Genomic DNA, 57,476 nt, shown 5'->3' on the forward strand with positions numbered 1-57,476 from the left:
GGTGGACGAAGGGGATCGAACCCTCGACAACGGGAGTCACAATCCCGTGCTCTACCAACTGAGCTACGCCCACCATAGTGCGCTTACAACGCTGCCTGCTCCTGGAAGCCGACAGTTACAACCAAAGAAAAAGCCGCTACAAGCGGCTCTATCAAAATTTGGTGCGGACGGAGAGACTCGAACTCTCACACCTTGCGGCGCTGGAACCTAAATCCAGTGTGTCTACCAATTCCACCACATCCGCATTTCAAACTCTTGAAGCAAAGACGCCAGACTTTTAATCTGGCGGCTTTCTAAATATGGGGTGGACGAAGGGGATCGAACCCTCGACAACGGGAGTCACAATCCCGTGCTCTACCAACTGAGCTACGCCCACCATATTGCCTGTACTGCTTTACTTGTGCCAAAGCTGCCTAATGGCGCACCCGGCAGGACTCGAACCTGCGACCATCCGCTTAGAAGGCGGATGCTCTATCCAGCTGAGCTACGGGCGCATTGTTAGCCTGTATTCTTTGACGACTACAAACCAAGTGCTTTCAGTATCACCAAGCTGGACAACAACTTCGCTCTACCTTCTTAACCAGTGCTAGGCTGTGCCCGACAAGTGCGACGAATGTTATAGGTGAGCCCGTAAGTCGTCAACTGTTTTTTAAAAAAAGTTTAGAAATATAAAGGAGTTAGGGCAATAAACAGACCAGGCGCCTTTGCCCTCGCGCCGCGGCATGCGAGAATGCACGTCCTTTTTCCACCCTTTACGATGGTTAATCACGCGTAATGACTGCACAACTAATCGACGGCAAAGCGATCGCCGCCAGCCTGCGCCAGCAGATTGCCAAACGTGTCGCCGAGCGCCACGAGCAAGGCCTGCGCACCCCTGGTCTGGCAGTGATTCTGGTCGGCAGCGATCCTGCTTCCCAGGTTTATGTTTCGCACAAGCGTAAAGACTGCGAAGAGGTAGGCTTTATTTCCCAAGCCTATGACCTGCCCTCCGACACGACCCAACAGGACCTCACCGACCTGATCGACCGTCTCAATGACGACGCGAACATCGACGGCATCCTGCTGCAACTGCCTCTGCCTGCCCATCTGGATGCCTCCAAACTGCTGGAGCGTATCCGCCCGGACAAAGATGTCGACGGTTTCCACCCCTATAACGTCGGTCGTCTGGCCCAACGCATCCCGCTGCTGCGCCCATGCACCCCCAAAGGCATCATGGCCCTGCTGGAAAGCACCGGCCAGGACCTGTACGGAATGGACGCGGTCATTGTCGGCGCCTCCAATATCGTTGGACGCCCGATGGCCATGGAATTGCTGCTGGCTGGCTGCACCGTGACCGTAACCCACCGTTTCACCAAGGACCTGGCCGGCCACGTTGGCCGCGCCGACCTGGTGGTGGTAGCTGCCGGCAAGCCTGGCCTGGTCAAAGGCGAATGGATCAAGGAAGGCGCCATCGTCATCGACGTGGGCATCAACCGCCAGGCTGATGGCAAGCTGGTGGGCGACGTGGTGTACGAGACTGCCCTGCCCCGCGCGGGCTGGATCACCCCGGTACCGGGCGGCGTAGGCCCGATGACTCGTGCCTGCCTGCTGGAAAACACCTTATACGCAGCCGAAGAATTGCACGGCAACTAGTGCAAAGCGCTGCAAAAAAACGGCACCTTCGGGTGCCGTTTTTATTGGCGCCGCTAAAATCCGGGCAAACAAAAGCCCGCACTTGGCGCAATGCCATGACCTCAATTGTGGGAGCGAGCCTGCTCGCGAAAGCCCACCCGAGACCTTCGCGAGCAGGCTCGCTCCCACAAAATCATCAGCATCACGCCCCGTACGGGCTTTTGTTCACACAACGGGCAATCTAGTCAGCCAAGCGCCAGGTTGTCCCGCCTTTACTGTCTTCCAGCACCACACCCATTGCCGCGAGCTGATCACGGATACGGTCAGACTCCGCCCAGTCCTTGGCAGCGCGGGCAGCCAGACGCGCATCGATCAAGGCCTGCACCTGAGCGGCATCGATCTTGCCTTCAGCACCGGCCTGCAGAAAGTCATCCGCTTCAAGCTGCAACACACCCAGCACATCGGCCAATTGCTTGAGACGTGCCGCCAGACCGGCAGCCGCCTGCAGATCGGTTTCGCGCAACCGGTTGATCTCGCGAACCATCTCGAACAGCACCGCACAGGCTTCCGGCGTACCGAAGTCGTCGTTCATGACCTGGGTAAAGCGCTCAACAAAGGCTTCACCACCGGCCGGAGCAACCTTGGGCAACCCTTTCAGTGCGTTATAGAAGCGATCAAGGGCTGCCTTGGCATCCTTGAGATTGTCTTCCGAATAGTTGATCGAACTACGGTAGTGGCTCGACACCAACAGATAACGCACAACCTCCGGGTGATACTTCGCCAGAACGTCGCGAATGGTGAAGAAGTTGTTCAAGGACTTGGACATCTTCTCGCCATTGATGCGAATCATCCCGCAATGCATCCAGGCATTGGCGTAGGTTTTACCCGTAGCCGCCTCGCTTTGGGCGATTTCGTTCTCATGGTGCGGAAACTCCAGGTCGCTGCCGCCGCCATGAATATCGAAGGTCTCACCCAGGCAGCAGGTAGACATCACCGAGCATTCAATGTGCCAGCCCGGACGACCCGGGCCCCACGGCGACTCCCAGCTCGGCTCGCCAGGCTTGACGCCTTTCCACAACACGAAGTCCAGCGGATCGTCCTTGGCCTCGTCGACCTCGATGCGCGCGCCGATGCGCAGATCTTCGATCTTTTTGCGCGACAGCTTGCCGTAGCCCATGAACTTGGCAACGCGGTAGTACACGTCACCATTGCCCGGGGCATAGGCGTAACCCTTGTCGATCAGGGTCTGGATCATCGCGTGCATGCCAGGAATATGATCCGTGGCACGAGGCTCCATATCCGGCTTGAGGATATTGAGCCGCGCTTCATCTTCATGCATGGCCGCGATCATGCGCTCGGTCAGCACCTCGAAAGGCTCGCCGTTTTCACGCGCACGATTGATGATCTTGTCTTCAATGTCCGTAATGTTGCGCACGTAGGTCAGGTTGTAGCCGCTGAAACGCAACCAGCGGGTCACCAGATCGAAGGCAATCATGCTGCGACCATGGCCGATGTGGCAGTAGTCGTACACAGTCATGCCGCACACGTACATGCGCACATTGTTGCCGTCCAGCGGCTTGAAAACTTCTTTGCTCTTGGTGAGCGTGTTGTAGATCGTAAGCACGGCTTGTTCCTTCAAAACTTGATCACTGGCCCCACGAATCACGCAGGGTCACGGTACGGTTGAATACCGGGTGACCGGGTTTCGAGTCCTTGATATCTGCGCAGAAGTAGCCTTCGCGCTCGAACTGGAAACGGTCTTCCGGCTGTGCATTGCCCAGCGAGGGTTCAGCACGACAACCGGTCAGTACCTGCAGCGAGTCAGGGTTGATGTTTTCCAGGAAGCCCGCGCCGTCTTCGGCCTTTTCAGGGTTCGGCGAGCGGAACAGACGATCATACAAACGCACTTCGCATTCGACGCTGGCAGCCGCCGGCACCCAGTGCACAACACCCTTGACCTTGCGACCCTCGGGGTTTTTACCCAGGGTCAGCGGGTCGTACGAGCAATGCAGTTCAACGATGTTGCCATCGGCGTCCTTGATCGCTTCGTCGGCACGGATCACATAGCTGCCGCGCAAACGCACTTCGCCCGCAGGCTCAAGACGCTTGTAGCCTTTTGGCGGCTCTTCCATGAAGTCTTCACGGTCGATGTAGATTTCACGGGCAAACGGCAACACCCGCACACCCATGTCTTCCTTAGGGTGGCAAGGCAGCTCGAGGTTTTCGACCTGACCTTCCGGGTAGTTGGTAATAATCACCTTCAATGGACGCAGCACGCACATGGCACGCGGCGCGCTGTGATCAAGGTCGTCACGGATGCTGAATTCCAGCATGCCGAAGTCAACAACACCGTCAGAACGGTTGGTGCCGACCATGTCACAGAAATTACGAATCGATTTAGGCGTGTAACCGCGACGGCGGAAACCCGACAGCGTCGACATGCGCGGGTCATCCCAGCCGTTGACGTGCTTTTCATCGACCAGCTGCTTGAGCTTGCGCTTGCTGGTGATGGTGTAGTTGAGGTTCAGACGGCTGAACTCGTACTGACGCGGGCGCGCCGGTACTGGCAGGCTGTCCAGGAACCATTCGTACAACGGACGATGGCTTTCGAACTCCAGGGTGCAGATCGAATGGGTGATGCCTTCAATGGCATCCGACTGACCGTGAGTGAAGTCATAGTTGGGGTAGATGCACCACTTGTCACCGGTCTGGTGGTGATGGGCATGACGGATGCGGTACATGATCGGGTCGCGCAGGTTCATGTTCGGCGAGGCCATGTCGATCTTGGCGCGCAGCACACGCTTGCCGTCTTCAAACTCACCGGCGGTCATGCGGGCGAACAGATCCAGGTTCTCTTCAACGCTACGGTCGCGGAACGGGCTGTTCTTGCCGGGCTCGGTCAGGCTGCCACGGTATTCCTTGGCTTGCTCGGGCGTCAGGTCGCAGACGTAGGCCTTGCCTTCTTTGATCAGGTAAATCGCCCACTCGTGCAGTTGATCGAAGTATTGCGACGCGTAACGCACTTCACCGGCCCACTCGAAGCCCAGCCACTTGACGTCGCTTTCGATGGCGTCGATGTATTCCTGGTCTTCTTTTGCCGGGTTGGTGTCGTCAAAACGCAAATGCGTCACGCCGCCAAACTCTTGAGCCAGCCCAAAGTTCACACAAATGGATTTGGCATGACCGATGTGCAGATAGCCGTTTGGCTCCGGCGGAAAGCGGGTCACGATCTGTGTGTATTTACCCGAGTCTAGGTCCGCCTGAACGATTGGACGCAGGAAGTTAGCCGGGACAGCAGGGCCAGCCTTTGGATTCAGAGTGGGGTCGACAGTGGGCTTGCTCATAGGATCCTTGAACGTAACAGGGTGCGCGGCCTGGGTCGGCCGACTAAATCAAAGCGCCTATCATAGCCGATGCCGCCAAGTCACTGACAGAGCAGGTGCTCAATCAAAGCGATTGAAATGCCGGCTTTTAGTCCCCATATGGGAAAAACACCATCGAAATGCCGTGCGAGCACGCTAAACTCCGCCCGCGGCTGTATCTACCCAGCCAGCCCGGGAGATTGAGGTGTGTTCACCCCGCTCCCCGGCCCGACGAATTCCCTGATAGAGCGATACGACCATGACCCAAGTAAAACTGAGCACCAACCACGGCGACATCGTGATCGAACTGAACGCTGAAAAAGCACCGATCACCGTAGCCAACTTCATCGAATACGTAAAAGCCGGCCACTACGAAAACACCGTTTTCCACCGTGTAATCGGCAACTTCATGATCCAGGGCGGCGGTTTTGAGCCAGGCATGAAAGAAAAGAAAGACAAGCGTCCAAGCATCCAGAACGAAGCCGACAACGGCCTGCCGAACGAGAAGTACACCGTGGCCATGGCTCGCACCATGGAACCGCATTCGGCTTCCGCCCAGTTCTTCATCAACGTGGCTGACAACAGCTTCCTCAACCACAGCGGCAAAACCGCTCAGGGCTGGGGCTACGCCGTATTCGGTAAAGTCGTTGCAGGCCAGGACGTAGTAGACAAGATCAAAGGCGTTGCCACCACGTCCAAAGCCGGCCACCAGGACGTGCCTAAAGATGACGTGATCGTCGAGAAAGCAGAGATCATTGAGTGATACTGCTGATTTCAGATTTGCATCTGGAAGAGGAGCGCCCGGACATTACCCGGGCGTTTCTGGATTTCCTGACCGGGCGTGCGCGCTCGGCTCAGGCGCTCTACATCCTGGGCGACTTTTTCGAAGCCTGGATTGGCGACGATGCCATGACCCCCTATCAGCGCTCGATCTGTGCAGCGCTGCGCACCCTGAGCGAGACCGGCACGCAGATCTTTCTGATGCACGGCAACCGCGACTTTTTACTGGGCCAGGCCTTTTGTAAAGCGGCTGGCTGCACCCTGATCAAAGACCCCAGCGTGGTCGACTTCTATGGCGAAGCGGTTTTGTTGATGCACGGCGACAGCCTGTGCACGCGCGACGAAGCCTATATGCGCCTGCGACGCATCCTGCGCAACCCCGTCACTTTGTGGGTCCTGCGCCACCTGCCGCTGAGCACCCGGCATAAACTGGCGCGCAAGCTGCGCAGCGAAAGCCGCGCCCAGACCCGCATGAAAGCCAACGACATCGTTGACGTGACCCCCGAGGAAGTACCCCGGATCATGGCGCACTTTGGTGTGCACACCCTGATTCACGGCCACACCCACCGCCCGGCGATACACAAACTGCAGATCGGCGAACAGACCGCCCGGCGCATTGTGCTGGGTGACTGGGACCGCCAGGGCTGGGTACTGCAAGTGGATGAGCAAGGCATGCAGCTGGCGCCGTTTGATTTTGCTCCGCCTGGCGCACAGTAAACTCGTGGGAGCGAGCCTGCTCGCGAAGGTTTCTGCGCAACATCACAGATAAACCGCATGCCGACTTTCGCGAGCAGGCTCGCTCCCACAAGGGACTTGCAGGGCTCCAGCCCCTCTACCTCTAATGCCCGCTGGTCGCCGGCCCCGCCTTGGCTATAAACGGCGGTTTCGCCAGCCACACCAGCAGAATCAAGCCCATAAACAGCCAACCCATCATGGTGAAGTAATCCACGGTGGAGAACATATAGGCCTGACTGGTCAGAATCTTGTCCATCTGTGCATAGGCGGGCGTGCTGGCACCGCCCAGGCTTTCGAGCGTATGCCGGGTCACAGGGTCATAGGCGCTGATGCTTTCGCTCAAGTAGGCATGATGCTGATCCGCCCGGCGAATCCAGATCCAGGTGGTCAAGGACGCCGCAAAGCTGCCGCCCAGTGTGCGCAGGAAGGTCGCTAGCCCCGCGCCATCAGCAATCTGATGCGGCGGCAAATCCGACATCAAAATGGTCAAGGTCGGCATAAAGAACAGGGCCACGCCAATCCCCATAAACAGCTGCACCATCGCGATATGCTGGAAATCCACCTCATTGGTGAACTCGGCACGCATAAAGCAGCTCAGGCCAATAGCCAAAAAGGCCAGCCCGGCCAACAGGCGCAAGTCGAATTTATTCGCGTACTTGCCCACAAAGGGCGACATCAAAACCGGCAAGATCCCGATCGGTGCCACCGCCAGACCGGCCCAGGTAGCGGTATAGCCCATCTGCGTCTGCAGCCATTGCGGCAAAATCAGGTTGATACCAAAGAACCCGGCATAACCCAACACCAGCACAATGGTGCCAATCCGGAAGTTACGGTGAGCAAACAGGCGCAAGTTGACGATCGGATGCTTGTCTGTCATTTCCCAAATGATAAAGGCCGCCAGTGCCACTACCGATAACGCCGTGCCCGAGAGAATGAAACTGGACTCGAACCAGTCCAGATCATTGCCCTTGTCGAGCACGATCTGCAACGCACCCACACCGATGATCAAGGTGATTAGCCCCACGTAATCCATCGGTTGACGGGTAATCACCACCGGGCGCGCCTTGAGTTGCTGGCGAACCACCATCACGGCAAAAATACCGATCGGGATATTGATAAAGAAGATCCACGGCCAACTATAACTGTCGGTGATCCAGCCGCCCAAAATAGGCCCGGCAATCGGTGCAACCACCGTGACCATTGCCAGCAATGCCAATGCCATCCCCCGTTTTGCCGGGGGATACACCGCAATCAGCAAAGTCTGGGTCATGGGATAAAGCGGCCCTGCCACCAACCCCTGGAGCACGCGAAACCCGACCAGCTCTGGCATCGAGGTGGAAATACCGCACAAAAACGAGGCCAGAACGAACAGCATCGTGGCCCACAGAAACAACTTAACCTCACCAAAACGCCGGCTGAGCCAGCCGGTTAACGGCAAGGCAATCGCGTTACTGACCGCAAATGACGTAATGACCCAGGTACCCTGCTCCGAACTCACCCCAAGATTACCGGAGATGGTGGGCAAGGCGACGTTGGCGATGGTGGTGTCCAGCACCTGCATAAAGGTCGCCAGCGACAGGCCGATCGTGGCCATTACCAGGCTGGGAGGGGAAAATGACGCGTTTGTACTCATCGCAAATCCTTTAAAACCGGGGATGCAGCCCCACCCTTGCGGCGGGGCTCATGGATTGGCGAATCAGCGTTGGGCGGCCATGTCGCCAGTGCCAGCGCTGTTGCTGTCAATCAAACGCGTAATCAGGGCTTCGGCATCGACCAATTGCTGCGCATACACCGTGGTGGAGAACGAAGCTTTTTGCGGCGGTTGCTGAGCCAGTACCGGACCACTTTGGTCACGCAGGTTGACATCCACAGTCGTCGACAAGCCGACCCGCAACGGGTGCTCGGCCAGCTCATCGGCATTGATATGAATACGCACCGGCACACGCTGGACAATCTTGATCCAGTTGCCCGTGGCATTTTGCGCGGGCAACAGGGCAAATGCACTGCCGGTACCGGCACCGATACTGTCGATGGTGCCGCTGTATTTCACGCCACTGCCGTAGATATCAGACTCAATATCCACCGCCTGCCCGATACGCATCTTGTGCAACTGGGTTTCCTTGAAGTTGGCATCGATCCACAGCTGGTTAAGCGGAATGACCGCCATCAACGCCGTGCCCGGCTGAACCCGCTGGCCCAGCTGCACGGTGCGCTTGGCCACATAACCGGTGACCGGCGCAATCAGGGTGGAACGGGCATTGGCCAGGTACGCCTGGCGCAGTTGCGCCGCTGCAGCCTTCACATCCGGGTGGTTGGCCACCGTGGTGTTATCGACCAGCGCCAGGGTGGTGTCGAGTTTTTGCTCGGCATTGCGCAAGGCGCTTTGCGCCGAAGACAGATCATCCCGGGCATGGGACAACTCTTCCTGAGAGATCGCCCCGCCTGCTGCCAGGCTTTTACGGCGGCTGTAGTTGTCCTGGTTTTTCTGCACTTCAACTTTCTGCGCAGCCACCTGGGCTTTCATGCCCTTCACATCACTGAACAGGCCGCGTACCTGGCGCACGGTACGGGCCAGATTGGCTTCAGCGCTCTGCAGGCCGACCTGGGCATCGCTCGGATCGAAGTCAATCAGCACCTGCCCTTCATGCACCAGATCGCCATCATCGGCGCCGATACTCACCACCGTACCGGTGACCAACGGGGTGATTTCAACCACGTTGCCATTTACATAGGCATCGTCGGTGCTTTCATTCCAGCGACCATAGAGCTCTTCCCAGGCCCAGACACCCAGCCCGAGCAGGATGACCAAAATTGCCAGGCCGCTCAGCCAGAGCTTGCGTTTGCGCTGGCTGGCAGCGTCCTGGGGGTGTTGCGTTTCATTCGGTGTTTGCACAGTGGCCATGACGGGTACCTAAATTATTCTGCCAGCGAGGACTTCAGTGGGAGCGGTCTCGGCGGTAGTGCCGGGCTCAAATCCACCACCCAGGGCTTGCATCAGTTGAATCGAAAGGTCGATCTGCTCGGCATTCAGGCCCGCCAGCTGGCGCTGCGCCTGCAACAATTGCTGCTCGATGCTGAGCACGTCAAGGTAGTTGCCGACACCCGAGCCGTAGCGCTGCAAGACGGTATCGAACGACTCCTGAGCGATCTGGGTGGCCCGTTGCTGGGCGCTTATCTGCTGGCCCACGGCACTTAACTGCGCCAGGGTGTCACTGACATCGCCCAGGGCGCCGACCAGAATCTTGTTGTATTGCGCCACCGCCAGATCGTAATTGGCGTCCTCTGCATCCAGCCCGGCACGCAAACGCCCGCCATCAAAGATCGGCAGCGAAATCGCCGGGGCAATATTGAGGAAGCGACTGGCAGAACCGAACAGCGCATCACCCAGCAACGACTGGGTTCCCGCCGCTGCACTCAAATTGAGATTGGGATAAAAACGCGTCCGGGCGGCGGCAATATTCTTGCTCGCTGCCTCTACCCGCCAGCGCGCAGCCACCAGATCGGGGCGACGCCCCAGCAGTTCAGCTGGCAAGCTGCTCGGTAACGCCACGGCGCCCGGGGCGAGGGTTTTCGGGCGAGCGATATCCATCCCGCGGTCCGGCCCCTTGCCCAACAACACCGCCAGCGCGATGCGTGCACTTTTGAGTTGTTTTTCAGCATTGATCAACTGCTCCTGGGAGCTGGCCTCAAGGCTTTCGGTTTGCTGGTACTGGTAATGGCTGTCGATACCAGCTTGCAGGCGGCGCTTGCTCAGGTCCAGCATTTTACCGGTGCGTTCCAGGTCATCCCTGGCCAGGTCGCGCACGATAAAGGCATGTCCCAGGCTGCTATACCCCCGCGCTACATCGGCAGCCAGGGTCAGGCTCGCGGCCTGAGTGTCGACTTCGGCAGCGCGGGCCTGGCCCAACGCCGCTTCCCAGGCCGCACGCTGGCCACCCCATAGGTCGAAGGTGTAATTAAATGTCAGACTGGCGTTGCGTAGCGTGTCGTAACGGCCACCCTGGCCGGTCGGATCCTGGGAACGCGACAGGCGCGAACGCGAAACATCGGCCTCGGCATCCAGGGTCGGCATGCGTGCGGCATCTGCAGCCCCGGCTGCAGCCGTTGCTTGATGGGCGCGGGCACTCGCTATTTGCATATCAGGGCTGTCGCGCAACGCTTGTTCGATCAAGCCATCCAGCTGAGTGTCGCCCAGGCGCTTCCACCAGTCCTTTTCAGGCCATGCCGCCGGGCTGACGGCAATGCCTGCAAGGGTCCTGGCCGCTTCCAGGTTTTTCCCGTCCTGGCTCACGCCCTCGGTGTTCAGCCCGCTGTAGCTGGCACAACCGGCCAGCAACATCGACGTAAAAACCAGGCTAAGGCCTGTACGCAGTGTCTTGTGGCTCATTTTTCACCTAAACGCATGACAGTGATGGGATCACCCGCTGCCAACAGTATTTTCTTGAGGATCTGTTCCAGGCTTTGCAGTTCTTGCGGGCTGATGGCGCCGGCCAGCTGGTTCATCGCATCGGCACCGACCTTCGGCAGAAGGCCTGCCAGGGCCTTGCCGTCTTCGCTCAGTACCAGCCGCACCTGGCGACGGTCAGCCTCGGAACGCTGGCGCACCAGCAGGTTTTTCTGCTCAAGACGATCGAGCATGCGCGTCATCGAGCCGCTGTCCAGGCACAGATGGCGGCAAAGCTCAGCCGGAGTGTCGACGTCGAACTGGGCCATGATGATCAGCACCTTGAACTGCGCCGCGGTGATGCCGTAAGGCTCCATATGGCGGTCAATGATCTTGTCTTTGAGCATGGCCGTGCGCCCCAGGAGCAAACCCAGGGTGCAGTTTTGAAAGTTATCGGGGTGAAAATGCTTCATCAGGGCACCAGGAAGCTGCCTAGGCAGTAATGTTTCTAAATATTACTGTCTAGGCAGCTAATGTCAAGCCGATTATTAGGTGGCTATCTATCTGGTTTTTCAGCGGGCACGCAAACCGGTACTTAAGAGAGCAACTATCTAGATGATGGCGGGATTGTTGTGGGAGCGGGCTTGCTCGCGAGGGCATCGCCCTGCCTGCATGACAGACCGCAGCGTCTGCATCGCGAGCAAGCCCGCTCCCACAGTAGATCTACAGAAGACTCAAGAAACTGCCGGCACACCACTATGAAAGCGGAATTCAACATCCGGCGACTCAATCAGCTCCTGCTCCGCCGCCCTCACCCGCTCGATTACCTGGGCGATATCCTTGGCGTCGCCGTACTGGTAGGCCAGCTTCAGATAACCCTGGAAATGTCGGGCCTCGCTCTTGAGCAGACCGAAGTAGAACTTGCCGAGCTCTTCGTCCAGATGCGGCACCAGCGCCTCGAAACGCTCGCAGCTGCGGGCCTCGATAAACGCCCCCACCACCAGGGTATCCACCAGCTTGACCGGCTCATGGTTGCGCACCACCTTGCGCAGCGCCGAGGCATAGCGCCCGGCCGATAGCTGGTGCAGCTCGATCTTGCGCTTTTTCATCAGACGCATGACTTGCTCGTGGTGCACCAGCTCTTCACGAGCCAGACGCGACATCATATTGATCAGGTCAACATGGGAGTGATATTTGGCGATCAGGCTCAGCGCCGTGCTGGCGGCCTTGAACTCGCAGTTTTTGTGATCGATCAGCAGGGTTTCCTGATCAGCCAGTGCCGCTGCAATCCAGCCGTCAGGCGTTCGGCAACCCAGGAACTCATGAATTTCAGGAAGATTCACGCGCACACTCCCAGGCATTGGGAATTGCACGGCAGACCGGCAGTGATTTGAACAATTGCTGACATGGGACTCACAAAGACTGAATTGAGGCGAGCCGGTGATTATACGGGCCCCGGCGCGCAGCACCAACGACACAACTTGATATGCATCAACGCAGGTTCAACTGCCGACCAACTATAGTGAATGCACGCCGTTTCTATTACATGTGGAGTCACCGGTCATGCACAGCATTAACAGCCTGTTGGTCGTCATCGAGCCTCACCTGATGGAAAGCCTCGCACTCAAGCGGGCCAAGCACATTGCCAGTCACACCAAGGCGCATCTGCATCTATTGATCTGCGATAAAAAAAATGACCACTCAGCCCTGCTGAGCGTGCTTGAAAGCAGCCTCAAAAGCGAAGCCTACAGTGTGAGCAGCGAGCAGGCCTGGCACGAAAGCCAGCACGCCACCATTATCAAAGTGCAGCAGGCGCACAACTGCGGGCTGGTGATCAAACAGCATGTGCCCGACAACCCGCTAAAAAAAGTCCTGCTGACCCCTGAAGACTGGAAACTGCTGCGCTATTGCCCAAGCCCGGTGCTGCTGGCCAAAACAGCACAGAGCTGGGAGCACGGCGTGATACTGGCAGCCGTCGACGTGGGCAATAACGACCCGGAGCATATGGCCCTGCATACCAGCATTGTCGACCACGGCTTTCGCATCGCCAGCATGGCCCATGCCGAACTGCATGTGGTCAGCGCCCACCCGGCGCCAATGCTCGCAACAGTCGACGCGGTCTACCCGCTGGATACCGAGCTGGAACAGACCTACCGCGCAGAATGTAAAGTCTTCCAGCAACAATGCGAAATTGACGACAGCCGCCTGCATATTGAAGAAGGCCCGGCGGACGTGATCATTCCGCGGGTAGCCAAAAACCTGGACGCCGTGGTCACCGTGATGGGCACCGTCGCCCGTACCGGCTTTTCCGGGGCCCTGATCGGCAATACCGCCGAAGTGGTGATCGACAAGCTGGAAAGCGACATTCTGGTGCTCAAGCCCGATGACATCGTCGAGCATCTGGAGCAACTGGCGAGCAAGCTCTGAGCGCTTACTCGCCAAACGCATCCTTCAGAAAGCCCGGGGCGATATAGCGCTGATAATGCGCTTCGGACAGGAGGAAAAATTCCCGATCAATGGCATCGCGCAGATCGGTCAGCGGCCAGCCGCGAAACTCAGGCAACAGCACCATGCCGTACAGCTCCAGCTGGTTGATCACCCGCGCCCCGCGGGCAATCAGCTGGTAGGCCCAGCAATACTCGGACTGGGCAGGCACAAAGCGGATTTTGCGCGCCACCAGCTGGTCACGCAGCGTGGCCCGGTCGAACACTTCGACCTTGCCGGCCATCACCTGCACCAAAAGCTGCTCGAGCCGACGCCACACGGCACGCTTTTCTTCCTCGTTGTAACCGTTCCAGTTGATCACTTCATGATGGAAACGCTTGCAACCACGGCACACAAGGTCGCCGTAAACCGTTGAGCAAAGGCCTATGCAGGGGGTCTTGATGGTTTGATTGGACATGGCGAAATAGAGCACTGCAGAACGAAACAGGTGGCCATGTTAGCCCTTTGTCTAACGCAGATCACCCCTCAACCTTCAGGGCCTAACTTACCTTTAACAAGTTTTTACCGTAGAATCGGCCTGCCTTTTAAGGCGCCAATGTCCGTTAGAAGCTGTTTTCAAAGCGTCACGAGCACAGTTGATCCCGAAGAACGGTGTTGGTGAGGGGTGTTTGCACTGCAGATACCCCCACCGACATTCATCATCTCCCCCGTTCGGAAGGCGTAAAACTTTGAAAACAGCTTCTGTTGGGAATCCTTGAAACTCTGGCCAAGCGGCTCATAAAGCCGCGCAGCGCATGAGTGCTCGGCATTCCTGGATGAGCGTCCCGGACACCCATTTGGGACCAATGATGAGGGTAATAACTGTGCTTGAAGCCTACCGCAAACATATCGAAGAGCGCGCAGCACTGGGTATCGTTCCCCAGCCGCTTAACGCCGAACAAACCGCAGGCCTGGTTGAGCTGCTGAAAAACCCGCCTGCCGGCGAAGAAGAATTCCTCGTTGACCTGATCACCAACCGCATTCCGCCGGGTGTTGACGAAGCTGCTTACGTAAAAGCCGGCTTCCTGGCCGCGATTGCCAAAGGCGAAGCGACCTCTCCGCTGATCAGCAAAAAACGCGCTGTTGAACTGCTTGGCACCATGCAGGGCGGCTACAACATCGTGACCCTGGTTGACCTGCTGGACGACGCGGAGCTGGCTCCGGTTGCCGCCGAGCAACTCAAGCACACCCTGCTGATGTTTGACGCCTTCCACGACGTTGCAGAAAAAGCCAAGAACGGCAATGCCCACGCCAAAGCCGTGGTGCAGTCCTGGGCTGACGGCGAGTGGTTCAAGAACCGCCCTACCCTGGCTGACAAAATCAGCCTGCGCGTGTTCAAGGTAACCGGCGAAACCAACACCGACGACCTGTCGCCGGCACCGGACGCCTGGTCGCGCCCTGACATCCCGCTGCACGCCCTGGCCATGCTGAAAATGGCCCGTGACGGTATCGTGCCGGACGTGCAAGGCTCCATCGGCCCGATGAAGCAAATCGAAGAAATGCGCGGCCAGGGCTTCCCTATCGCTTACGTCGGTGACGTAGTCGGTACCGGTTCGTCGCGCAAGTCGGCAACCAACTCCGTACTGTGGTTCTTCGGCGACGACGTTCCTTATGTACCGAACAAGCGTGCCGGCGGTTTCTGCTTCGGCAGCAAAATCGCTCCGATCTTCTACAACACCATGGAAGATGCTGGCGCACTGCCAATCGAATTTGATGTTTCCAACATCAACATGGGCGACGTGATCGACCTGTACCCGCACGCAGGCAAAGTCTGCAAGCACGGTACTGACGAAGTCATCACCACTTTCGAACTGAAAACCCCGGTTCTGTTGGACGAAGTACGCGCTGGCGGCCGTATTCCGCTGATCATCGGCCGCGGCCTCACCGAGAAGGCTCGCGCCGAGCTGGGTCTGGGCCCTACCGACCTGTTCAAGAAGCCTGAAGCACCGGTTGAAAGCACCAAGGGTTTCACCCTGGCGCAGAAAATGGTCGGCAAGGCTTGCGGCGTGACTGGCGTTCGTCCAGGCACTTACTGCGAACCGAAGATGACCACCGTAGGTTCTCAGGACACCACCGGTCCTATGACCCGTGACGAACTGAAGGACCTGGCGTGCCTGGGCTTCTCCGCTGATCTGGTGATGCAGTCGTTCTGCCACACCGCGGCTTATCCAAAGCCGATCGACGTGACCACCCACCACACCCTGCCTGATTTCATCATGACCCGCGGCGGTGTTTCCCTGCGTCCGGGCGACGGCATCATCCACAGCTGGCTGAACCGCATGCTGCTGCCGGATACCGTCGGTACCGGTGGTGACTCCCACACCCGTTTCCCGATGGGCATTTCGTTCCCGGCCGGTTCGGGCCTGGTGGCGTTCGCCGCAGCTACTGGCGTAATGCCATTGGATATGCCGGAATCGGTTCTGGTTCGCTTCAAGGGCGAAATGCAACCGGGCATCACCCTGCGTGACCTGGTTCACGCCATTCCTTACGTCGCTATCCAGAAAGGCCTGCTGACGGTAGAGAAGAAAGGCAAGATCAACGAATTCTCGGGTCGTATCCTGGAAATCGAAGGTCTGGACAACCTGAGCATCGAGCAAGCCTTCGAACTGTCCGACGCTTCGGCAGAACGTTCGGCAGCCGGTTGCACCATCAAGTTGTCCAAAGAGTCGATCACCGAATACCTGAATTCCAACATCACCCTGCTGCGCTGGATGATCGGTGAAGGTTACGGCGACGCACGTACCCTCGAGCGTCGTGCTCAAGCGATGGAAGCCTGGGTAGCCAACCCTGAGCTGATGGAAGCCGATGCTGACGCCGAATACGCGCACATTATCGAAATCGATCTGGCTGACATCAAAGAGCCTGTGCTCTGCGCGCCAAACGACCCGGATGACGCCCGTCTGCTGTCCAGCGTTGCTGGCGAGAAAATCGACGAAGTGTTTATCGGTTCGTGCATGACCAACATCGGCCACTTCCGCGCTGCGGGCAAGTTGCTGGACAAGGTCAAAGGCCAGCTGCCAACCCGTCTGTGGCTGTCGCCGCCGACCAAGATGGACGCTCACCAACTGACCGAAGAAGGCTACTACGGTATCTACGGCAAAGCTGGCGCGCGCATGGAAATGCCGGGCTGCTCGCTGTGCATGGGTAACCAGGCACGTGTAGAGCCGAACTCGACTGTTGTGTCGACTTCGACCCGTAACTTCCCGAACCGTCTGGGTGACGGCGCGAACGTTTACCTGGCTTCGGCCGAGTTGGCGTCGGTGGCCTCGATCCTGGGTCGCCTGCCTTCCGTTGAGGAATACATGGCCTACGCGGCAGAGATCAACACCATGGCTGCGGACGTGTACCGCTACCTGAGCTTTGATCAGATCGCCGAATTCCGTGAAGCGGCAGCCAATGCCAATATCCCGGTTATTCAAGCGTAAGCTGATGCAGTAACGAAAAAGCCCCGACTCTTACGAGCCGGGGCTTTTTCATCTCTGGCGTTCAGTGATTTACAGCAGCGGTGACACGACTTGCTGCTCTCGCGGCCAGGCATCGAGCACGGCCTTGAACAAGGTCGCCAGCGGGATCGCAAAGAATATCCCCCAGAACCCCCATAAACCGCCAAACAACAGCACCGCACAAATGATCGCCACCGGGTGCAGGCTCACCGCCTCGGAGAACAGCAGCGGTACCAGCACATTGCCGTCCAGGGTCTGAATGATCCCGTAGACCGCCATCAGGTAGATAAACTGATCGCTCCAGCCCCACTGGAACAGCGCAATCAGCAGCACCGGCACCGTCACCACCACCGCCCCGACATAGGGCACCACTACCGAAACCCCCACTAGCAGCGCCAGCAAGGCCGCATAGTTGAGGCCCATGGTGACAAAGGCGATATAGGTCACGCCGCCACAAATGATGATCTCGATCACCTTGCCGCGAATGTAATTGGCAATCTGGCGGTTCATTTCTTCAGCCACGCGGGTTATCAATGCCCGTTCACGGGGCAAATAACCCCGCACCCAACGGCCAATCACCGCGCGGTCCTTGAGGAAGAAAAACACCAGGATCGGCACCAGCACCAGATAAATCATGATGTTGACCAGCAGCGGCAAACTGGACAGCGAAAAGGTCAGTGCCAGTTGCCCGAACTTGCCGATTTCACCCCGTGCAACTTCGATGGCCTGTAACACCTGCTCATCCGACACGAGGTGAGGGTAGCGCTCAGGCAGCAACAGCAACAACGATTGCCACTTGGCAAGCATGCCCGGCAGTTCGTTGAACAGGGTGATCAACTGATGCCAGAGCAAAGGCACTACCACCACCAGAAACACCAGCAACAGCCCCATAAACAGCGCAAACACCAGCCCGACTGCCGCCGCGGCCGGCATCCGCATGCGTTCCAGTGCAACCACCAGGCCCTGCATTAAATACGCCAGCACCATGCCCGCCAGCACCGGCGCCAGCATGCCGCCCAATGTCAGTACGGCGGTGAAAGCCAACACCAGCAACACCGCCAGCACCACCGCTTCTTCATCAGAGAAATAGCGCTGCACCCAACCACGTAAAACCTTGAACATCGATATTCCTTAAAAGAAAGTGCAGCGCTTCTGCGGCAGCGATTCATTCGCGAGCAGGCTCGCTCCCACAGCGAGGTCAAGCAAGGCTCAGGCCTTGCGTAACCAGTAGCGATAAGTGCCAGCATCTACTTCTTCACGCAGCAATTCATGGCCTGCCAGGCGCGCGAAGGTACGAATGTCCCGTTGTGAGCCGGCATCGGTGGCAATCACCTTGAGGGTCTGGCCACTGCCCATTTTGTTAAGCGCCATCTTGGCCTTGAGCAGTGGCAGCGGGCAATTGAGCCCGGCAGCATCCAGTTCGGCATCATGGGCCAGCACATCAGTCATTGCATACGTCTCCACAGAGGGCTTTTTTTATGCGGGCTAGAATACCCCAAGCAACCCCGCCACTGGTCGCCAGCCAAGTGTCCAGCTACAGTAAGCGCTTTACCGACCAGAGCCTTGTGCATGACTTTTCTGCGCCCTACCCTGTTGACGCTCGCTTGCCTGCTCGCATCACCGAGTTTCGCCGACGATTTACCGTCTCTGGGTGACGCCAGTTCGTCCATTGTCTCGCCACAGCAAGAGTACCAACTGGGCCGCGCCTGGCTGGGCATGTTGCGCGGCCAGGTGTCACAACTCAACGACCCGCAGCTCAAGGACTACGTCGAGACCAGTGTCTACAAACTGGTCGAAACCAGCCAGGTGCAGGACCGCCGCCTGGAATTCATCCTGATCAACAGCCCGCAGCTCAACGCCTTCGCCGCACCCGGCGGCATCATCGGGGTTAACGGCGGCCTGTTCCTCAATGCCCAGACCGAAGGTGAATATGCCTCGGTAATGGCCCACGAACTGGCCCACTTGTCCCAACGCCACTTTGCCCGTGGCGTGGAAGCCCAGCAGCGCATGCAACTGCCGATGATGGCAGCGCTGCTCGCCGGGATCATCGTTGCAGCCTCTGGCGCAGGAGATGCCGGCATCGCTGCGATTGCCGGCACCCAGGCTGCGGCCCTGCAAGAGCAGCGACGCTTCTCGCGCCAGAATGAGCAGGAAGCTGACCGCATCGGCATTCTCAATCTGGAAAAGGCCGGTTACGACCCGCGCTCCATGCCCACCATGTTTGAGCGCCTGATGCGCCAGTACCGTTTTGATGGCAGGCCGCCGGAATTTTTGCTGACTCACCCGGTCACCGAGTCGCGTATCGCCGATACCCGCAACCGCGCGGAACAGACCCGGCCAGGCGGCACTGAAGACAGCCTGCGCTATCAGTTGATCCGCGCCCGGGTGCAACTCAATTACGAAGAAACCCCGGGGCTGGCCGCCAAACGCTTTCGCCAGCAACTGGATGAAAACCCGAAAAATAACGTAGCCCGTTATGGCCTGGCGATTGCCTATATAAAAGGCAGCCAGTTCAACGAAGCCCGCGAGACCCTCAAGCCACTGCTGGAAAAGGCGCCCAACGACATCACCTATAACCTGGCACAGATCGAGCTGGACATGGACAGCAACCGCCTGAGCGAAGCCCAGCAACGTATCGACCGGATGCGCACCCTGTACCCGGGCAATTACCCGCTCAATCAGGCCCGGGTTGATTTGCTGCTCAAGCAGAATAATCCCAAGGAAGCCGACAAGGCCCTTGAGGCGCTGCTCAAGAGCCGCCCCGACGACCCGGATGTCTGGTATTCGGTTGCCGAGACCCGAGGTTTGTCAGGCAATATCATCGGCCTGCACCAGGCCCGTGCGGAGTACTTCGCATTGGTGGGGGATTACCGCCAGGCCATCCAGCAGCTGGATTTCGCCCAGAAGCTGACCAACAACTTTCAGCTGTCGGCACGCCTGGATGCTCGCAAGCGGGAGTTGATGGATCAGGAACGGGCGCTCAAGGACATGATGAACTGAGCCTGACTGGCTCAGTTCCTGTGGGAGCGGGTTTGCTAATCAGGCATTCCCCGCCAGCTTCAACCGCGCTGCCTGGGTGAAATCGAGCATGCGCTTGAGCGGGCGAATGGCATGGGGCACCAGTGCCGGGTCGACAAAAATCTCGTTGCTGCCCTGCTGCAAGCATTCCAGCGTGCGCTCAAGGGTATTCATCGCCATCCACGGACAGTGCGCGCAACTGCGGCACGCCGCACCGTTACCCGCGGTCGGGGCTTCGATAAACACCTTGTCCGGGCACAACTGCTGCATCTTGTAGAAAATGCCGCGATCGGTGGCCACGATAAAGGTCTTGTTGGGCAGGTTCTGCGCCGCAGCAATCAACTGACTGGTAGAGCCCACGGCATCGGCCAGATCGATCACCGACTCTGGCGACTCCGGGTGCACCAGAATCGCTGCATCCGGGTACAGCGCCTTCATGTCTTCCAGCTGCTTGGACTTGAACTCTTCGTGAACGATGCAGGCACCGTCCCACAGCAGCATGTCGGCACCGGTCTGGCGCTGGATATAACGGCCCAGATGCTTGTCCGGCCCCCAGATAATGGTTTCGCCGTTATCCATCAGGCTTTCGACGATTTCCAGCGCGCAGCTTGAGGTCACCACCCAGTCCGCCCGGGCCTTGACCGCCGCCGACGTGTTGGCATACACCACCACCGTGCGCTCGGGGTGCTTGTCGCAAAACGCGGAGAACTCTTCCACCGGGCAGCCCAGGTCCAGCGAGCAGGTGGCCTCCAGCGTCGGCATCAGCACGCGTTTTTCAGGGGTGAGGATTTTTGCGGTTTCGCCCATAAAGCGCACACCGGCCACCAGAATGGTCTTGGCCGGGTGAGCCGCGCCAAAGCGGGCCATCTCCAGGGAGTCAGAGACACAGCCGCCAGTTTCTTCGGCCAGGGCCTGAATCACCGGATCACAATAAAAGTGCGCCACCAGCACCGCGTCGCGGGCTTTAAGTTCAGCCGCGATTTGCGCCCGCAGGCTGAGGGCTTGAGCCTCAGTCAACGGCTTGGGCTGCTTGGCATCAAGGTGGGCTTGAACCAGAAGTCGTTCAGAAATTTGCGTCATGTTCGCAAGACCTGCAAGCGCTGTTGCGCGAAAGTCGAGTGTACCACCAGCTCCGGGCCGGCAAGCCCCGCTGGGAGAATGTATGTATCAGGCACGGACAAGCACTGAAGCGCGACAAGGCTACAGAATATCCTTGGGATTCAAAAGTTTAATGTGGGTATCAGGCAGGTGGATGCAGGCTGAGGGGCCTGCATCGGCTTTAGAACGGGGGATTTTACTGAATCGCCGCCAGTACCAACTCGGCCACCGGCCCGCCCGATGCCGGGTTTTGCCCGGTAATCAGCCGTCCGTCTGCGATGGCAAACGGTGCCCATGGGGTACCGGCCTTTTGATACAAGGCACCGCGCTTCACCAGCTCGGTTTCGGTCAGGTACGGCACATGCTGGCTTAATCCGGCCAGGTCTTCCTCTTCATTGGAAAAACCAGTGACTTTCTTGCCCTTGACCAGCAGCTCACCATTACTCAGCTTGATATTCAGTAAACCCACAGCGCCATGACACACCGACGAAACCACCCCGCCGTGCTCATAGATATGACGGCTGAGCGCTTGCAGTTTCTCGTTGTCAGGAAAATCCCAGATAACGCCATGGCCGCCCGCGTAATAAATGGCGATGTAGTCATCCGGGTTGACCTGATCGGGCTTGAGCGTCGCGCCCAGCCGGTTCATGAAGGCCTTGTCGTGATACCACTGCCAGTCAATCGGCGACGCCATGTCGGCGGCCAGGCTGTGGGGGTCGATCGGCGTGTACCCTCCTTGCGGGCTGACGTAGTCGACGGCATAGCCTGCGGCCTCGACCTTGTGCACAAAATGCACGGCCTCGCCCAGCCATAAGCCTGTGGCGCGATCAAGGTTCGGGTATTTCTCGACGCTGGTCAGTACCACCAAAATCTTCTTGCTCATGGTCAACCTCCTGTTTGTGCGGACACCGGCAAACCGGTGGGAACAAGAGCATAGACCACGCCAGCGCGCATTTGTCCTAGCCTGCCCAGACCGCCGCCGGCACACACACCACCCCGTCAAACAGCAACCGCGCCGTGCGCATCAGCCCGCACCCAGCCAACTGGCCGTGGTGCAAACGCAGCTCCACCGTGAACTCTCCTGTCGGGTGTTCTACCGAAAGTTGCCGCACATCCCCCTTCCCTACCCGGGCCAATCCTGCCGCCACACTCCCCTCGATCAAACACGCGGCAGCCACGCTGACCGCCCCGAATACGCCAATACTGGTATGGCAGCGATGCGGAATGAATGTACGTGTACACAACGCCCCCCCCGCCTGTGCAGGTGCCACCAGGCACATTTTCGGCACATTACGCTGGCGCACATCACCCAGGTTCATGGCCAGACCGGCCTGCATGCGGATCGACTCAAGCCGTGCTCTGAGCGCAACGTCCGCATCCAGCTGTGCCGGGCTTTCATAGCCACTGCATCCCAGTTCCTGGGCCCGCAGCAACACTACCGGCATGCCATTGTCAATGCAGGTCACTGCAACTCCGTCCAGCACATCAACAGCGTTACCCGTTGGCAATAGCGCACCGCAGCTGGCCCCGGCGATGTCTTCGAACTCGACGACCAGGGGCGCGGCAAATCCCGGCACACCATCGATTCGCGCATCACCGCTGTAACAGACACGGCCGGAAGATGTGGGCACATGGGCAATCGCGATCTGCCCGCTGTTCTGCATATATATCCGTACCGGGGTCACATCCCCCGCCACTGGCACCAGCCCCCGCTCAAGGGCAAACGGCCCGACGCCGGACAGGATATTGCCGCAGTTCTGGCCGTAGTCGACTCGCGGCTCATCCACCAGCACTTGCGCAAACAGATAGTCCACATCAGCGTCCGGCCGGGCAGACGGCTGGATAATTGCAACCTTGCTGGTTAGCGAGTCGGCACCACCGATGCCGTCAATCTGCCGGCTGTCCGGCGAACCCATGACCGCCAGCAGCACGAGATCACGCAACAGCGGGTCTGCGGGCAAGTCGCTGGCCAGAAAATACGCGCCCTTTGAGGTGCCACCGCGCATCAACAGGCAAGGAATGCGGGTCTGGGTCATGCTCAGCCCCCGAGTTCTTCAATGCTGTCGACGTAACGCAGGCCTTTCTCGGCCAGCCGCCCGCGCATGTTATAGATATCAAGCCCCAGCTCGCCCTTGGCCAGGCGCAGGGCTTTGTGGTCTTCCAGATCAGCCCGCTCGCGGCTGGCCTCGACCACCTTCGCCACCTCGACGCGGCGCACAATCACTACCCCGTCGTCATCCGCCACCACCACATCCCCAGGGTTGACCAGTTGCCCGGCGCAGATGATCGGCAGGTTCACCGAGCCCAATGTTTCCTTGATCGTGCCCTGGGCACTGATGGCCCGCGACCACACCGGGAAGCCCATGCCACGCAAGGTATGGGTGTCGCGAACTCCCGCATCGATAATCAGTGCACGCACACCACGGGCCTTGAGCGAGGTGGCCAGCAGATCGCCAAAATAACCGTCGGTACAAGGTGAAGTCGGTGCCACCACCAGAATGTCGCCGGGTTGGCATTGCTCCACGGCAACATGGAACATCCAGTTATCCCCTGGCGCTACCAGCACTGTCACTGCCGTGCCGCTGATCACCGTACCGCGCTGGATCGGTGTGATGCGAGGGGCCAACAGGCCTTTGCGGCCCTGGGCCTCATGGATCGTGGCCACCCCGTAGCGTCCCAGTTCGTTGACCAGCGCCGCGTCGGCACGGGGTATATTGCGCACGACCAGGCCGGTTTTACCCATCAGTTCGCTCATGCCAGGTTCTCCGTCACACGCGGGAAGATGCTCTGGTAACCCTCGGCATACTCGATATTGCGCCCCGAGGCGATACCCACGTTGCGCTTGGCCTGCACCCCGCGCTGCAAAGCAACACGGGTGTAGTACTCCCACAGATGTTCCTGACCGGCCATGCATTGAATGGCCGCGTATTTTTTGTCCCACACATCGGTGATATCCAGCAGCACATCCGGGCGCCACTCGCACTGTTCCGGCTGATGCGGCTCGAAGCTGTACACCGGTGGTGCCCCGATGATTCTCTCGCCCGGCCGGTAACCTTCGGCCTGAGCAATGATGCGTGCCTCCTGGGTCAGGTTCATGGCCAGCGGATGATCGTAGTTGTACGGGTCCTTGATCGAATGGCTGAGCACAAACTCCGGCTGCACGCGGCGAAACACATCAGCCAGGCGAAACAGCGTGTCCTTGTCGGCGCGCATCGGGTAGTCGCCGATATCGAAGAATTCGACGCTGGCGCCCAAAATATCCGCGGCCTGCTGCGCTTCCTCGCGGCGCGCCTGCTTGACCCGCTGTTCACTCATCTCGCCTTTGCGCCACAACTTGGCGGATTCACCGCGCTCGCCATACGACAGGCAAACAATGTGCACCGCATAACCCTGTTGCGCATGCAAGGCGATGGAACCGCCGGCGCGCCAGACAAAATCGGCCGAGTGGGCACTGACAACCAGTGCGGTTTTGGGTGATGCATTCATGTGCGGGCTCCTTCAACAGTTGGCCAAAGGATCGCACCCACCTGCCGCTCCGGAGTAATGCATAAGCTTGTTACAGGTATGCGTTTTATTTATTGCCAGCTCATCTTCCAGGCAGGCATAGTCCCACCGTATTGCCCAATCAAAGAGCCTGCCCCCATGCAGCCGAGTGAGCTACCCAGCCTGATGCACGTGCGCGCCTTTGTCCGGGTGGCCGACTACGGCAGTGTGTCCAAAGCCTCTGAAGCCCTGTTCCGGGCACAGTCGGTCGTGACCCGCTCGATTTCCGAACTGGAGGCTCGCCTCGGCGTGCTGTTGTTTGAGCGCCATGCCAACGGCATGCGCCTGACCGATTACGGCACCCGCCTGCTGCCTCGCGCCCGCCGCGTGCTGGCCGAACTGGACAGCGTCCCGCAGCTGCTCAACGGTGCAGACAAAGCCCAGAACGAGCCGCTGTACCTGTTTCAGGCCCGACGCCTGCAAGTCTTTGTCAAACTGTGCGAAACCCACCATATGCAGACTGTCGCCAGCCTGCTCGGGCTGAGCCAGCCGGCCATAAGCTCGACCCTCAAGGTGCTCGAAAGCGGTTGCGGCCAAACCCTCTTCGAACGTACGCCACGGGGCCTGCTGCCCACCCGCGCCAGCCTCGACATCCTGTTCCCGGTGCGCCGCGCCCTCAATGAACTGCGCCATATCGACACCGATATCAGCGCCCTGCAGGGAGCGCTGCAGGGCGTGGTTCAGGTGGGTGCCCTGCCCTTGGGCCGCACCCGCATCCTGCCCGAGGCCATCGTGCGCCTGATGCGCGAACACCCCGGCATCCAGGTGATCACCAACGAAAGTCCGTTCGATCTGCTGGCCACCGAGTTGCGCGCGGGCGATGTCGATTTTATTTTCGGCGCCTTGCGCTCGACAGCGTACGCCAGCGACCTGTCGGGCGAGGCCTTGCTGACGGAGGAGATGGTGGTGCTGGCGCGACGCGGTCATCCGCTGTATTCGAAAAGTGCCTTGCAGGCCGAACTGGCTGATGCGCAATGGGTACTGCCACGGGCCGGCTCGCCGGCGCGACATATGCTCGACGACTGTTTTACGGCATTTGGCATTGCGCCGCCGCGCCCGGCGGTCGAGAGCGGCGACATGGCTATCATCCGCGGCCTGCTGCTGCGCTCGGACATGCTCGCGGCGGTGTCCGCACACCAACTGGAGCCTGAAATCGCCAGTGGCGAGCTGTGCATCCTGCCGCTGGAACTGCGCCATACCTCCCGCGCCATCGGCCTGACCTCACGCACCGCCAGCCTGCACTCACCGGTGGCGCAGGCGTTGATGGACGTGATCCGTGAAATAACCCGAAGTCAGAGAATATTCAACGGATAGCTGACAATCAGACGGTTTTCATCAAACTCGCTGGTGCTGTAGTCGCGGCGTATCGTCGAGTTGCGGATGCGCAGGTTGAGGTCTTTGAACGTGCCACTCTGCAGGGTGTAGGCCAGCTCGGTTTCACGCCCCCATTCCTTGCCATCTGTGATGGTGCCGGTATGCACGTTGCTGCCACTGAGATAGCGGTTCATCAACGTCAGGCCGGGCACCCCAAGCGCTGCAAAGTTGTAGTCGTGGCGCAACTGCCAGGACTTCTCCCGGGCACTGTCGTAGCTGGAGTTGTACGTGTCATTGGCCAGGGTTCCGCCGCTGGTGCCATTGACCCGCATCCAGCCGTCATCACCGCTGACCTTTTGCAGGCCCACATAGAACGTGTTGCCACCATAACGGGCCGAAAGCAGCGCCGACACCGTGCGGTTATCCAGGTTGCCGGCTTTGGCACTGCCCTCTTCGGTACCCCGGAAGTAACCCAGGTTGGCCCCCAGCGTCCAGTCGCCCAGCGGCTGGCTGTGGGTCACTTGCAGGTATTGCTGCTGGTAGATGTCCTTGAGCTCGGCATTCCACAAGCCGACCATCGTGCGTTTTTCGTTGAAGGTGTATTCGCCGCCGACAAAGTTGAAGCGATCGGATGTAACCGTCGCTTTGCCCTGCATAAACATGTCGTCCATGCTCGAGTCGTTGCGCGGGCTGTTTTTGCGGAATTGGCCGCCGTACAGTGTCAGGCCATCAAAGTCCTGCGAGGTTACCTGAGCGCCTTCAAAGGTTTGTGGCAGTGAGCGACCATCATCGGAACGCAGGATCGGCAGCACCGGCATCCACTCCCCCACTTTGAGCACGGTCTTGCCGATTTTCATTTTCCCGGCCACCGCCAGACGCCCGAAATCGTCAGCCGGGCGCCCGTCACTGCCCACCGGCAACAATTGGGTGCCACCACTGCCCTTGCCGCCATCGAGCTTGATCGAATACAGGCCCAGCGCATCCACCCCGAAGCCGACAGTGCCTTGGGTAAAACCCGACTTGGCGTCCAGAATAAAGTTCTGGGTCCATTCCTGAGCCAACCCCTGGGCATTGCCCGGGTTGGTAAAATTGCGGTTGATAAAGAAATTGCGCAGGTTCAGGTTGACGCTGGCATCGTCGACAAAGCCGGCCGCCTGGCCTGGTAAAGGCAACGCACAGGCAAGCGCCAACGCGCAGAAATTGCGTGAGTTGAGGGTGACAGTCATTGTTATTGTTTTCCGTTTGTATTGGTTAATCGCCCCCTTTGCGGGGGCAACACGATCAGCGCGAAGCTTTGCCCGCCACTGAATAGAGCACTTGCTGATTGCGGGTCTGGATAAAGTCTTCCAGGCTTTCGCCGCGCATGGCGGCATATACCTGCAGATTGGGAATACCCAATACCGCCGCGAGTTTTTCCAGCACAAAGAAAATCACTCCGTAGTGGATCAACCCGCGCCAGTCGCGACGACGCAACAGGTCACGTTCTTCTTCGCTGAGCCCGGACTCGGCAAACATCGCCTCAGGCCCGGCCAAAAAGCGCTGGCGCCATTCGGGCTCGATCATGCGGTGCAAAAACTTGTTCAGGCGATAGCCCTTGGCACTGCGGGCCAGGGTGAAGGGGTAAGTGCCTGGCAACTTCTCGATCCCTGCCAGTTGGTGCTGCATATGTGCCCGATGACGGGCATTGGCCTCGGCCGGCACCGGGCGATCCTGGTTCTCCAGCAACAGGGTGGCAATCCCGGTCATGGACGGCAGGTAGTAATCCTGATGCAGGTTTTTCACCACAGCCGACAACGCACCGCGCATGATCAGCCAGGTAATGACCTCTGCCCCCTCCAGGCCGCCAAGGGTGGCAAACTCGGCCAGGGTCATTTCAGTCAAACGCACCGGATCATTGACCAGCAGGTCGACAAACTGCGCATCCCACTCCGGGTTGTTGAAGCCGCAACGCTCCCCATGCACCTGGTGGGAAACCCCGCCGGTGGCGACGATGGCGACCTTCAAATCCTCTGGATAACTTTCGATGGCGCGGCGCAGCGCCAGCCCCAGCTTGTAGCAGCGCAACGCACTGGGAATGGGGAACTGCAACACGCCGACCTGTAGCGGCACGATTTGCACCGGCCAGTGCGGCTCGTGGGGCAGCAGCGCCGACATGGGCGAAAAGAAACCGTGATCCAGCGGTTTGTCACGGAAAAAACTCATGTCGAATTCATCGGCCATCAGGCTTTCGCCGATATGCCGGGACAGGGCCGCATGCCCGCCGACTCCCGGTAACGCGCGCGGATTTCCGCCTTCGTCGGCTACTTCGTAACGCTCATCCACCCCCAGAGAAAACGCACCGTAGTGGTCGAAAAAAAACGACGTCACATGGTCATTGAAAATGTAGAACAGCACGTCCGGCTGCTGCTCTTTCAGCCACACCTTGATGGGTTCAAAACCATCAAATATTGGTGCCCAGGCGGCCTCGTTCTGTTTGTCGTGATCAACGGCGAAGCCGATGGTCGGGGTGTGTGATACAGCGAGGCCACCTATGATGCGAGCCATGACGAATTCCTTGAATAATAAGAGTTTATTGCGCCAGCACCGCACGGCTGACAGCCCGTTGCCGTGCCCGGCCATTGCCCATGATTGCCAACGCAGCGATAAAGGCCGGCACCGCCAGCATCGCGAACAGTAACGGTAAGTCCAGCCCCAGGCTGAGCACCGCACCGCCGATCAGCGAGCCGAAAATCGCGCCAAAACGGCCAATGCCCAACATCCAGCTCACGCCGGTAGCGCGGCAGTCGGTCGGGTAGTAGCCCGGCGCAAAAGCGTTAAGACCGGTTTGCGCTCCGCTCATGCAAAAGCCTGCGGCAATCACGCCCACGGCCAGCAGGCTGGACTCCAGGCTGAATGCCCCCAGCAGCAGGATAAAGGCACCGCCCAGGGCATAGGAGGTGGCGATCACGGCATTGGGATTGCGTCGGTCCATTGCCCAGCCCACCACGATGGCACCCACCGTGCCGCCGATCTGGAACAGCCCGGTGATGGTGGCGGCACGCTCGATGGACAAACCACCGTCACGCAGCAGGGTCGGCATCCAGCCCATGGTCAGGTAGATCACCAACAGGCCCATGAAATAGGTCAACCACAGAGCCAGCGTGCCGAAGCGGTACTGCCTGGTGAACAGCATGCGCACTGGCGCTTTGTGCTGCACCTGGGGTTCGGACATGACAAACCGGGTGGCGGCAGTGAAAGTGCCGCCCAGCTTGTTCAGCACCTTGGCAATCTGGCTGGCCGAGGCATTATGGGCCGCCAGAAAACGTGCGGATTCGGGTAGCAGCAACCACAGGAACGGCAACAGCAGCAGCGGCATGATTCCGCCAAACAGCAGCACCGACTGCCAGCCATGGCTCGGGATCAACCAGGCTGCGACAAAGCCGCCGAGTCCGGAGCCCATATTGAAACCGGTGAACATGATGGTGATAAACAGCGAGCGGTTGCGTTCCGGCAAGTATTCAGCCAGCAGTGTGGTGGTATTGGGCAACGCCGCCCCCAGCGCCACCCCGGTCAGCAGGCGCAGGGCTGCCAACTCATAGGGATTACGGGCAAAAGCGCAGGCCAGGCTCAGCACGCTAAACCCGGTCACGGCAAACAGCATGATTTTCTTGCGCCCCAGACGGTCGGCGTATGGCCCCGCAGTCAGGGCGCCAATGGCCAGCCCGACCATTCCCGCGCTCATCACCGGGCCGAAAGCAGCGCGTGACAGGCCCCATTCCTGGATCAGTGACGGTGCGACAAAGCCCATCACCGCCACATCGAAACCATCGAACAACACAACGAAAAAGCACAGTGCAAGAATCAACCACTGGTATTTGGCGACGGGCCTGTCATCGATCCAGGCCTTGATATCGACCGTTTCGTGAGTCATGTTTTCCACCTTATTATTTTTGTAGAAATTGCGACTGGCACTGGCATAAGCGCAGGCCAAAAAAAGTCATGCCCAACAGTCGAACTGTTGGGCATGACTCTAAGGCCGCCGATGCCTGCCCCGCCTCTGGGAAATCCTTAAGCGGGTATCGATTTTTCTTATCAGGTGTTCCACACGTTCGTGCGTACCGCCTTGCTTTTCTACTTAAATCTTGCCGAACACCTTGAACACACTGATGATCGCAGGCCCGATGGCCACCAGGAAAAAGCTCGGCCACAGGCAGAAGATCAGTGGAAACACCAGCTTGGTACCGACTTTGGCGGCCTTTTCTTCAGCCAGCTGGGTGCGCCGATCGCGAAACTCTTCAGCATAAATCCGCAGGGTCGTCCCCACACTGGTACCAAAGCGAATGCTTTGTGCCAGCAAGCTCACCAGCCCGCGAATATCTTCCAGCCCGGTACGCTCGGCCAGGTGCTTGAGCGCCTCAGTACTGGGCACCCCGGCACGCACCTCGGCGTTGACCAGCGCCAGTTCCATGGCCAGGTCAGGCTGGCTGACGGCCATTTCCTCGGCCACCCGTTCAATAGCCTGGGGCAAGGCCAGGCCCGATTCCACACACACCACCATCAGGTCGAGGGCATCCGGGAAGGCAATGAGCAACCGCGACATGCGCGACTTCTTGCGTGAGCTGACATAGATCGCCGGTATCAACCAGCCCACCCCGAGCGCTACTGCCAGGATGCCGCCCCCCAGCAGCAGCGACATGTTGGGAATAAACGGCAATGCCAGAAGCGCAATACCCATCAGCAGCAGTGGCAGCAGCAGACGAATCGCCCAGTACACCTGCACCGCAGACGGAGAGCGATAACCGGCATGGATCAGCAGGGTCCGGGTGGCCGATGCCCCCCGGGTCTCACCGGAGCTGAAACGCTGCCCGACCTGCTCCAGCATCATTTGCAGATTGCTCGGCGGCGCCCGGTGGTCGACACCATGCCCGCGCTTGATCAACATCAAGCGCCGCTGTACCGGGCTTTGCAGGCCCTTGACCAGCACCGCCAGGGTGACCACCACCAACACCACACTCAGGCCGATAAGCCCGGCAAACAGCATGCGGGTCAGTTGCTCGTTACCCACCATCCGGTTGATCAGTTCGAGTAAATAGTTCATGTCACCCTCCAGGGCGAGCCGTGTTCAAACCTGAATCCGGATGATTTTGCGAATCCAGAAAATCCCGATGATCATGGCCACAAAAGCCCCCATGATCAGCTTCTGGCCCATGGGCTCCTTGAACAGCAGGGGCATATAAGTCGGGCTGGAAATCAGGATGGCCAACGCCAGCACAAAGGGCATCGACACCAGAATCCAGCCGGACATCCGCCCTTCAGCCGAGAGCGTCTTGACCTTGCGATGGAAGCGAAAGCGCCCGCGGATCAGGCTGCTCAAGCGGGTCAACACCTCGGTCAGGTTGCCGCCGGTTTCGCGGTGGATCAGCACCGTGGTCACCAGCATCATCACCGTCATGCTGGGCACCCGTTCCAGCAGGCCGAGCATGGCCCGGCGCACATCATTGCCATAGTTGATATCGGCAAAGGCCAGGCCGAACTCGTAAGCCACCGGCCCGTGATGCTCTTCGGCAACCAGTTGCAGGGTTTCGTTAAACGGATGCCCGGCGCGCAAAGCCCGGCACATGGCATCCAGCGCATCGGGCAAACCCTCTTCAAACTGGGCAAAACGCTTGATGCGATCGTGGGAAATCTTCCAGATGGGTAGCCAGAAGCAGACAAACGCCGCCGGCAACGCCACCCACCACAGCTGCAACAACGACCACAGCACCAGCCCCACCGCCGTAGCCAGCACCAGCCCCAGCAGCAACACGCGGTAGGCCCTGTATTCATGGCCGGCCTGCTCGATCATCTGCGCCAGGGTTTCCATCATCGGCAACTGCTCAAGGCGGGCCTCAAGGGGTGGCAGACGCCGCAGGTATTTCTGGCGCAGGATCGACTGCATATTGGGCAGGTTACTCGCCCGCTCCAGCAGGTTCAGGCGCCCGCGAATGCGCTTGCGCACCTGGTTGGCCTCACCGAACACCGGAATGGTCAAACCCTGACTGAGCAGGAACATGGCAGTGAACACCATGCCCAGGAACGCCAGGATAAATTCGCCAGGAACCTGATTCATGACTGCCCCTCCATCCATTCCGGCCGGAACAGGCTGAGCGGCAGCTCAATACCCCGTTTGGCCAGCACATCACGAAATGCCGGCACCATGCCGGTTGAGCGGAACTCGCCCAGCACTTCCCCTTTTTCGCCCATGCCGCTGCGTACAAAGGCGAAGATCTCGGTCATGGTAATGATGTCGCCTTCCATGCCATTGATTTCCTGCACGCTGACCAGGCGCCGGGTACCATCCTCCTGACGCTCCAGCTGGATGACCACGCCGATGGCCGAGGCAATTTGCTGACGCATGGCTTTGATAGGAAAGGTGGCGCCGCTCATCGACACCATGTTTTCGATCCGCCCCAGCGCGTCGCGGGCCGTATTGGCGTGAATAGTGGTCAGCGACCCGTCGTGGCCGGTGTTCATGGCCGTCAACATATCCAGCGCCTCGGCGCCACGCACCTCACCGATCACGATCCGGTCAGGGCGCATACGCAGGCTGTTGCGCACCAGTTCACGCTGACCCACCTCGCCACGCCCCTCGATATTCGAGGGCCGGGTTTCCAGGCGCACCACATGGGGCTGCTGCAATTGCAGCTCGGCGGAGTCTTCAATGGTGACGATGCGCTCGTTGTGCGGGATAAAGCTGGAGAGCACATTGAGCATGGTGGTCTTGCCGCTGCCGGTGCCGCCGGAGATCAGCACATTGAGCCGCCCGCGCACGATGGCCTTGAGCATCAGGGCAATGGCCGGGGTCAGGGTGCCCATCTGCACCAGGCTCTGGGTATTGAGCAGATCCACGGCGAAGCGGCGGATCGACATGCTCGGCCCGTCGATGGCCAGCGGCGGGATGATCGCGTTGACCCGCGAGCCGTCCTTGAGCCGTGCATCCACCAGGGGCGAGGACTCATCGATACGCCGCCCTAGGCTGGAGACAATACGGTCGATGATATTGAGCAGATGATGATCGTCGCGAAAGCGCACATCGGTTCTCTGCAATTTACCGAAGCGCTCGACGTACACCGAGTCAAAACCATTGACCAGAATGTCCGATACGCTGCTGTCACCCAGCAGCGGCTCCAGCGGCCCGAGGCCCAGCACCTCGTCGGTAATCTGCTTGATAATCAACTGACGGCTGCTGGCACTGACCGGTGCCGAGTATTCATCCAGCAGGCGCTGACTGATCTCGCGAATCTGGCGCCCTGCATCGGCCAGCTCCAGGGTGTCGAGCAAGGACAGGTCCATGACCTTGAGCAACTGCTGGTAAATCTTCTCCCGCCACTCGGCCTCCATGGAGCTGAGCTTGGTGCGGGTTTCATACACCACATCCGGCACGCTGGCTTCCCAGGCCATCAATACACTGGTGCAATCGGCGCCCTCGACAGGCAGTGCCACCACTTCTGCGGAGGCCAGCTTCCCGGCTTGCTGACGCAGACGATTACGAAAGTCGCTGAGCATGGCTTATCCTCCGAACAGACGGCTGAAAGTACGTTTGAGCAAACCTGCTTCAGTGGCCTCGATGCCGATCAGGCTCTGGCTCAGCTCACGCAGGCTCAAGGTGATGCTGGCACGGGGAGCATGCAGCTCCAGGGGCACCCCGGTATTCTGGCTTTCACTGACCACCGCATAGTCATTGGGCAACTTTTGCAGTTCCGCGCAGCGCAAGGCTTCGCTGATGTCCTTGGGTTTAAAGGGCGACGCCTTGTCAAAGCGGTTAAGCACCACATGCAGACGATTGCCCTGCACGCCCAGGTCGTCGCGCAGAATGCGCACCAGGCGGTTGGCGTCCTGCAGATGGCTCAAGCTTTGCTGCAGCACGATATAGACCCGGTCCGACTGTTCCAGGGTGATGCCGGTGAGGTGATCAATATGCCGCGGCAAATCCACCACGACCCAGTCATAGGTGCTGCGCGCCAGTTTCAGCAAACTGTCCAGTTGCTCCAGGCGAATTTCCTGGGACAGGCACAGCTCATCGGTGCGGCCGCCCAGCACATGCAGACTGGGGCTGAAATGACTGCAGAAACCACGCAGCGCCACGCTGTCCAGGGTATCGATCTGTTGCAGCACATCGGTATGGCTGTGGGTGGGCAACACATCCAGACTGTGAGCCAGGCTGCCGAATTGCAGGTCCAGATCCAGCAGCAGGGTTCTGCCGCCCTGCACACTTAATTGATGAGCCAGATTGCAAGCCAGCATCGAGGCACCCGAACCGCCCTTGGCATTCATCACCGACACCAGTTTGCCCTTGCTCCCATACTCGCTGTGCTGCTCCAGCTGCATGCGCTCCAGCGCCGACTGCAAGTCCTCGGCCGACACTGGCTCCGGCAAAAAGTCACGGGCCCCGGCCTGCATGGCCATACGCATGCCTTCATGCTCATCCAGCGACCCGCACACCAGCAGTGGCGGACGCTCCTTGAGCGGATGCTGCAACAACGCCGCCAGTTCCTCGCGCCATAAATGACTGACGCGCAACAGCAGAAAATCAGGCTGCTGTTCCAGGCCGTAGAGCGGGTCAGTGTGGCCATTGCTCACCAGCCGCGTACTCACCTGCAAGTGGGCTATGCCCTGGCTCAAGGCCTTGAGATGATTCAAGGCCGCGGCATCACGGCCGCTGATCAACAGGCGCATTCCCTGGCGGTCTGATGACGTAGCCGCCGTCACTTCTCGGACACTTAACATGGCGTAATCCCCGGTGTAACCGCCGGATCAGGCTGGCGACCAAGACTCTCACGAGGCACGGTCGACCTGAACGTGGGCAGAATGAAGACCCCCCTGAAGCCGGGGATCAACAGATTGAAACTGAAGTTGGTCACCTGCAGTTGCACATAACGAATGGCGGCAAAACCGCCGGCCCCCACCAGATCATTGGGGCTGGAGACCACTGCACCGTTGGCGTCCAGATAGATCAGGTTCAGATTGGCACTGGTCAGGCTGGCGATCAGGCTGCTTGGCCCGGCATTGCCCGCCGTGTTGAACATGGCACGACGCAGGATGACCGGGTCCTGGATATTGCACACCGCTGCCAGCCGCGCGCCGCGACGCACCGACTCGCTCAGCACATTGACGGTGAAGTACAGCCGGCCCATTTCCAGTGCGCCAAACAGCAGGGTGAAGAGCACCAGAGCGGTGATGGCGAACTCGACGATATACACGCCACCCATGCGTTTGCGGTTCATCACAAGGCCCTCATTACGACCGTTGAAGTCAACAGCAGGCCCAGTGGCACGCTGCTGCCATACAGCGCAGGAATGGCGCTGCCGAGCGCCGGGACAAAGGTGTAGGCAATGCTGACCCGTACATGGTTGGTGCCCACCGCACTCACCGTGACATCACCGGTGGTCAGGCCTGGTGCCGCCGCCGGGTAACCGTTGGGGTTGGCCGGCAGGCCATAAACGGCAACGTTTTTGGTCTTGGTGACCAGCGCCGCGTTCAGGTCCAGCGTGCCCAGGGTGGCGTTCCACGCCTGGCTGGCCACATAACGCCCGGCATCACGGCTGGCCTGCTGCAGGCTGTTGTACTGGAACAGCATGCGGCCGAACTCGGCGAAGGCCAGCATCAGCAACACCAGCAGCGGCAGGGTCAGCGCCAGTTCGACCATCGCCAGGCCCCGCTGGGCGCGGGACGACCTGAATCCACAGCGTCTCATGAGACCTCCTAGGAGTCGGTGCTCGGCGTCTGGTTGTTGTCGATATAGGTTTTGTACAGCTGGATCACCTGTGGCCCGGCGTTGGCCGCAGGGTTGGGACCCGGTACGTTGTCGCCTTCGCACACGCTGACGAACTGGCCGAAGATTTGCGCTTCATTACCCTGCTGAGCGGCTGGCTGCATCACGAAATAGCAGCCAAAGCCCAGCACCGGAATCGCCGAGGCTCCGTCGTTCTTGCCCGAGCAATCGCCGATCACGATTTTCAGGATCCGTCGTTCAAATACACCATTGCCCTGGCAACCGGCGCCGCCGCCCACACAAGCTGCCTCGTCCTGCTTCCAGTTGTTGTAGTCGTACAGGGCACCGCTGCTGGTGGACAGGTTGCCGCTGCTGGACGTGACCGTATTGCCGTCATACAGAATCGGCGCAGGCGACCCGGCGTAGGTAAATGACTTGGGATTGACGGTAACCACCAGGTCCGGCGGATAGTCAGAAGCACTGAGGCCACCCTTGTATTCGTTAAAGCGCGTATTGAGGCCCTGGGAAGCCGGGCCCACGGTGTTGCCCGGCTTGGTCTGGGCAGTTGCACCGACGATATTGCACTGGTCGATCCCCCCCGCCAACGCTTCCCTGACCGTCTTGCCGCCCGAACCGAAATCCAGCAGCTGAAAATTGCCCGGACCGATGGGCGAATTGTTGTTGGCGGCAGTTTTCAGTACCTGCAGATCACCGAACGTGAAACCCCAGAACATCCCCGCAGCCGGATTGTTCTGCGCAGGGTTGCCGCACACCAGCAGCGGCGTCAGATCACAGGGGCCGCTGCTCGGGCTGGGCCCGGCAGTGGCCACCGCCGCGACGGCCTTGCCGGTGGCGTTACCGTTGTCCAGCGCCTGGAATACGCCCCAGAAAAAACTGCTCAGGGGATAGTTGTTCACCGTGACCCGAACAAAGGTCGCATTGGTCGGCCCCGGGAAAGAAAACGGCCCGTAGACACTGGTGGCCAGTTCTACCGAGGCAAAGCCTGACGGGTTGGCCGTGATGGCCCTGCCCAATTCCTCGTTGCCCGTCGCATTGGCATTGAGGCTCAGGGTATTGAGGGCCGCTGTTTGCGTCAGGCTGGCCGAGCCGGTCGCCCCCACTACCATGCTGAGCGTCTTGGCCCCGCTCAACGCCGCCGCATCCACGGCGTTTTGCAACCGGGTCTTGTTCAGCAGCATATGGCTGCCGTCCAGGGCCAGGGCGCCCATCAACAAGAGCGAAGCCATGGCAATCACCACCAGGACCAGCATGGCGCCGCGCTGTTGCCGGGGAAACGCGGTGTGGGGCTGTTGGATACGCGCGTTCATGATGGTTCACCTTGATAGTCTTGCGCGGCCGCTGCCCGGCCCTCTACATCGCCTTTTCTACCGTGGCCGCGACACCGCGGATGACAATCACGCCACCGTCATTGGCCGGTGCACGACGGCGAGCCACCGGCTTGGCCATCACGGTCGGCAGTACCGGCGCCGCCATGGCAACGGGCTCAGCCGCAATGGGTGTCTTGTTGTTATCCAGAGGGTTGCGCAAGGCCAGTTGCACCTTGCCAGCGCTCATGCCCTTGACCAGCACTTCGGCCTGGGCGGGGGTCATCTCCAGGGTTACCGCACGCACCACCACCGGTTGGGTCTTGTCAGTGCTGGCGGTCTGGTCAACAGCCAGTACCCGCAGGTCCTGGAGAATGGTCTTCGACTCGGCATTACCTTCGCTACCAACCTGCCGGGTTGCCAGCACGTCGACCCGATTACCCGGCAGCAGGAAGCCGCCGACGCCCACCACGTCATCCACCCGCACCGAGATGGCCCGTTTGCTGGGTTCGATCAGCGAGGCCAGGGTGCTGCCACCCATATGCTCGGCCAACCGTGCCCCCCGCAGAATGTCGCCGCGCAGCAGGGAGAAGGTGGCGATCTTGCCGACCACTTTTTCAGTGGTGTCGAAGGCGTCTTCGGGGGCTGCATCCCTGGGCATGCGCACCACCGTCACTTGCTGGGGCTCGATCATCTGCCCGAAAGCGATTTCCACCGTGGCAATCACCACGTTTTGCTGGTTATCGTCAGGGCTGGTGTTCAGCCGTGCCGTGAGCCAGTTATTGGCCATCCATGTAGCCCCCAGCCCGAGGATCACGGACAGGACAATCAAAGTCAGCGTGCGCGAGTTCATGACGGTAACTCCTTAGCCAAGAAAATCGAGTTGGACGAAATAGTTGCGCCACGCCCACTCAAGCTCCTGAGTAGTCAGTGGCCCCGCCCCCTCCAGATAACGCTGGCGATCGCACGCCATATTCAACAGATCCCGGGGATGACATGGCACCAGGGGCATGTTTTCGGCGCCATACAGGTCGTGCAGCACGAAACTGAGCAACAGCGGGTCATAGGGGATACCCAGGCGCTGCGTCTCTTGAATCCAGATGCGTTCGTATTCGCCAGGCTTGAGGTAGCCAAATTGCAGCTTGTAGCCAATGCGCCGCAAAAATGCTTCGTCAGCCAGCTCCAGCGGATTGAGGTTGGTGGAGAACACCAGGATCAGGTCAAACGGCAGTTCGCAGTGGCGCCCGCCCCCCAGGTTGAGGAAGTCTCGCCTCTCTTCCATGGGCACAATCCAGCGGTTCAACAACTCGCCCGGGGTCATGCGCTGACGCCCCAGATCGTCGATGATCAGCAGGCCGTTACTGGCCTTGAGTTGCAACGGTGCCTGGTACTGACGGGCATAAGGGTCATAACGCACATCCAGTTGTTCCATCGTCAACTCACCACCGGTGATCACGATCGGCCGTTCGCAGCACAGCAAGCGGCGGTCTATGCCCTCGTTGAGCATCAAGCCGTTTTGATGTTCGTCATCGCCCAGGCGCTTGTGTACCTGAGGGTCAAAGATCTCGATCACCGATTCATTGATGGCGATGGCATGGGGCACCCAGATCGCTTCGGCAAACAAGCGGATCAGCCGACTGCTGACATAGGTCTTGCCGGTACCCGCAGGCCCGTAAATCATGATGGCGCGCCCGGAATTCAAGGCAACACCCAGTTGATCGAGCATGCTTTGCGCCAGCACCATCGAACCGAAACAGTGGTGCATGTCATGGGCGCTGATACGCCCGTGGTGAATGGTCTGCAACTTCAGCAGCGAGCGGTAGGCACTCACCGGGTAAGGCGCTGCACCTATGTAGCCACTGCGGGCCAGGGCATCGCGGGCACTGTTGCGGCCGCGCTCGGTCAAGCCGTAGCGCATGGCCTGCCCCCCTGCCTGGCCCAGTACTTCGACGCGACGGTCCTTGCGCAGGAACGTGAGGATTTCTTCCATTACCGCACCGGTAAGCGCCAGTCGCGCCACCAGCTGCACCATGTCCAGCACACCCGCATCGTATAAATGCTTGCACACCAGATCACCGAGAAAATTGTCTGCCAATCCGGTTTCAAGGATGGTCCGTGGTTGTGGAGCCAGTAGTTGTACCGCTTCGCGCTCATCGAGAGAAACACGGTTGCTGCTGATGGCGTACATGGTGTTCTCCTGAACTAGTGGCCCAAGGTCAGCCAAAAGACGCTGGCCAAGGTGCCGAGCAAAACGGCGACCGAATAAGGGAAAGGTTTGCCGGCCACTTCAGCAGCGTGGGGGGGGAAGTAGGCGCGTGCCCTGAGCATCAACCAGTAGCGGCCCAGGGTTTGCAGGGCCTGGCCCTGCACCAGGACGATCAATAACCCGCATACCCCACCTGCAATCAGGCTGAAAAACGCAGCCCAGAGGGCGTCATGGGGGGTTAAAAATGCGCCGGCCATGGCCATTAACTTGACGTCCCCGGCGGCCATCCCGCCAACGGCGTACATGGGCAGGAAAATTCCGAAACCGATCAGCATGCCCAGCAGTGAATGCCCCAACCCGATAAAGCCTGCGGCCCAGGTCTGGCCGACCAGGCCCAGTACCAGCCCCAGCAAAACAAGAAGGTTGGGAATGCGGTGACTGCGAAGATCGCTCACCACCGCAACTCCCAGCAGCCCTAAAAGCAATACGACAGGAGCAATCAGTAACTCGCTCATGGCTGCACCCTCAACAGGAGACATCGTGTTAGCAGACAGTGCCCTTGACAGCACATCCCAGACTGGTGATTGCTGTTTTCACATTGCCGCCCAGGGTGATAAACGCGGCGACAGCGCCCAGTGTTATCAGCCCGCCTGCCACTGCATATTCCACAATGGTCAGGCCATCTTCGTCGTTGATAAACTTCACTACGGAAGTCTTGATTGATTGCAGGCTCATTTCGTCCACCTCACTCAATGTTTGATATCAAGAAGCAGGGCTATTTGCGCTGCTTGATTGGATCTTAGCCAGAGGGTTATTTGAGGGTTAGGAGATTTTTGCTGACTGCTAGGACTTTATTGACATTACCCAGAAACAGTTAAACCCCACCTATTCAAGAGCAGGTAACTGCCACTAACAGACTCTTTATATGCAATCCGTACTACAACTAATCAGGCACAAAAAAACCGGCTTAAGGGTGCTGGGCTAGAGGGGACGTATAGCGCAACAGACTAAGCCGGGGGTTTCATAGCAGGATTTAATCTTCACAACCTCACCGCAACAGCGATACTTATGTACGGGTTGGTATCATTGGCGCTGCAAACCGGCAGCCAGCAACTGCAAAGGAGCCAAGCCCCAGTGATCATTGCCCGTGCATCAGCAGGTAGTACCCTTGACCGCACACCCCAGGCTGGTAATGGCGTCCTTGACGTTGCCACCCAGGGTGACGAATGCCGCAACCGCCCCCAGGGTTATCAAGCCACCGGCCACGGCGTATTCAACAATGGTCAGGCCGTTCTCATCCTTAATAAAGGCCTGGACGGAAGTTTTAATGGTTTGCAAGTTCATTTTGTTCACCTCACTCGAGTGGCTTGCCCAAAGCGATTACTAAATGCACCGCCTGATTGAAGGCTAGCCATCGGTGGAAGGAGCGGTTAGGAGTTTATTGTCGAACAGCAGGATTTTTTTGCACTAATTAGATAGGCAAACACCCTGATCGGATCCAATTAAAAACCAACTTGAAAGTGCGCGTACATATTGATTCGACCTATCAACCCGACAGCGCTCTGCACAAGAAAGGATTAGGTGAATGAAATCTGAAGCTGTCAAACAACCTCATCTCCTATGGTTCGACCTTACCCGCAATCAATCCACTGAAGCCCTCATGCTGCCCTTTCGTTCCGCCTGCCACTGCCTGCTGGACACCCCCCGGGCCTGGGCCAACAAACACCGCGAACCAGTGCCAGACATGATCTGCATGCATTTTGACTGCCCCGACCTGGCGGGGCTCAGCCTGTTGCAGGAAATCAAACTCAAGTCGCCCTCTATCCCGATCACCATGTTTACCGTGCAGCACTCCGAAGAGCTTGCGATCTGGGCCATGCGTTCGCGAGTCTGGGAATACGTGGTGCTGCCCTTGAGTGCGGCCGAGATCAACCGTTACCTCAACGCCCTTGAGCAACTGTGTACATTGAGAAGCGCCGCCGGGAACAACAAGGCATTGCCGATCGAACATGGTCCTGCTCTGCCCGACAGCATCCGCCTGACCACCGACCATCAAAAGCACAACGCACTGCACAATGTGCTGCAGTACATCGATCAGCATTACTGCGAAAGCATTGACCAGAAAGACCTGGCCAGGCGCTGCAGCATGACTACCTTTCGCTTTAGCCGCCTGTTCAAGGAAGTCTACGGGCTGGGCTTTATGGACTACATACTGGGCAAGCGCATGGACAGCGCCAAGGACCTGCTCGACAACAGCCAGATGCCCATTACCAGTATCGGCTATGAAGTCGGCTTCAAGGACCCCTCCTACTTCGCCCGCGCATTCAAGCAATACGCGGGCAGTACCCCCAGCGAGTATCGCCAGGCGCGACGCAGTGATGTGCCATTATCGGATGAAATCCTCACCCAGGTCATCCAGAGCCTGGCGCGCAGTGCCGAGGGCTGAAGACCTCAGCGTTGCAGCGGTGCATAGGGCGTGAAAAAGTCCGAGCCCAGCCACTGCGGGGTTTTTTCATCTACCGCGTTTGGGCTGCGCACATAACTGTCGGCCGATTTAACATCGCCCTTGCCGTCATACACCGCCACATCCGGGTACGGAAACACCAGGCGTGTACGCCCGTCGTTGGCAGGGTCCTGGGCGACAGACCGGGGCGCCATCATTGACGGTTTTTGGTCCGCAGCAGCCCGGCCCCGCAGATTGGTCGGTGCGCCAAACTCGCTGGCAGCGGCCTGTTTGCTGCTGGCCTGCAAGGTCACAATGGCAGCGGGGGCCTGACCCTTTTCGACCCATGACATCATGGGTGTCAGCAGGTCCAGCAGGCTCGGGCCTTCACCGCCACCACAGTGGTAAACCCCTGGCAGCAGATAAAGCCGCTCGAAGGACTCGGCCTTCGACTTGCCCATCTGCACCTGCACCGCCTGGTGGTAGGCGATGGTGTTCAGTGGCGAGATATGCTGATCGGCCCAACCGTGCCACAGGATCAGCTTGCCGCCGCGGTCTGCGAATGCCGACAGATCCGGGTTGGTGGCGTCATACAGTGGGTGCAGGGCGCGCAATTGATCCAGGGTGCTGCGATCAAACTTCACGTCCGCCAGGCTGTAATCTGCTCCCGGATTGCGCTCGAAGGCCAGATTGCGCAAGACATCCAGGGCCATCTTTTCACTGTTGATCGGCTGATCGACGCTGTCCGGCACAAACACCCCGGCCCAGGCCAGTTCGGAACCCGGCTGTGGCCCGGCAATGGTCAGGCGTTCACCGGTAGCCGGGTCACGCGGGCCGTCATAAAGGCTTCGGGCCGCCTCCACCTCCCTGGCGCTCAGGCAGTCCGAAGTATCCGTCGCAGAGGCCTTGCACTGCACAGTTGCAGGATCAAAACGGCAAGCCCGGGGGTCGCTGATCAGACCATCGACCTGCCCGTCCAGCGCGTCGCACTGCTGCAGCACAGCCTGGTGCAGGATCGGCAGGCGCGAGGCGACAAGAATCGCCTTGCCCTCCCCGTCCTGATTGGCGCGGGCCTGCCAGGCATGATAAATCGAATTCTGCACCAGAAAATTCAATGCCGGCGCCCCGGCAATGATGCCGTTGAAATCGTCGGGATAGCGCTGGGCTTCGATCAGGGCTTCGCGCCCGCCATCGGAGCAGCCGGTAAAATAAGCGTACGCAGGTTGCTGGCCATAATAGGCGCCAATCAGTTGCTTGGCGGCCAGTGCCGTCAGGTGGACGCCGCGATGGGCGAAATCAGCACGTTTTTGTGCATCGTTGCCCCAACTGTTGTCCATGCCCTCGTGACCCATATCGGTTGCTGCCAGCACAAAGCCGCCGCTGTTCAGGGGGGCACAGCCTTCGGCCGCGCCCACCTGCAATGAAATCCGCCCGCACAGGCCGCCGCAACCCACTTGCAGATAACGCTGAGTCCAGGTGTGGGTTGGCAGCATGACCTTGAAACCGATGCTCGGCGCCAGCGTGCCTTGCACTTCACAGGCGGTAACCCCATTGCTGGTGGTTTCGCTGGCCGACACCACCTGGCTGCCCTTGCCGCCGATTGCCTGCAGATCAACCCGGGTCAGGGCCGCGCAGCTGATGGCGGGTTTGACCACGGGCAGCGCGGCGATGGGCGTTTCGGCCTGGGCCAGGTTCGGCAGTTGCAGGAGAAGCACTGTGCTGCCGAGAAATAGCCGGCGCAGGGTTTGGAGGGCGATCATGACAGCTCCTTTTCAATGAAAAATCCGGGGTAAACCTGCGCTCAGTTCCAGCCACCGCCCAGCACTTTGTATAACGTCACGCGGTTGCTTTGTTCGGCCAGTCGCAGGGTGATCAGATCTTGTTCGGCGCTGTACAGCGAACGCTGGGAAACCAGTGCTTCAAGAAAGCTTTGCGAACCACTGCGGTACAGTGCATCCGACAGCTCGTAGCTTTTGCGACTGGCCTCGGTCAGCGCTTGCTGGGCGCTCAGGCGCTGGTCCAGGGTGCTGCGCACCGCCAGTGCATCGGCCACTTCCTTGAACGCAGTCTGCAAGGTCAGCTGGTAGGTCTGCGCCTGTATCTCGCGTTCCACTTTGGCTGAGTCCAGCGTAGCCCGATTACTGCCGGCGTCGAAGATCGGCAGGCTAATACTCGGCGCAAAGCTCCACGCGCCGCTGCCGGCCTTGAACAGGCTCGACAGGCTGGTGCTGGCTGACCCGGCACCGGCGGTCAGGGTGATGCTGGGGAAGAACGCCGCCCGCGCCGCGCCAATGTCGATGTTGGCTGACATCAAGCTATGTTCAGCGGCCAGTACGTCCGGGCGACGCTGCAACAAGGTGGACGGCAACTCGGCTGGCACTTGCACCAGCATCGCCGCCGATTCCAGGCTGTCGCCCGGCAGCAGGCTGGCCGGGATGTCGCTGCCCACCAGCAGACGCAACGCATTCTGATCTTGCAGCACCTGACTGGCGTATTCGGCCACATCGACCCGCGCCGATTCCACGGTGGTTTGCGCCTCAGAGACTGCCAGCCCCGATGAACCACCCAAACCATGGCTGCGCTGGGTCAGTTCGTAGGTGGACTGCTGGCTGGTCAGCGTCTCTTGTGCCAATTTCAGGCGCTCGTTGTCCGCCGCCAACGTCAGCCACGCGGTGCCCACTTCGGCGACCATGCTGATCTGAGTGCTGCGGCGGGTTTCGGTCAGCGCCAGATAGGATTGCAGCGCTTCGTCCTGAAGGTTTTTGACTCGCCCGAACACGTCCACTTCGTAGCTGCTCAACCCCAGTTCGGCACTGTAGCTGTGGCTGGTGCTGCTGTTGGCCCGACTGGAACTGCCACTGACGCTGGCGTCGATCCCCGGAAACGAGGCGGCACGCTGAATGCGGTATTGCGCCTGCGCTTTTTCGATATTCAGGCTGGCCACCCGCAGGTCGCGGTTATTGGCCAAGGCCAGGGTCTGCAACTGCGCCAGACGCGGATCGGTGAAAAACTGCTGCCATTGAATGTCCGCCGCCACCTGCCCTTTGGGCGTGCTGGCACCCGCCAGCCATTGCTCGGCCACCGGGGCTTGCGGACGCTCGTACTCAGGCGCCAGATTGATGCAGCCGCCCAGCAGTGCGAAAACGGCCAGCAGCGGCCAACGAAAGCGACTCATGCTTCACCTGTACGGTCAGTGGTGGGGGTCGACACGCGGCTGAAACGGCGGCGAATCAACACGAAGAACAGCGGCACAAAGAAGATTCCCAGCACCGTGGCGCTGAACATGCCGCCCAGCACGCCGGTGCCGATGGCTTGACGCCCGGCCGAACCTGCACCGGAACTCATGGCCAGCGGCAACACGCCAAACATAAAGGCCAGCGAGGTCATCAAAATCGGCCGCAGACGTTGCCGTACCGCGATCAGCGTGGCGTCGATCAAACTGTTGCCCTGCTCTTGCAGGTGCTTGGCGAACTCGACGATCAAAATGGCGTTTTTCGCCGCCAGCCCCACGGTGGTCAACAGTCCCACCTGAAAGTACACGTCATTGCTCAAGCCGCTGAAGCGAGTGGCGAGCACCGCGCCCACCACGCCCAATGGCACCACCAGCATCACCGAAAACGGCACCGACCAGCTCTCGTACAGCGCCGCCAGGCACAGGAACACAAACAGCACCGAAATCGCATACAGCAACGGCGCTTGCGAGCCGGACAGACGCAGTTGATAGGACTGCCCCGTCCATTCGTAGCTGATGCCTTCAGGCAGTTGCTTGATGATCGACTCCACAGCGTCCATCGCCACCCCGGAACTCACGCCCGGTGCCGGATCACCCACCACTTCCAGCGACGAACTGCCGTTGTAGCGCTCCAGCAGCGGCGAACCCGAGGTCCATGAGCTGCTGGCGAACGAGGAGAACGGCACCATTTCGTCATTGCTGTTGCGCACAAACCAGTGATCAAGGTCGTCAGCCTGCATCCGCGACGACGCCTGCCCCTGCACATAGACCTTTTTCACCCGGCCCTGATTGAGGAAGTCATTGACGTAACTGCCGCCCAACGCCGTGGATAACGTGGTGTTGATATCGCTGGTGGTCAGGCTCAGCGCCCCGGCTTTGCGGTCATCAATCGTCACCTTGAGCTGCGGCGTGTCGTCCAGACCGTTGCTGCGTACGCCTTGCAGGCGCGGGTCCTGTCTGGCCAGCTCGATCAGTTGCTCACGCGCCGCCACCAGCGCTTCATGGCCCAGCCCGGCGACGTCCTTGAGTTGCAAATCAAACCCCGAGCTTTGCCCCAATCCGCGCACGGCTGGCGGCTGCATGACAAACACATCGGCATCGCCGATGCTCGACAGCGCCTGCGTGGCGCGCTGCGCGATCGACGCTGAATCCTGCCCGGCGCCGGTGCGCTCGCTCCAGTCCTTGAGACGGATAAACGCCCGCGCCGAGTTCTGACTGTTGCCGCCCATACCCATGCCGGAAATACTGATCATGGCCTCGACTTCCGGCTGTTGCAGAATGTAGCTCTCGAACTGTTTGAGCACCGCCTGGGTGCGGTCATCGGTGGCGCCTACCGGCAATTGCATCTGCGCCATGAGGATGCCCTGATCTTCATCGGGCAGGAACGAGGTGGGCAGTTTGGTGTAACCCACCGCCATCGCGGCAACCACCAACACGTACACCATCAGGCTGCGGCCACTGCGTTGCAAAATCTTGCCGACTACCCGTTGATACGCCTGGGCGCCGCGCTCAAAGGTACGGTTGAACCAGCCGAAGAATCCGCTCTGCGGGCCGTGGCCCTTACCGTCAACCGGCTTGAGCAAGGTCGCACACAGGGCCGGGGTCAAGGTCATGGCCACCAGCACCGAGAGCACCATCGCCGACACAATCGTCACCGAAAACTGGCGGTAGATAATCCCGGTCGAACCGCTGAAAAACGCCATAGGAATAAACACCGCGCTCAGCACCAGAGCGATGCCGATCAAGGCGCTGGTGATTTCATCCATCGACTGGCGCGTCGCTTCCAGCGGCGACAAACCCTTCTCGCTCATCACCCGCTCGACGTTTTCCACCACCACAATGGCGTCATCCACCAGCAAGCCGATGGCCAATACCATGGCAAACATGGTCAGGGTGTTGATCGAGTAACCAAATATCGCCAGCACACCAAAGGTGCCCAGCAGCACCACCGGCACGGTGATGGCCGGGATCAGCGTGGCGCGAAAATTCTGCAGGAACAGGAACATGATCAGCACCACCAGCACGATGGCCTCGCCCAGCGACTTGACCACTTCTTCGATGGACAGGCTGACAAACGGCGTGGTGTCGTAGGCGATCACGTTTTTGAGCTGCATTTCGCTCGGGTAGTACGGTTCCAGTTCGGCGAGCTTGGCCTTGACCGCTTCACCGAATTCCAGCGCATTGGCGCCGGTGGCCAGTTGCACGCCCATGGCGGCGGACGGTTTGCCATTAAGGGCCGAGTTGACGTCATAGCTGTCACTGCCCAGCTCCACCGTGGCCACTTCGCCGAGCAACACCACGGCACCGGCGCTGTTGGACTTGACCACCACATTGCGAAATTCTTCGGCGGTTTGCAGCTTGCTGCGCGCGGTGATGGTGGCATTGAGTTGCTGGCTGGCCACGGCGGGCAAGGCGCCCAATTGCCCGGCCGACACTTCGGTGTTTTGCGCCTCCAGGGCGGTGGTCACGTCAGAAGGCATAAGGGAATATTTTTGCAGCAGCGCCGGGTCCAGCCAGATGCGCATGGCGTAGCCCGAGCCCATGGCTTTGACTTCACCGACGCCGTCGATGCGGCTGATGGAGTCGAGCAAGGTGCTGGAGATGTAATCGCCAATCTGCGTGCCGGTCACGCTCGGGTTATCCGAGGCCAGCGCGGCAATCATCAAGAAATCCGAGCCGCCCTTGGTCACGGTCAGGCCTTCGCTCTGCACCGAGCTGGGCAGGCGCGATTCCACTTGCTGGAGCTTGTTTTGCACCTGCATCTGCGCCACGTCGGGATCCGTGCCGGCCTCAAAGGTGAGGTTGATACTGGCGCTGCCCGCCGAACTGCTGGAGGCCGACATATAGGTCAGCTTGTCGATGCCGGTCATTTGCTGCTCGATCACCTGGGTCACCGAGTCCTCGACCGTTTTGGCCGATGCGCCGGTGTAGGTGGCGGCGATTTTCACCGTGGGCGGGGCAATGTCAGGGTACTGCTCAAGGGGCAATTGGGTGATCGACAGCGCGCCCGCGAGCATGATCACGATGGCGATCACCCAGGCAAAAATCGGCCGATCAATAAAGAAGCGCGCCATGTTCAACCCTCCCGGGCAATTGCAGTGGGTGCCGCACGGGTCGGCAGCGAACGGGTTTCGCTGTTTTGTGCCAATACCTCGTTGCCCACCCGGACTTTCTGCCCGCCCTCGACAATCACCTGATCACCGGCATTCAACCCGGAGGTGACCCACCATTGATTGCCCACGGCACGGTCAATGCTCAGCACGCGCTGTTCGACCTTGCCCTCGACCACCACCAGCACCGAGGTCACGCCGCTGGCGCTGCGGGTGACGGCTTTTTGCGGGATCAAAATCGCCCTGTCGTCGGTGGCCTGATCCAGCACGGCGCGTACATACATACCCGGCAATAACAGGTGATCGGGGTTGGGGAAGACAGCGCGCAGGGTCACGGTGCCGGTGCCTTCAGTGACGGTGACGCCGCTGAACTTGAGGCTGCCGGCGTGGTTGTAGGTGCTGCCGTCATCGAGTTTGAGCAACACCGGGGTTTCGCCCTGGCCATTGTTTTGCAGGGTGCCGCTGGCCAGGTCGCGTTTCAGGCGCAGCAACTCGCTGGTCGACTGGGTGACGTCGACATAGATCGGGTCCAGTTGCTGCACGGTGGTCAGCGCGGTGTCCTGGCTGGCCACCACCAAGGCGCCGGGGGTCACGGTGGAGGTTTCGATGCGGCCACTGAGCGGCGAACTGATGCGCGTGTAAGCCAGATTGATGCGCGCGGTTTCGACGTCGGCCAAGGCCACTTGCAGATCGGCTTCGGCGGTTTGCAGGCTGACCTGCGCGTCTTCATTATCTTGCTGGCTGATGGCGTCTATTTTCGCCAGTTGCGCGTCGCGCCGGGCCGTGGCCTGAGCCGATTTGACGGTGGCGCGGGCCTTGGCGGCGGTGGCCTGCATCTGGGCAAAGGCGGCCTTGTATGGCGCCGCATCAATTTGATACAGCGCCTCGCCGGCCTTGACCTCGGCCCCTTCGACGAACAGGCGCTGCTGCACAATGCCGCTGACCTGAGGACGGATCTGCGCAACCATAAATGCCTGGGTGCGACCGGCCAGCTCGGTGGTCAATGCCTGACGCTGCGGTTGCACAGTGAGCACCGAAACCTTGGGTTTTTCGGCAACGGGCGCGGAGTCACCGGCCGAGCATCCGCTCAACACAACGAGAACCAGCAAAGACACAATAACAGCGGCAGTTACCAGGGATTTGGTAAACAGTTTGATCGACATGGCGGCCTCTACAAGACAGTTGGCTGATGTCATGGTGCGAGGCAAATGTGCAGGAAAATTGAAGATTGCCCGCAAGCCTTGAATCTTCCCCGGCGCAGGGCCTAAATGAGCAGGCCATTTCGCCAGTAAGCCGAGCCGATGAAACTGAGTATCTCCACCAAGCTGTTTATCGCCGTCCTGGCCAGCGTGCTGTTCGTGATTCTGAGCATGGGCCTGGCCACCAGCTGGAGTTTCACCCGGGGCTTTCTCGGCTACCTCAATGAACAGGCGCTGGAGCGCATGGAATCCGTGCAGCCGCGTATGGTTAGCGCCTGGCAGCGCGAAGGCAGTTGGGATTTTTTGCGACACAATCCAGAGCGCTGGTTTCAACTTATGCGGCCAGACGCAGGGGATGAACCCAAACGCGGCGACCTTAAAAACCCGTTGCCCTCGGACCTGACCGGCGCGCTGTTTCGCATTGCCCTGCTCGACCAGGATAAAAAGCGCGTCACCGGCTACCCCTCCATCGGCGACGATGCTCTGCTGCGGCCAATTGAAGTCAATGGCAAAACCGTCGGCTGGCTGGCCGTGACCCCGTTCCAGAGCGTGACCGAGGCCGGTGGCGAGCGTTTCCAGCAATACCAGTTGCAAACCAGTCTGGGCATGGGCGTGCTCTCGCTGCTGCTGGCCATGCTGATTGCCTGGTGGATCGCCCGCACCCTGCTCGACCCGGTCAAGCGCGTGGCTGCGGCCACCCACAAACTGGCCACCGGGGAATACAGCAACCGGGTAGCCGTATCGTCCAATGACGAAGTCGGCCAGTTGGCCCGCGACTTCAATCAACTGGCCTACACCCTTGAGCGCAACGAAAAAATGCGCCGCGAATTTATGGCCGATGTCTCCCACGAACTGCGCACGCCGCTGTCGATCCTGCGCGGCGAACTGGAGGCCATCGAGGACGGTGTACGCACCCTCGACCACAGTTCGATGAAGTCACTGCAAGGCGAAGTCGGCATGCTCAGCAAACTGGTGGACGACCTGTATGAGCTGTCACTGGCCGATGTCGGTGCCCTGACCTACCGCAAAAGCCAATGCGACCTCAACGACCTGCTGCAGACCTCGGTGGCCATGTATCAGGAACGCTGCAATGCGGCCGGCCTGCGGGTTGAGCTGCGCCTGCCATCCTGCACCCTGCTGCTGGAAGCCGATGCCAAGCGCCTGCAACAGCTGTTCGGCAACCTGCTGGAAAACGCCGTGCGCTACACCGATGCCGGCGGCATGCTGCTGATCAGCGCCTCCATTGAAGATGAGCACATACTGGTCAGCTTTATGGACTCCGGCCCCGGCGTCGACCCGCAGCAACTGCCGCGGCTGTTCGAGCGCTTCTACCGCGGCGAAGCCTCGCGCAATCGCGCCAGTGGCGGCGCCGGCCTGGGACTGGCGATCTGTCACAGCATCGTACTGGCCCACGGCGGCAGCCTCACGGCCGACCACTCACCCCTGGGCGGCCTCTGGCTGAGCCTGCGCTTGCCACGCAAGGTGTAAAGCATGGACACGATTCTGATCGTTGAAGATGAGCCTAAACTGGCCGCATTGATGCATGACTACCTGACCCTCGCCGGGTACGCCGTGCATTGCCTGGACAATGGCCTGGACGTGGTGCCGTGGGTGCGCAGCCATGGGCCGCGGCTGATCCTGCTGGACCTGATGCTGCCCGGTCGCGACGGCCTGGAAATCTGCAAGGAGCTGCGGGATTTCAGCGCAATACCGGTCATCATGATCACCGCTCGGGTAGAAGAAGTGGACCGCCTGCTGGGGCTGGATCTGGGCGCTGACGACTATATCTGCAAGCCGTTCAGCCCGCGTGAAGTGGTGGCCCGGGTCAAGGCCATCCTGCGCCGCAGCCCGCAGTTCGAGCAGGTGGCCCGGGCCCGCCTGCAGATCGACGAAGCGCAGTATCGCGCCTCGTTCGATGGCGTGGCGCTGGACCTGACCCCGGTTGAACTGCGCCTGCTCAACACTTTCGCCCGCGCCCCGGGGCGGGTATTTTCCCGTGACCAGTTGCTGGACAAACTCTACTCCGACCATCGCGTGGTCACTGACCGCACGGTGGACAGCCATATCCGCAACCTGCGGCGCAAACTGGCCCAGGCCAGCCCCGGGCACGACCCGATCCAGTCGTTGTATGGCGTGGGCTACAAGCTGGAGTTGTAATGCCAGCGCCCACAATAAAGCGACTCACCCGATCAGCGCTGACCACCGTGCTGACCACCGCCACCATGACCGCCACCACCGCCCCCGCCACCGCCGCCTGGCGGCATAAACATCCAGCAGCCTGACAAGGCCGATACCGCCACCGCTACAACCATCGCTTTAACAACAGACTTCAATTTCATGACCGAACGCTCATTTTCAACAGGAAAAAAACGCCGCCCTTATACCAGTGCGAGCAAGGCTCGAAGCCAAGATTTACCCAACTTTACAGTCCTTGCACAACTGCCAAGCACCTGTAGCCGCTGTTGAGCGGAGCGAGTCTGCGACGAGCATCGGGTGATTGTCAGCTACCCATTGAATATTCTGAAAAGGAACCGGCCTCAGGGGGCTATCGAGCAATCCGTCATTGGCGAGGGGTTCAGGAGTGAACCCTTCGCACTCCGGTTTCAATTGAAACTTTTCAACCCCAGATGCCCACGCAAGGTCGGATGCTCATAGGCGCTGCGCAGGTAACCGCGGCGTTGCAGGATCGGCACCACCGATTCGGTGAACTCGGTGAAAGTGCCGGGCAGGTAGGCAGGCGACACCACATAACCGTCGCAGGCACCCAACTCCAGCCAGTCGATCAATTGCTGCGCCACGCTCTCTGCGGTCCCCGCCAATTGCGGCACGCGGATACTGGCGGCCATGATCGCGCCGTATTCGCCAAGGGTGATGTCACGTTCCAGACGCAGTTTTTGCGCAATCACGTCGGGGGTGGCCGAGTGCCGGGCGATATCCAGCAGGCGGGTGTCCAGCGGGAATTGGGTAAAGTCGAAATTGGACTGAGTCGACAGGGTGATAACCCCCAGTTCAGGGTTGGCCAATGCATTGTGCTCATCGCGCTTTTTGATCGCTTCAGCTTCAGTGCCGCCAATAAATGGCATGACCGCCGTGAGGATTTTGCAGTCATCCGGGTTGCGGCCAATGGCGCGCATTTGCTGGTGGATATCCTGGCGGAATTCGAGCATGCGCTCTACCCGGCTGTTGATGCTGAAAATCACTTCAGCCCAGCGTGAACCAAACTGGCGACCCCGCCCCGAGGCTCCGGCCTGGATCAGCACCGGCTGGCCCTGTGGCACTCGCGGAATATTGAGCGGGCCTTCGCAGTCGAAGTAGGTGCCGCTGTGCTTGAAGGCATCGATCTTGCTCGGGTCGGCGAGGATGCCGCGCACCTTGTCCAGCACCAGCGCATCCGGCTGCCAGCTGTTCCACAGTTTGAGCACCAGTTCGACAAACTCATCGGCGCGGGCGTAGCGCTGATCGTGGGCCAGGTGCTGGGCATGGCCGAACAGACGCGCTTCGCTGTCGTTCATCGAGGTCACGATATTCCAGGCGCTGCGACCTCTGGAGATATGGTCCAGGGAGGCGATGGCCCGCGCCACATGGGGCGGTTGGTAGTAGGTGGTAGAGCGTGTCAGCCCCAGGCCAATATGCTTGGTGTGACCGGCCAGCAAGCTGAGAATCGGTAGCGGATCGAGCCGCGCCGCATCCTGCGCACCCAACTCGAAGGAACGCGCCCGGGATTGCCCGGCCTGATCGCCGACCGCCAGGCGATCAGCGAAAAACAACAGGTCAAAACAACCCTCTTCCAGGGTCTTGGCTATTTCGATGTAGTAGTCGGGGTCGAGAAAGTGGCTATGGGTTTGCGGGTGACGCCACACCGCGTGGCTATGTACCACGGGGCCCGAAAGCATAAACCCCGCCAGTGCCATTTGCTTGGCCATAAGGTTTTCCTTGGTTGTCAGAGTGCGCGGTCAAACATGGGAGTGACGTCGTACGGCTTTTTCAGCAGTTTGGCGTCGTATAGAAAGTCAGAAGTGGCCTGGGCTTCGCTGACAATGGTGGGCGAGATCGGCAACACGGTAATGGCGTCACGCTTGAACCAGGCCTTGGCGATTTCCGGGGAGGACTGGTTGGCCTTGGACCAGGCGGCAGCGTATTCATCAACATGGCTTTGGCTCCACTCCCGGGCGCGGGTCAGGCGCGCAACAAAGTCCTTGATGATCTCGCCCTTTTGCGCCAGCACCGGCTCATAGGCAACCACATAAGTCGGTGCGCTCATCAGCCCCTTGGCGTTGCGGATCAGGGTGCTGCCTTCTTTTTCCTGCAGCGACACATAGGGTTCCCACGTGCCGAAGGCATCGATATCGCCCTGGCTCAAGGCCATGCTGGCTTCCGCCGGCAACAGGAACTTGTAGTTCACGCTGTCACGTGGCACGCCTGCTTCATCCAGGGCCTTGAACATCATCTGCTGACTCCAGGAGCCGTTCCAGATCGCCACGGTCTTGCCTTTGAGGTCAGCCACCGAATGGATGCCCGGGCGGGCCACAATGCCGACACCGTTAAGGCTGGTCTGGGTGCTGGCCACGACTTTGACCGGGGCACCGTTGGCCGCCAGGCTGATCACCGGGGTATCGCCTACCACGCCAATATCCAGGGCGCCGCTGGCGACGGCCGAGGCTACCGGCGAACCGGTATTGAAGCGCTTGAAATCGATGGTATAGGGCAAATCTTTAAGCTCACCCGAGAGTTCGAGAACAATGCGGTTGGAGAAGAACTGATCGCCCACCACCAGGGTCTGCGGGGTAGCGGCGCAGGCGGGAGTGCCATGCAGCACCAGAGAGGCCAGACCCAACAGGCCGAGCAATTTTTGACGTGTTGTCATTAAGGATTCCTACAGAGTTAACAGCTGAATCAACCATCTGTAGGCATGCAGTCTGGCTTTGAGAAAAGAGGCTTTTTGAGTCGCCAAGCGTGGCGTTTTTAGAAGCTAGCGCAATAAAGACATAAGCAACCAATACTTTTAAGGCATATCCATAGAACCCTGTCCGGGTATTTGGTTAGCTGTTTTTGGTATTAAGCATTTGACCAATCTAGTATTAGGGTGGCTTCACCAGACCACTGGGCCTAACCGTATTTACTTCACTCATTTCAGCGCCAGCGCGCCTTTGAGCGCAGGCCCGGCAAGGTCAGACTGCATGCCTAATCCACAACTTGATATCTGGGGCAGCGCCCCAAGCGCCCGTTACGAACAACTGGCCGCTCCCTTTCGCCCGCTGTTTGCCCAAATCGGCGCACAAGCCGCCGAAGCTGATGGTTCGCGCAGCCACCTGGGCAAGGTGATCCAGCAACTGAACGCCCTGGGCTTGCCGCGCTGGCGTCTGCCGACCAGCTATGGCGGTCAGGACGCCACGCTGGTTGAGTTGCTCGCCCTGTTGACCGAATTGTCCGCAGCCGACTCCAACATCACCCAGGCCTTGCGCGGGCATTTTGGGTTCTGCGAAGAAGTGCTGGTCTCGAAAAATCTCGACTGGCAGGCCCGCTGGCTGGACACACTCAGCCAGGGCGTTTTACTGTCGCCGGGCAGTACCGAGGTGGGCACGCAGACCCGTGGCGAATTCGAAACCCGCATCCACCGGGCTGAAGACGGCTCGCTGCGTATCAGCGGGAAAAAGTTCTACACCACCGGCGCCCTTTACAGTGACCTGATCAACACCATCGGCACCGGTGACGATGGCACGTTGTACAGCGTAGTGGTCGATCTCAAGGCCCCCGGCGTACAAATCATTGATGACTGGAACGGCTTTGGTCAGCGCCTGACTGCCAGCGGCACCTGCATCTTCGACAACGTGCGAGTGAACGATGAACCCCGCGCCACCGACCAGCGTTTTGCCTATGGCCAATCGTTCTTCCAGATCTACCACCTGAGCACCCTGGCCGGCATCGCCCGCCGCGCCGCCTTGAGTGGTGCCGACGAACTGCACAGCCGCTCCAGAACCTTCTCTACGGGCAATGCCGACAGCGCCGCGCAGGACGTGCAATTGCTGCAAGTGATTGGCGAGGTGGCCAGCCAGGCCTATGCAGCACAGGCCATTGCCCGGTACGCGGCGCAGCGCCTGGAAAGCACCGCGCAATACACCATTGCCAGTGAGCAGCCGCTGACCCATGAAGACCCGCAGGTGGCACTGGCCGAACTGGAAGTGTGCCTGGCGGTCAACCCCGTGGTAGACGCCACCCTGGCCGCGACTACGGCGCTGTTCGATGCCCTGGGCGCCAGTGCCACCGCCAGCAACAAGGCACTGGACCGCCTGTGGCGCAACGCCCGCACCCTGGCCAACCACAATCCCCGGGTCTACAAGTCACGCATTGTCGGCAACTACCTGGTCAACGGCCTGGTGCCCCCTTCGCAGTGGCGGGTGGGGGTGGCCAAGGGCTGATTATTGCGCAGGCGCGGCTTTCAGCTCATTGCCACCCTTAACGGTAATGAGTTGGCCTGCGCTCGCCAGATAAAACCCGGGCAACTTGTAAACGCTCATCAAACAACTGTCGTGAAAAACAAATACAGAATGAGCCGCTGGTTTTTCCGACTACAAATCCTCTAACAGTCTGGAAGTTGACGCTTTCAGCCAGCTTGAGCATAACTTCGTCGCCCATTTAGGCAATTGCGATGTACACCCGTACGTGTACGCTCAACCCACTGCGATGAAGATAAAAACATGAGCACTCTTGTTAAAATCCTGGCGGGGTCAATCCTCGCTGTATCTATAGGCAGCGCGTTCGCAGCAACTGACACCGGTATTGAACACAACACCCGGAACTTCCTTAATGCATTGAATTCCAGTGGCGGTACACCCATCGAGAAGCTCTCGCCTGAAAATGCGCGTGCGGTGCTGGCGGGTGCCCAGTCGGGGGTCGAGCTGACCCTGCCCAAAGCCGATATCAGCCAAAAGACCATTTCCGTCGAGGGTCAGGATATCAACCTGACCATCGTGCGCCCGGCAGGCGTGAAAGGCATCTTGCCCGTGTTCATGTACTTCCACGGCGGCGGCTGGGTGCTGGGAGACTACCCGACCCACGAGCGCCTGATACGTGACCTGGTCGCGGGTTCCGGGGCAGTGGCGGTGTATGTTGACTACACCCCCTCCCCCGAAGCCAGGTACCCGACAGCCATCAACCAGGCCTACGCGGCAACCCAGTGGGTGGCCGAGCACGGCAGCGAAATCAATGTAGACGGCAAACGCCTGGCCGTTGCAGGCAACAGCGTGGGCGGCAATATGGCCGCTGTGGTCAGCCTGATGGCCAAAGACAAAGGCACACCGGCGATCAGATACCAAGTGCTGCTATGGCCAGTGACTGATGCCAACTTTGATACCGGATCCTACAAGCAATTTGCCGAGGGCCACTTTCTCACCCGCAACATGATGAAGTGGTTCTGGGACAACTACACCACCGACCCCAAGCAACGTGCCGACCTCTACGCCTCGCCACTTCGCGCATCGGTGGATCAGTTGAAGGGGCTGCCACCTGCACTGGTACAAACCGCCAGTGCCGATGTACTGCGTGACGAAGGCGAAGCCTACGCCCGCAAGCTGGATCAGGCAGGAGTACCGGTCACTGCGGTTCGCTATAACGGCATGATTCACGACTTTGGTCTTTTGAACGTGGTCAGCCAGGTGCCTGCAGTGCGCTCTGCCATGTTGCAAGCCTCGCAAGAACTCAAGGCACATTTGCAGTAACGCTGAATGCTGGCAATGGCATGAGCGGGCAACCAACCCCATCAGCGCTCACCAAAAGTCCGTCTCGATCAGTCGGGCTTTTATAACCCATAAACAAATTGTTAATTGTCCAGAGCCGCTCCCCCGCAGAACATGACTGCCTGTCACGTCAATTCAGCACAAGGGAACCCTGCTCCATGCATAAGCACACTCGCGCACCGCAGCGCATTGCAATCCACCGCCTGGGCCTGCGCACGGCGGCGGCGGTAGCCATTACTCTGGCGACCCTGAGCGGTGCCCAGGCCGCCACCTCCACTACCGACACCATCAAGGCCTACAAATTGTGTACGGGTGCGGACAACGCCTCCCATGTTCTGCAAGGCCGTATCGACCAGAACATGCGCAACGACGTGACCGCCATCCATTTCAAGCAAAGCCCGGCGCATGCTTCCTATGACTGGCACAACGACCCGGAGCCGCAGTACGTCATCACGTTGTCGGGCACGCTGGCATTCGCGACCCGCAATGGCGAGAAATTCACCCTGCATCCGGGCGAAGTGCTGATCGCCGAAGACAACACCGGTACGGGGCATCGCTGGAGCATGGTCGATGACCAGCCCTGGCGCCGCGGCTACGTGGTGCTTAAACCCTCAGCCAAGGACTCGTTTATCCCCGACGACCCGGTTGCTGCCAAGGTGTGTAGCGGTTCTTAGAAGCGAGCGAAAGACTATTTGAAAAAATGGCTGGGGGTTTTGCCGAACTGCT

At 59.6% G+C, this 57,476-nt stretch carries 51 protein-coding genes and 4 tRNA genes (1 of these 55 running past the window's edge); 13 read left to right on the plus strand and 42 right to left on the minus strand.

The genetic code is table 11. From position 1 onward, the window contains the following. From GHO42_RS07460 to GHO42_RS07475, 4 genes are all read right to left on the minus strand, one after another. A tRNA-His gene (locus GHO42_RS07460) sits at window positions 1-73 on the minus strand. An 86-nt stretch (window positions 74-159) separates the two neighbouring features. Continuing rightward, window positions 160-244: transfer RNA gene (locus GHO42_RS07465), tRNA-Leu, on the minus strand. A 56-nt stretch (window positions 245-300) separates the two neighbouring features. Beyond that, a tRNA-His gene (locus tag GHO42_RS07470) sits at window positions 301-376 on the minus strand. 41 nt (window positions 377-417) lie between these two features. After that, a tRNA-Arg gene (locus GHO42_RS07475) sits at window positions 418-494 on the minus strand. Window positions 495-774: 280 nt separating this feature from the next. On the opposite strand from GHO42_RS07475, the gene folD reads away from it, so the two are divergent. Further along, window positions 775-1,632 carry a bifunctional methylenetetrahydrofolate dehydrogenase/methenyltetrahydrofolate cyclohydrolase FolD gene (gene folD / locus GHO42_RS07480; protein WP_088377854.1) on the plus strand — a complete coding sequence of 286 codons (858 nt, stop codon included), beginning with the start codon at window positions 775-777 and terminating at the stop codon, window positions 1,630-1,632. A 220-nt stretch (window positions 1,633-1,852) separates the two neighbouring features. Here folD and cysS read toward each other — a convergent pair whose 3' ends face one another. After that, window positions 1,853-3,235, minus strand: coding sequence for a cysteine--tRNA ligase (gene cysS / locus GHO42_RS07485; RefSeq protein WP_095001710.1), 1,383 nt, complete (start codon window positions 3,233-3,235; stop codon window positions 1,853-1,855). 22 nt (window positions 3,236-3,257) lie between these two features. Then, window positions 3,258-4,955 carry a glutamine--tRNA ligase/YqeY domain fusion protein gene (locus tag GHO42_RS07490; protein ID WP_095019323.1) on the minus strand — a complete coding sequence of 566 codons (1,698 nt, stop codon included), beginning with the start codon at window positions 4,953-4,955 and terminating at the stop codon, window positions 3,258-3,260. A gap of 277 nt (window positions 4,956-5,232) precedes the next feature. Here GHO42_RS07490 and GHO42_RS07495 point away from each other — a divergent pair, with 277 nt between their 5' ends. Further along, entirely contained in the window at window positions 5,233-5,736 is a 504-nt protein-coding gene (locus GHO42_RS07495) for a peptidylprolyl isomerase (RefSeq protein ID WP_095001712.1), read from the plus strand. Then, window positions 5,733-6,470 (plus strand): UDP-2,3-diacylglucosamine diphosphatase, encoded by a 738-nt coding sequence (gene lpxH, locus GHO42_RS07500; protein WP_178126965.1) that lies wholly within the window; start codon window positions 5,733-5,735, stop codon window positions 6,468-6,470. The genes GHO42_RS07495 and lpxH overlap by 4 nt, the downstream gene beginning before the upstream one ends. Before the next feature lie 121 nt (window positions 6,471-6,591). On the opposite strand, the gene GHO42_RS07505 is transcribed toward lpxH, so the two are convergent. The 5 genes from GHO42_RS07505 to GHO42_RS07525 all read right to left on the minus strand — a co-directional run bounded on the left by GHO42_RS07505 (window position 6,592) and on the right by GHO42_RS07525 (window position 12,215). Beyond that, window positions 6,592-8,121, minus strand: a complete 1,530-nt coding sequence (locus GHO42_RS07505) for a DHA2 family efflux MFS transporter permease subunit (protein WP_095001714.1) — start codon at window positions 8,119-8,121, stop codon at window positions 6,592-6,594. Window positions 8,122-8,184: 63 nt separating this feature from the next. Beyond that, window positions 8,185-9,390 (minus strand): efflux RND transporter periplasmic adaptor subunit, encoded by a 1,206-nt coding sequence (locus tag GHO42_RS07510; RefSeq protein WP_153327482.1) that lies wholly within the window; start codon window positions 9,388-9,390, stop codon window positions 8,185-8,187. Window positions 9,391-9,399: 9 nt separating this feature from the next. Continuing rightward, window positions 9,400-10,875: an efflux transporter outer membrane subunit gene (locus tag GHO42_RS07515; protein ID WP_153327480.1), complete on the minus strand. Its 1,476-nt coding sequence runs from the start codon at window positions 10,873-10,875 to the stop codon at window positions 9,400-9,402. After that, entirely contained in the window at window positions 10,872-11,345 is a 474-nt protein-coding gene (locus GHO42_RS07520) for a MarR family winged helix-turn-helix transcriptional regulator (RefSeq protein ID WP_095020911.1), read from the minus strand. Before GHO42_RS07520 ends, GHO42_RS07515 begins: the two co-directional genes overlap by 4 nt. A gap of 261 nt (window positions 11,346-11,606) precedes the next feature. Then, the gene (locus tag GHO42_RS07525; protein ID WP_178126964.1) at window positions 11,607-12,215 is read right to left on the minus strand and encodes a tRNA-(ms[2]io[6]A)-hydroxylase; all 609 of its coding nucleotides are present in this window, start codon (window positions 12,213-12,215) and stop codon (window positions 11,607-11,609) included. A 220-nt stretch (window positions 12,216-12,435) separates the two neighbouring features. Between GHO42_RS07525 and GHO42_RS07530 the strand changes: the two genes are divergently transcribed. Beyond that, a complete protein-coding gene (locus GHO42_RS07530) occupies window positions 12,436-13,299 on the plus strand; it encodes a universal stress protein (RefSeq protein WP_095001719.1) in 864 nt (287 codons plus the stop codon). A gap of 4 nt (window positions 13,300-13,303) precedes the next feature. Here the strand turns inward: GHO42_RS07530 and GHO42_RS07535 are convergent, their stop codons facing one another. Further along, a complete protein-coding gene (locus GHO42_RS07535) occupies window positions 13,304-13,774 on the minus strand; it encodes a DUF1289 domain-containing protein (RefSeq protein ID WP_095001720.1) in 471 nt (156 codons plus the stop codon). Between the two features lie 406 nt (window positions 13,775-14,180). Between GHO42_RS07535 and acnB the strand changes: the two genes are divergently transcribed. Next, window positions 14,181-16,781, plus strand: a complete 2,601-nt coding sequence (gene acnB / locus GHO42_RS07540) for a bifunctional aconitate hydratase 2/2-methylisocitrate dehydratase (protein ID WP_095001721.1) — start codon at window positions 14,181-14,183, stop codon at window positions 16,779-16,781. 69 nt (window positions 16,782-16,850) lie between these two features. Here the strand turns inward: acnB and GHO42_RS07545 are convergent, their stop codons facing one another. Continuing rightward, entirely contained in the window at window positions 16,851-17,921 is a 1,071-nt protein-coding gene (locus GHO42_RS07545) for an AI-2E family transporter (protein ID WP_095001722.1), read from the minus strand. Between the two features lie 87 nt (window positions 17,922-18,008). Next, window positions 18,009-18,248, minus strand: coding sequence for a sulfurtransferase TusA family protein (locus tag GHO42_RS07550; protein WP_095001723.1), 240 nt, complete (start codon window positions 18,246-18,248; stop codon window positions 18,009-18,011). Between the two features lie 120 nt (window positions 18,249-18,368). Here GHO42_RS07550 and GHO42_RS07555 point away from each other — a divergent pair, with 120 nt between their 5' ends. Continuing rightward, window positions 18,369-19,799 carry a M48 family metalloprotease gene (locus tag GHO42_RS07555; RefSeq protein ID WP_153327474.1) on the plus strand — a complete coding sequence of 477 codons (1,431 nt, stop codon included), beginning with the start codon at window positions 18,369-18,371 and terminating at the stop codon, window positions 19,797-19,799. A 39-nt stretch (window positions 19,800-19,838) separates the two neighbouring features. Here GHO42_RS07555 and nadA read toward each other — a convergent pair whose 3' ends face one another. The 5 genes from nadA to galB all read right to left on the minus strand — a co-directional run bounded on the left by nadA (window position 19,839) and on the right by galB (window position 24,401). Further along, window positions 19,839-20,897 (minus strand): quinolinate synthase NadA, encoded by a 1,059-nt coding sequence (nadA, locus tag GHO42_RS07560; RefSeq protein ID WP_095001725.1) that lies wholly within the window; start codon window positions 20,895-20,897, stop codon window positions 19,839-19,841. A gap of 214 nt (window positions 20,898-21,111) precedes the next feature. Continuing rightward, a complete protein-coding gene (locus GHO42_RS07565; protein ID WP_095032087.1) occupies window positions 21,112-21,798 on the minus strand; it encodes a type 1 glutamine amidotransferase domain-containing protein in 687 nt (228 codons plus the stop codon). Between the two features lie 76 nt (window positions 21,799-21,874). Beyond that, window positions 21,875-22,951, minus strand: a complete 1,077-nt coding sequence (locus tag GHO42_RS07570; protein WP_095001727.1) for a 4-oxalomesaconate tautomerase — start codon at window positions 22,949-22,951, stop codon at window positions 21,875-21,877. 2 nt (window positions 22,952-22,953) lie between these two features. Further along, window positions 22,954-23,670, minus strand: coding sequence for a 4-carboxy-4-hydroxy-2-oxoadipate aldolase/oxaloacetate decarboxylase (locus GHO42_RS07575; protein ID WP_095020913.1), 717 nt, complete (start codon window positions 23,668-23,670; stop codon window positions 22,954-22,956). Beyond that, on the minus strand, window positions 23,667-24,401 hold the full coding sequence (galB, locus tag GHO42_RS07580; RefSeq protein ID WP_095019330.1) for a 4-oxalmesaconate hydratase: 735 nt from the start codon (window positions 24,399-24,401) through the stop codon (window positions 23,667-23,669). The genes GHO42_RS07575 and galB overlap by 4 nt, the downstream gene beginning before the upstream one ends. Window positions 24,402-24,557: 156 nt before the next feature. Here galB and GHO42_RS07585 point away from each other — a divergent pair, with 156 nt between their 5' ends. Continuing rightward, entirely contained in the window at window positions 24,558-25,772 is a 1,215-nt protein-coding gene (locus GHO42_RS07585; RefSeq protein WP_095001730.1) for a LysR family transcriptional regulator, read from the plus strand. Here the strand turns inward: GHO42_RS07585 and GHO42_RS07590 are convergent. The 15 genes from GHO42_RS07590 to GHO42_RS07660 all read right to left on the minus strand — a co-directional run bounded on the left by GHO42_RS07590 (window position 25,751) and on the right by GHO42_RS07660 (window position 40,377). Then, window positions 25,751-26,998 (minus strand): OprD family porin, encoded by a 1,248-nt coding sequence (locus GHO42_RS07590; RefSeq protein ID WP_095001731.1) that lies wholly within the window; start codon window positions 26,996-26,998, stop codon window positions 25,751-25,753. The genes GHO42_RS07585 and GHO42_RS07590 overlap by 22 nt on opposite strands. Window positions 26,999-27,053: 55 nt before the next feature. Continuing rightward, a complete protein-coding gene (locus tag GHO42_RS07595; protein WP_095001732.1) occupies window positions 27,054-28,316 on the minus strand; it encodes a gallate dioxygenase in 1,263 nt (420 codons plus the stop codon). 25 nt (window positions 28,317-28,341) lie between these two features. After that, entirely contained in the window at window positions 28,342-29,682 is a 1,341-nt protein-coding gene (locus GHO42_RS07600; RefSeq protein WP_095001847.1) for an aromatic acid/H+ symport family MFS transporter, read from the minus strand. A gap of 204 nt (window positions 29,683-29,886) precedes the next feature. After that, window positions 29,887-30,849, minus strand: a complete 963-nt coding sequence (locus GHO42_RS07605; protein WP_095001733.1) for a type II secretion system F family protein — start codon at window positions 30,847-30,849, stop codon at window positions 29,887-29,889. A gap of 24 nt (window positions 30,850-30,873) precedes the next feature. Then, window positions 30,874-31,860, minus strand: a complete 987-nt coding sequence (locus tag GHO42_RS07610) for a type II secretion system F family protein (RefSeq protein WP_095001734.1) — start codon at window positions 31,858-31,860, stop codon at window positions 30,874-30,876. After that, window positions 31,857-33,296 (minus strand): CpaF family protein, encoded by a 1,440-nt coding sequence (locus GHO42_RS07615; RefSeq protein ID WP_095001735.1) that lies wholly within the window; start codon window positions 33,294-33,296, stop codon window positions 31,857-31,859. The genes GHO42_RS07610 and GHO42_RS07615 overlap by 4 nt, the downstream gene beginning before the upstream one ends. A gap of 3 nt (window positions 33,297-33,299) precedes the next feature. Continuing rightward, complete coding sequence (locus GHO42_RS07620; protein WP_095001736.1) at window positions 33,300-34,517, minus strand: AAA family ATPase; 1,218 nt, start codon at window positions 34,515-34,517, stop codon at window positions 33,300-33,302. Then, entirely contained in the window at window positions 34,511-35,014 is a 504-nt protein-coding gene (locus GHO42_RS07625) for a TadE/TadG family type IV pilus assembly protein (RefSeq protein WP_095001737.1), read from the minus strand. The genes GHO42_RS07620 and GHO42_RS07625 overlap by 7 nt, the downstream gene beginning before the upstream one ends. Then, window positions 35,014-35,484 (minus strand): TadE/TadG family type IV pilus assembly protein, encoded by a 471-nt coding sequence (locus GHO42_RS07630; RefSeq protein ID WP_095001738.1) that lies wholly within the window; start codon window positions 35,482-35,484, stop codon window positions 35,014-35,016. Before GHO42_RS07630 ends, GHO42_RS07625 begins: the two co-directional genes overlap by 1 nt. Window positions 35,485-35,492: 8 nt before the next feature. Continuing rightward, complete coding sequence (locus tag GHO42_RS07635; protein WP_238705536.1) at window positions 35,493-36,833, minus strand: TadE/TadG family type IV pilus assembly protein; 1,341 nt, start codon at window positions 36,831-36,833, stop codon at window positions 35,493-35,495. A gap of 40 nt (window positions 36,834-36,873) precedes the next feature. Next, the gene (gene cpaB, locus GHO42_RS07640; protein WP_095020918.1) at window positions 36,874-37,680 is read right to left on the minus strand and encodes a Flp pilus assembly protein CpaB; all 807 of its coding nucleotides are present in this window, start codon (window positions 37,678-37,680) and stop codon (window positions 36,874-36,876) included. A 12-nt stretch (window positions 37,681-37,692) separates the two neighbouring features. Continuing rightward, window positions 37,693-39,015: an AAA family ATPase gene (locus GHO42_RS07645; protein ID WP_095001741.1), complete on the minus strand. Its 1,323-nt coding sequence runs from the start codon at window positions 39,013-39,015 to the stop codon at window positions 37,693-37,695. 14 nt (window positions 39,016-39,029) lie between these two features. Then, complete coding sequence (locus tag GHO42_RS07650) at window positions 39,030-39,548, minus strand: prepilin peptidase (RefSeq protein ID WP_095001742.1); 519 nt, start codon at window positions 39,546-39,548, stop codon at window positions 39,030-39,032. A gap of 28 nt (window positions 39,549-39,576) precedes the next feature. Beyond that, window positions 39,577-39,768 carry a Flp family type IVb pilin gene (locus GHO42_RS07655; protein WP_016782274.1) on the minus strand — a complete coding sequence of 64 codons (192 nt, stop codon included), beginning with the start codon at window positions 39,766-39,768 and terminating at the stop codon, window positions 39,577-39,579. Between the two features lie 417 nt (window positions 39,769-40,185). Beyond that, window positions 40,186-40,377 (minus strand): Flp family type IVb pilin, encoded by a 192-nt coding sequence (locus GHO42_RS07660; RefSeq protein WP_095001743.1) that lies wholly within the window; start codon window positions 40,375-40,377, stop codon window positions 40,186-40,188. 241 nt (window positions 40,378-40,618) lie between these two features. Here GHO42_RS07660 and GHO42_RS07665 point away from each other — a divergent pair, with 241 nt between their 5' ends. Continuing rightward, the gene (locus GHO42_RS07665) at window positions 40,619-41,479 is read left to right on the plus strand and encodes an AraC family transcriptional regulator (RefSeq protein ID WP_153327473.1); all 861 of its coding nucleotides are present in this window, start codon (window positions 40,619-40,621) and stop codon (window positions 41,477-41,479) included. A 5-nt stretch (window positions 41,480-41,484) separates the two neighbouring features. Here GHO42_RS07665 and GHO42_RS07670 read toward each other — a convergent pair whose 3' ends face one another. Genes GHO42_RS07670 through GHO42_RS07685 form a run of 4 tightly spaced genes read right to left on the minus strand, consistent with a single transcriptional unit; the run spans window position 41,485 to window position 48,981 of the window. Beyond that, entirely contained in the window at window positions 41,485-43,236 is a 1,752-nt protein-coding gene (locus tag GHO42_RS07670; RefSeq protein ID WP_153327471.1) for a tannase/feruloyl esterase family alpha/beta hydrolase, read from the minus strand. 41 nt (window positions 43,237-43,277) lie between these two features. Continuing rightward, window positions 43,278-44,651, minus strand: coding sequence for an efflux transporter outer membrane subunit (locus GHO42_RS07675; RefSeq protein ID WP_153327469.1), 1,374 nt, complete (start codon window positions 44,649-44,651; stop codon window positions 43,278-43,280). Then, window positions 44,648-47,782, minus strand: a complete 3,135-nt coding sequence (locus GHO42_RS07680; protein ID WP_153327468.1) for an efflux RND transporter permease subunit — start codon at window positions 47,780-47,782, stop codon at window positions 44,648-44,650. The genes GHO42_RS07675 and GHO42_RS07680 overlap by 4 nt, the downstream gene beginning before the upstream one ends. 2 nt (window positions 47,783-47,784) lie before the next feature. Next, window positions 47,785-48,981, minus strand: coding sequence for an efflux RND transporter periplasmic adaptor subunit (locus tag GHO42_RS07685; protein ID WP_153327465.1), 1,197 nt, complete (start codon window positions 48,979-48,981; stop codon window positions 47,785-47,787). Between the two features lie 138 nt (window positions 48,982-49,119). Here GHO42_RS07685 and GHO42_RS07690 point away from each other — a divergent pair, with 138 nt between their 5' ends. Continuing rightward, window positions 49,120-50,505, plus strand: a complete 1,386-nt coding sequence (locus GHO42_RS07690) for an ATP-binding protein (RefSeq protein ID WP_153327463.1) — start codon at window positions 49,120-49,122, stop codon at window positions 50,503-50,505. Between the two features lie 3 nt (window positions 50,506-50,508). Next, entirely contained in the window at window positions 50,509-51,174 is a 666-nt protein-coding gene (locus tag GHO42_RS07695; protein ID WP_153327461.1) for a response regulator, read from the plus strand. Between the two features lie 32 nt (window positions 51,175-51,206). On the opposite strand, the gene GHO42_RS25725 is transcribed toward GHO42_RS07695, so the two are convergent. The 3 genes from GHO42_RS25725 to GHO42_RS07705 form a co-directional block, all read right to left on the minus strand. Further along, window positions 51,207-51,356: a hypothetical protein gene (locus tag GHO42_RS25725; RefSeq protein WP_165484563.1), complete on the minus strand. Its 150-nt coding sequence runs from the start codon at window positions 51,354-51,356 to the stop codon at window positions 51,207-51,209. Window positions 51,357-51,620: 264 nt separating this feature from the next. Further along, window positions 51,621-52,940 carry an LLM class flavin-dependent oxidoreductase gene (locus GHO42_RS07700; RefSeq protein ID WP_095019284.1) on the minus strand — a complete coding sequence of 440 codons (1,320 nt, stop codon included), beginning with the start codon at window positions 52,938-52,940 and terminating at the stop codon, window positions 51,621-51,623. A 17-nt stretch (window positions 52,941-52,957) separates the two neighbouring features. Then, window positions 52,958-53,881: an ABC transporter substrate-binding protein gene (locus GHO42_RS07705; RefSeq protein WP_095019283.1), complete on the minus strand. Its 924-nt coding sequence runs from the start codon at window positions 53,879-53,881 to the stop codon at window positions 52,958-52,960. Window positions 53,882-54,194: 313 nt separating this feature from the next. On the opposite strand from GHO42_RS07705, the gene GHO42_RS07710 reads away from it, so the two are divergent. From GHO42_RS07710 to GHO42_RS07720, 3 genes are all read left to right on the plus strand, one after another. After that, entirely contained in the window at window positions 54,195-55,433 is a 1,239-nt protein-coding gene (locus tag GHO42_RS07710; RefSeq protein ID WP_138738467.1) for an acyl-CoA dehydrogenase family protein, read from the plus strand. Window positions 55,434-55,712: 279 nt separating this feature from the next. Beyond that, complete coding sequence (locus GHO42_RS07715) at window positions 55,713-56,732, plus strand: alpha/beta hydrolase (protein WP_153327459.1); 1,020 nt, start codon at window positions 55,713-55,715, stop codon at window positions 56,730-56,732. A 176-nt stretch (window positions 56,733-56,908) separates the two neighbouring features. Continuing rightward, window positions 56,909-57,424 (plus strand): cupin domain-containing protein, encoded by a 516-nt coding sequence (locus GHO42_RS07720; RefSeq protein ID WP_095026558.1) that lies wholly within the window; start codon window positions 56,909-56,911, stop codon window positions 57,422-57,424. Window positions 57,425-57,438: 14 nt separating this feature from the next. Here GHO42_RS07720 and GHO42_RS07725 read toward each other — a convergent pair whose 3' ends face one another. Next, window positions 57,439-57,476 carry the final stretch of a helix-turn-helix domain-containing protein gene (locus tag GHO42_RS07725; protein ID WP_095001756.1) on the minus strand. 784 nt of this gene lie beyond the right edge of the window, so 38 of the gene's 822 nt are visible here — the last part of the coding sequence; the start codon falls outside the window, past its right edge; it ends in the stop codon at window positions 57,439-57,441.

It is taken from the genome of Pseudomonas sp. FSL R10-0056 (assembly GCF_009600105.1).
Taxonomy (GTDB): domain Bacteria; phylum Pseudomonadota; class Gammaproteobacteria; order Pseudomonadales; family Pseudomonadaceae; genus Aquipseudomonas; species Aquipseudomonas bubulae.

Coding starts and splice junctions, on each gene's coding strand:
- folD (WP_088377854.1), top strand. CDS start 775: ATGACTGCACAACTAATCGACGGCAAAGCGATCGCCGCCAGCCTGCGC.
- GHO42_RS07490 (WP_095019323.1), bottom strand. CDS start 4,955: ATGAGCAAGCCCACTGTCGACCCCACTCTGAATCCAAAGGCTGGCCCT.
- GHO42_RS07495 (WP_095001712.1), top strand. CDS start 5,233: ATGACCCAAGTAAAACTGAGCACCAACCACGGCGACATCGTGATCGAA.
- GHO42_RS07505 (WP_095001714.1), bottom strand. CDS start 8,121: ATGAGTACAAACGCGTCATTTTCCCCTCCCAGCCTGGTAATGGCCACG.
- GHO42_RS07510 (WP_153327482.1), bottom strand. CDS start 9,390: ATGGCCACTGTGCAAACACCGAATGAAACGCAACACCCCCAGGACGCT.
- GHO42_RS07515 (WP_153327480.1), bottom strand. CDS start 10,875: ATGAGCCACAAGACACTGCGTACAGGCCTTAGCCTGGTTTTTACGTCG.
- GHO42_RS07520 (WP_095020911.1), bottom strand. CDS start 11,345: ATGAAGCATTTTCACCCCGATAACTTTCAAAACTGCACCCTGGGTTTG.
- GHO42_RS07530 (WP_095001719.1), top strand. CDS start 12,436: ATGCACAGCATTAACAGCCTGTTGGTCGTCATCGAGCCTCACCTGATG.
- GHO42_RS07535 (WP_095001720.1), bottom strand. CDS start 13,774: ATGTCCAATCAAACCATCAAGACCCCCTGCATAGGCCTTTGCTCAACG.
- GHO42_RS07545 (WP_095001722.1), bottom strand. CDS start 17,921: ATGTTCAAGGTTTTACGTGGTTGGGTGCAGCGCTATTTCTCTGATGAA.
- GHO42_RS07550 (WP_095001723.1), bottom strand. CDS start 18,248: ATGACTGATGTGCTGGCCCATGATGCCGAACTGGATGCTGCCGGGCTC.
- GHO42_RS07555 (WP_153327474.1), top strand. CDS start 18,369: ATGACTTTTCTGCGCCCTACCCTGTTGACGCTCGCTTGCCTGCTCGCA.
- nadA (WP_095001725.1), bottom strand. CDS start 20,897: ATGACGCAAATTTCTGAACGACTTCTGGTTCAAGCCCACCTTGATGCC.
- GHO42_RS07565 (WP_095032087.1), bottom strand. CDS start 21,798: ATGAGCAAGAAGATTTTGGTGGTACTGACCAGCGTCGAGAAATACCCG.
- GHO42_RS07570 (WP_095001727.1), bottom strand. CDS start 22,951: ATGACCCAGACCCGCATTCCTTGCCTGTTGATGCGCGGTGGCACCTCA.
- GHO42_RS07575 (WP_095020913.1), bottom strand. CDS start 23,670: ATGAGCGAACTGATGGGTAAAACCGGCCTGGTCGTGCGCAATATACCC.
- galB (WP_095019330.1), bottom strand. CDS start 24,401: ATGAATGCATCACCCAAAACCGCACTGGTTGTCAGTGCCCACTCGGCC.
- GHO42_RS07585 (WP_095001730.1), top strand. CDS start 24,558: ATGCAGCCGAGTGAGCTACCCAGCCTGATGCACGTGCGCGCCTTTGTC.
- GHO42_RS07590 (WP_095001731.1), bottom strand. CDS start 26,998: ATGACTGTCACCCTCAACTCACGCAATTTCTGCGCGTTGGCGCTTGCC.
- GHO42_RS07595 (WP_095001732.1), bottom strand. CDS start 28,316: ATGGCTCGCATCATAGGTGGCCTCGCTGTATCACACACCCCGACCATC.
- GHO42_RS07600 (WP_095001847.1), bottom strand. CDS start 29,682: ATGACTCACGAAACGGTCGATATCAAGGCCTGGATCGATGACAGGCCC.
- GHO42_RS07605 (WP_095001733.1), bottom strand. CDS start 30,849: ATGAACTATTTACTCGAACTGATCAACCGGATGGTGGGTAACGAGCAA.
- GHO42_RS07610 (WP_095001734.1), bottom strand. CDS start 31,860: ATGAATCAGGTTCCTGGCGAATTTATCCTGGCGTTCCTGGGCATGGTG.
- GHO42_RS07615 (WP_095001735.1), bottom strand. CDS start 33,296: ATGCTCAGCGACTTTCGTAATCGTCTGCGTCAGCAAGCCGGGAAGCTG.
- GHO42_RS07620 (WP_095001736.1), bottom strand. CDS start 34,517: ATGTTAAGTGTCCGAGAAGTGACGGCGGCTACGTCATCAGACCGCCAG.
- GHO42_RS07625 (WP_095001737.1), bottom strand. CDS start 35,014: ATGAACCGCAAACGCATGGGTGGCGTGTATATCGTCGAGTTCGCCATC.
- GHO42_RS07630 (WP_095001738.1), bottom strand. CDS start 35,484: ATGAGACGCTGTGGATTCAGGTCGTCCCGCGCCCAGCGGGGCCTGGCG.
- cpaB (WP_095020918.1), bottom strand. CDS start 37,680: ATGAACTCGCGCACGCTGACTTTGATTGTCCTGTCCGTGATCCTCGGG.
- GHO42_RS07645 (WP_095001741.1), bottom strand. CDS start 39,015: ATGTACGCCATCAGCAGCAACCGTGTTTCTCTCGATGAGCGCGAAGCG.
- GHO42_RS07650 (WP_095001742.1), bottom strand. CDS start 39,548: ATGAGCGAGTTACTGATTGCTCCTGTCGTATTGCTTTTAGGGCTGCTG.
- GHO42_RS07655 (WP_016782274.1), bottom strand. CDS start 39,768: ATGAGCCTGCAATCAATCAAGACTTCCGTAGTGAAGTTTATCAACGAC.
- GHO42_RS07660 (WP_095001743.1), bottom strand. CDS start 40,377: ATGAACTTGCAAACCATTAAAACTTCCGTCCAGGCCTTTATTAAGGAT.
- GHO42_RS07665 (WP_153327473.1), top strand. CDS start 40,619: ATGAAATCTGAAGCTGTCAAACAACCTCATCTCCTATGGTTCGACCTT.
- GHO42_RS07670 (WP_153327471.1), bottom strand. CDS start 43,236: ATGATCGCCCTCCAAACCCTGCGCCGGCTATTTCTCGGCAGCACAGTG.
- GHO42_RS07675 (WP_153327469.1), bottom strand. CDS start 44,651: ATGAGTCGCTTTCGTTGGCCGCTGCTGGCCGTTTTCGCACTGCTGGGC.
- GHO42_RS07680 (WP_153327468.1), bottom strand. CDS start 47,782: ATGGCGCGCTTCTTTATTGATCGGCCGATTTTTGCCTGGGTGATCGCC.
- GHO42_RS07685 (WP_153327465.1), bottom strand. CDS start 48,981: ATGTCGATCAAACTGTTTACCAAATCCCTGGTAACTGCCGCTGTTATT.
- GHO42_RS07690 (WP_153327463.1), top strand. CDS start 49,120: ATGAAACTGAGTATCTCCACCAAGCTGTTTATCGCCGTCCTGGCCAGC.
- GHO42_RS07695 (WP_153327461.1), top strand. CDS start 50,509: ATGGACACGATTCTGATCGTTGAAGATGAGCCTAAACTGGCCGCATTG.
- GHO42_RS25725 (WP_165484563.1), bottom strand. CDS start 51,356: ATGAAATTGAAGTCTGTTGTTAAAGCGATGGTTGTAGCGGTGGCGGTA.
- GHO42_RS07700 (WP_095019284.1), bottom strand. CDS start 52,940: ATGGCCAAGCAAATGGCACTGGCGGGGTTTATGCTTTCGGGCCCCGTG.
- GHO42_RS07705 (WP_095019283.1), bottom strand. CDS start 53,881: ATGACAACACGTCAAAAATTGCTCGGCCTGTTGGGTCTGGCCTCTCTG.
- GHO42_RS07710 (WP_138738467.1), top strand. CDS start 54,195: ATGCCTAATCCACAACTTGATATCTGGGGCAGCGCCCCAAGCGCCCGT.
- GHO42_RS07715 (WP_153327459.1), top strand. CDS start 55,713: ATGAGCACTCTTGTTAAAATCCTGGCGGGGTCAATCCTCGCTGTATCT.
- GHO42_RS07720 (WP_095026558.1), top strand. CDS start 56,909: ATGCATAAGCACACTCGCGCACCGCAGCGCATTGCAATCCACCGCCTG.